51 protein-coding genes, 1 pseudogene and 2 CRISPR repeat arrays (1 of these 54 cut by a window edge) are annotated in these 56,665 nt (G+C 73.1%); of the genes and pseudogenes, 32 read left to right on the forward strand and 20 right to left on the reverse strand.

Features of this window, described 5'->3' with window-relative positions; translation table 11 throughout:
- The 4 genes from RM479_RS15870 to RM479_RS15885 all read left to right on the forward strand — a co-directional run.
- Nucleotides 1-705, forward strand: a 705-nt coding sequence (locus RM479_RS15870) for a DUF1365 domain-containing protein (RefSeq protein WP_311512496.1), incomplete at its 5' end; no start/stop codon positions are given.
- Nucleotides 702-1,952, forward strand: coding sequence for a cyclopropane-fatty-acyl-phospholipid synthase family protein (locus RM479_RS15875; RefSeq protein WP_311512497.1), 1,251 nt, complete (start codon nucleotides 702-704; stop codon nucleotides 1,950-1,952). The genes RM479_RS15870 and RM479_RS15875, both read left to right, overlap by 4 nt.
- Nucleotides 1,949-3,223, forward strand: a complete 1,275-nt coding sequence (locus RM479_RS15880) for a cyclopropane-fatty-acyl-phospholipid synthase family protein (protein WP_311512498.1) — start codon at nucleotides 1,949-1,951, stop codon at nucleotides 3,221-3,223. Before RM479_RS15875 ends, RM479_RS15880 begins: the two co-directional genes overlap by 4 nt.
- A gap of 56 nt (nucleotides 3,224-3,279) precedes the next feature.
- On the forward strand, nucleotides 3,280-4,008 hold the full coding sequence (locus tag RM479_RS15885) for a DUF1295 domain-containing protein (protein WP_397222384.1): 729 nt from the start codon (nucleotides 3,280-3,282) through the stop codon (nucleotides 4,006-4,008).
- Between the two features lie 281 nt (nucleotides 4,009-4,289).
- On the opposite strand, the gene RM479_RS15890 is transcribed toward RM479_RS15885, so the two are convergent.
- From RM479_RS15890 to RM479_RS15910, 5 genes are all read right to left on the reverse strand, one after another.
- Nucleotides 4,290-5,075 carry an SDR family oxidoreductase gene (locus RM479_RS15890; protein ID WP_311512500.1) on the reverse strand — a complete coding sequence of 262 codons (786 nt, stop codon included), beginning with the start codon at nucleotides 5,073-5,075 and terminating at the stop codon, nucleotides 4,290-4,292.
- Nucleotides 5,076-5,186: 111 nt separating this feature from the next.
- The gene (locus RM479_RS15895) at nucleotides 5,187-6,398 is read right to left on the reverse strand and encodes an NAD(P)/FAD-dependent oxidoreductase (RefSeq protein WP_311512501.1); all 1,212 of its coding nucleotides are present in this window, start codon (nucleotides 6,396-6,398) and stop codon (nucleotides 5,187-5,189) included.
- Complete coding sequence (locus RM479_RS15900) at nucleotides 6,395-6,592, reverse strand: ferredoxin (RefSeq protein ID WP_311512502.1); 198 nt, start codon at nucleotides 6,590-6,592, stop codon at nucleotides 6,395-6,397. The genes RM479_RS15895 and RM479_RS15900 overlap by 4 nt, the downstream gene beginning before the upstream one ends.
- Entirely contained in the window at nucleotides 6,589-7,515 is a 927-nt protein-coding gene (locus RM479_RS15905; protein WP_311512503.1) for a pyridoxamine 5'-phosphate oxidase family protein, read from the reverse strand. Before RM479_RS15905 ends, RM479_RS15900 begins: the two co-directional genes overlap by 4 nt.
- Nucleotides 7,516-7,584: 69 nt before the next feature.
- Nucleotides 7,585-8,037, reverse strand: a complete 453-nt coding sequence (locus RM479_RS15910; protein ID WP_311512504.1) for a VOC family protein — start codon at nucleotides 8,035-8,037, stop codon at nucleotides 7,585-7,587.
- Between the two features lie 182 nt (nucleotides 8,038-8,219).
- On the opposite strand from RM479_RS15910, the gene RM479_RS15915 reads away from it, so the two are divergent.
- The gene (locus RM479_RS15915) at nucleotides 8,220-8,765 is read left to right on the forward strand and encodes a CGNR zinc finger domain-containing protein (RefSeq protein WP_311512677.1); all 546 of its coding nucleotides are present in this window, start codon (nucleotides 8,220-8,222) and stop codon (nucleotides 8,763-8,765) included.
- A gap of 51 nt (nucleotides 8,766-8,816) precedes the next feature.
- Here the strand turns inward: RM479_RS15915 and RM479_RS15920 are convergent, their stop codons facing one another.
- On the reverse strand, nucleotides 8,817-9,866 hold the full coding sequence (locus tag RM479_RS15920; protein WP_274807982.1) for an NAD(P)-dependent alcohol dehydrogenase: 1,050 nt from the start codon (nucleotides 9,864-9,866) through the stop codon (nucleotides 8,817-8,819).
- A gap of 218 nt (nucleotides 9,867-10,084) precedes the next feature.
- On the opposite strand from RM479_RS15920, the gene RM479_RS15925 reads away from it, so the two are divergent.
- The 14 genes from RM479_RS15925 to cas2e all read left to right on the forward strand — a co-directional run bounded on the left by RM479_RS15925 (nucleotide 10,085) and on the right by cas2e (nucleotide 27,718).
- The gene (locus RM479_RS15925; protein WP_311512505.1) at nucleotides 10,085-11,638 is read left to right on the forward strand and encodes an MFS transporter; all 1,554 of its coding nucleotides are present in this window, start codon (nucleotides 10,085-10,087) and stop codon (nucleotides 11,636-11,638) included.
- Between the two features lie 23 nt (nucleotides 11,639-11,661).
- Entirely contained in the window at nucleotides 11,662-12,048 is a 387-nt protein-coding gene (locus RM479_RS15930) for a VOC family protein (RefSeq protein WP_311512506.1), read from the forward strand.
- An 8-nt stretch (nucleotides 12,049-12,056) separates the two neighbouring features.
- Entirely contained in the window at nucleotides 12,057-12,440 is a 384-nt protein-coding gene (locus RM479_RS15935; protein ID WP_311512507.1) for a VOC family protein, read from the forward strand.
- A 1-nt stretch (nucleotide 12,441) separates the two neighbouring features.
- On the forward strand, nucleotides 12,442-13,413 hold the full coding sequence (locus RM479_RS15940) for a sigma-70 family RNA polymerase sigma factor (RefSeq protein WP_311512508.1): 972 nt from the start codon (nucleotides 12,442-12,444) through the stop codon (nucleotides 13,411-13,413).
- Nucleotides 13,414-13,830: 417 nt separating this feature from the next.
- On the forward strand, nucleotides 13,831-14,841 hold the full coding sequence (locus RM479_RS15945) for a cellulose binding domain-containing protein (protein WP_311512509.1): 1,011 nt from the start codon (nucleotides 13,831-13,833) through the stop codon (nucleotides 14,839-14,841).
- Between the two features lie 232 nt (nucleotides 14,842-15,073).
- The gene (locus RM479_RS15950) at nucleotides 15,074-15,901 is read left to right on the forward strand and encodes an endo alpha-1,4 polygalactosaminidase (protein WP_311512510.1); all 828 of its coding nucleotides are present in this window, start codon (nucleotides 15,074-15,076) and stop codon (nucleotides 15,899-15,901) included.
- 388 nt (nucleotides 15,902-16,289) lie between these two features.
- Nucleotides 16,290-18,209: direct repeats of the CRISPR family, unit length 29 nt; unit sequence CTGCTCCCCGCGCACGCGGGGATGGTCCC.
- A 207-nt stretch (nucleotides 18,210-18,416) separates the two neighbouring features.
- Entirely contained in the window at nucleotides 18,417-21,284 is a 2,868-nt protein-coding gene (cas3, locus tag RM479_RS15955) for a CRISPR-associated helicase Cas3' (protein ID WP_311512511.1), read from the forward strand.
- Nucleotides 21,274-22,992: a type I-E CRISPR-associated protein Cse1/CasA gene (gene casA, locus RM479_RS15960; RefSeq protein WP_311512512.1), complete on the forward strand. Its 1,719-nt coding sequence runs from the start codon at nucleotides 21,274-21,276 to the stop codon at nucleotides 22,990-22,992. The genes cas3 and casA overlap by 11 nt, the downstream gene beginning before the upstream one ends.
- Nucleotides 22,993-23,014: 22 nt before the next feature.
- Nucleotides 23,015-23,665, forward strand: coding sequence for a type I-E CRISPR-associated protein Cse2/CasB (gene casB, locus RM479_RS15965; protein WP_311512513.1), 651 nt, complete (start codon nucleotides 23,015-23,017; stop codon nucleotides 23,663-23,665).
- Between the two features lie 133 nt (nucleotides 23,666-23,798).
- Nucleotides 23,799-24,986 carry a type I-E CRISPR-associated protein Cas7/Cse4/CasC gene (gene cas7e, locus RM479_RS15970; RefSeq protein ID WP_311512514.1) on the forward strand — a complete coding sequence of 396 codons (1,188 nt, stop codon included), beginning with the start codon at nucleotides 23,799-23,801 and terminating at the stop codon, nucleotides 24,984-24,986.
- Nucleotides 24,983-25,693 (forward strand): type I-E CRISPR-associated protein Cas5/CasD, encoded by a 711-nt coding sequence (gene cas5e, locus RM479_RS15975; RefSeq protein ID WP_311512515.1) that lies wholly within the window; start codon nucleotides 24,983-24,985, stop codon nucleotides 25,691-25,693. Before cas7e ends, cas5e begins: the two co-directional genes overlap by 4 nt.
- Nucleotides 25,693-26,427: a type I-E CRISPR-associated protein Cas6/Cse3/CasE gene (gene cas6e / locus RM479_RS15980; RefSeq protein WP_311512516.1), complete on the forward strand. Its 735-nt coding sequence runs from the start codon at nucleotides 25,693-25,695 to the stop codon at nucleotides 26,425-26,427. The genes cas5e and cas6e overlap by 1 nt, the downstream gene beginning before the upstream one ends.
- Complete coding sequence (gene cas1e / locus RM479_RS15985) at nucleotides 26,424-27,371, forward strand: type I-E CRISPR-associated endonuclease Cas1e (RefSeq protein ID WP_311512517.1); 948 nt, start codon at nucleotides 26,424-26,426, stop codon at nucleotides 27,369-27,371. The genes cas6e and cas1e overlap by 4 nt, the downstream gene beginning before the upstream one ends.
- Complete coding sequence (cas2e, locus tag RM479_RS15990; RefSeq protein WP_274807997.1) at nucleotides 27,368-27,718, forward strand: type I-E CRISPR-associated endoribonuclease Cas2e; 351 nt, start codon at nucleotides 27,368-27,370, stop codon at nucleotides 27,716-27,718. The genes cas1e and cas2e overlap by 4 nt, the downstream gene beginning before the upstream one ends.
- Before the next feature lie 100 nt (nucleotides 27,719-27,818).
- A CRISPR array of direct repeats spans nucleotides 27,819-29,311; the repeat unit is 29 nt; unit sequence GTGCTCCCCGCGCACGCGGGGATGGTCCC.
- Between the two features lie 164 nt (nucleotides 29,312-29,475).
- Here cas2e and RM479_RS15995 read toward each other — a convergent pair.
- From RM479_RS15995 to RM479_RS16025, 7 genes are all read right to left on the reverse strand, one after another.
- Entirely contained in the window at nucleotides 29,476-29,697 is a 222-nt protein-coding gene (locus RM479_RS15995; RefSeq protein WP_311512518.1) for a hypothetical protein, read from the reverse strand.
- 65 nt (nucleotides 29,698-29,762) lie between these two features.
- On the reverse strand, nucleotides 29,763-31,037 hold the full coding sequence (locus tag RM479_RS16000; protein ID WP_311512519.1) for a cytochrome P450: 1,275 nt from the start codon (nucleotides 31,035-31,037) through the stop codon (nucleotides 29,763-29,765).
- 119 nt (nucleotides 31,038-31,156) lie between these two features.
- Nucleotides 31,157-31,438: a hypothetical protein gene (locus RM479_RS16005; protein WP_311512520.1), complete on the reverse strand. Its 282-nt coding sequence runs from the start codon at nucleotides 31,436-31,438 to the stop codon at nucleotides 31,157-31,159.
- 27 nt (nucleotides 31,439-31,465) lie between these two features.
- Entirely contained in the window at nucleotides 31,466-31,867 is a 402-nt protein-coding gene (locus RM479_RS16010; RefSeq protein ID WP_311512521.1) for a four-helix bundle copper-binding protein, read from the reverse strand.
- A gap of 80 nt (nucleotides 31,868-31,947) precedes the next feature.
- Nucleotides 31,948-33,990 (reverse strand): CocE/NonD family hydrolase, encoded by a 2,043-nt coding sequence (locus tag RM479_RS16015; protein ID WP_311512522.1) that lies wholly within the window; start codon nucleotides 33,988-33,990, stop codon nucleotides 31,948-31,950.
- Between the two features lie 23 nt (nucleotides 33,991-34,013).
- On the reverse strand, nucleotides 34,014-35,306 hold the full coding sequence (locus tag RM479_RS16020; RefSeq protein WP_449590051.1) for an ATP-grasp domain-containing protein: 1,293 nt from the start codon (nucleotides 35,304-35,306) through the stop codon (nucleotides 34,014-34,016).
- 138 nt (nucleotides 35,307-35,444) lie between these two features.
- Entirely contained in the window at nucleotides 35,445-35,663 is a 219-nt protein-coding gene (locus RM479_RS16025; RefSeq protein ID WP_311512524.1) for a hypothetical protein, read from the reverse strand.
- A gap of 445 nt (nucleotides 35,664-36,108) precedes the next feature.
- Here RM479_RS16025 and RM479_RS16030 point away from each other — a divergent pair, with 445 nt between their 5' ends.
- From RM479_RS16030 to RM479_RS16040, 3 genes and pseudogenes are all read left to right on the forward strand, one after another.
- Nucleotides 36,109-37,236: an SDR family NAD(P)-dependent oxidoreductase gene (locus RM479_RS16030; protein WP_311512525.1), complete on the forward strand. Its 1,128-nt coding sequence runs from the start codon at nucleotides 36,109-36,111 to the stop codon at nucleotides 37,234-37,236.
- A 578-nt stretch (nucleotides 37,237-37,814) separates the two neighbouring features.
- The gene (locus RM479_RS16035) at nucleotides 37,815-38,897 is read left to right on the forward strand and encodes a glycoside hydrolase family 5 protein (RefSeq protein ID WP_397222320.1); all 1,083 of its coding nucleotides are present in this window, start codon (nucleotides 37,815-37,817) and stop codon (nucleotides 38,895-38,897) included.
- An 89-nt stretch (nucleotides 38,898-38,986) separates the two neighbouring features.
- Nucleotides 38,987-39,236 (forward strand): annotated as a pseudogene (locus RM479_RS16040) (transposase); the annotation flags it as partial.
- Nucleotides 39,237-39,247: 11 nt separating this feature from the next.
- Here RM479_RS16040 and RM479_RS16045 read toward each other — a convergent pair.
- Nucleotides 39,248-40,201 carry an aldo/keto reductase gene (locus RM479_RS16045; RefSeq protein WP_311512526.1) on the reverse strand — a complete coding sequence of 318 codons (954 nt, stop codon included), beginning with the start codon at nucleotides 40,199-40,201 and terminating at the stop codon, nucleotides 39,248-39,250.
- Nucleotides 40,202-40,290: 89 nt separating this feature from the next.
- Nucleotides 40,291-41,103 carry a DUF3592 domain-containing protein gene (locus RM479_RS16050; RefSeq protein ID WP_311512527.1) on the reverse strand — a complete coding sequence of 271 codons (813 nt, stop codon included), beginning with the start codon at nucleotides 41,101-41,103 and terminating at the stop codon, nucleotides 40,291-40,293.
- Nucleotides 41,104-41,219: 116 nt separating this feature from the next.
- On the opposite strand from RM479_RS16050, the gene RM479_RS16055 reads away from it, so the two are divergent.
- The 3 genes from RM479_RS16055 to RM479_RS16065 all read left to right on the forward strand — a co-directional run bounded on the left by RM479_RS16055 (nucleotide 41,220) and on the right by RM479_RS16065 (nucleotide 46,706).
- Complete coding sequence (locus RM479_RS16055; protein ID WP_311512528.1) at nucleotides 41,220-42,692, forward strand: hypothetical protein; 1,473 nt, start codon at nucleotides 41,220-41,222, stop codon at nucleotides 42,690-42,692.
- 73 nt (nucleotides 42,693-42,765) lie between these two features.
- Complete coding sequence (locus tag RM479_RS16060; RefSeq protein ID WP_311512529.1) at nucleotides 42,766-43,899, forward strand: hypothetical protein; 1,134 nt, start codon at nucleotides 42,766-42,768, stop codon at nucleotides 43,897-43,899.
- Nucleotides 43,899-46,706, forward strand: coding sequence for a tetratricopeptide repeat protein (locus tag RM479_RS16065; RefSeq protein ID WP_311512530.1), 2,808 nt, complete (start codon nucleotides 43,899-43,901; stop codon nucleotides 46,704-46,706). Before RM479_RS16060 ends, RM479_RS16065 begins: the two co-directional genes overlap by 1 nt.
- 39 nt (nucleotides 46,707-46,745) lie before the next feature.
- Here RM479_RS16065 and xylB read toward each other — a convergent pair whose 3' ends face one another.
- A complete protein-coding gene (gene xylB / locus RM479_RS16070; protein WP_311512531.1) occupies nucleotides 46,746-48,131 on the reverse strand; it encodes a xylulokinase in 1,386 nt (461 codons plus the stop codon).
- Nucleotides 48,132-48,491: 360 nt separating this feature from the next.
- Here xylB and RM479_RS16075 point away from each other — a divergent pair, with 360 nt between their 5' ends.
- The 6 genes from RM479_RS16075 (at nucleotide 48,492) to RM479_RS16100 (ending at nucleotide 53,689) form a co-directional block, all read left to right on the forward strand.
- Nucleotides 48,492-49,028: a cysteine dioxygenase gene (locus RM479_RS16075; protein WP_311512532.1), complete on the forward strand. Its 537-nt coding sequence runs from the start codon at nucleotides 48,492-48,494 to the stop codon at nucleotides 49,026-49,028.
- Nucleotides 49,025-49,411: a rhodanese-like domain-containing protein gene (locus RM479_RS16080; RefSeq protein WP_311512533.1), complete on the forward strand. Its 387-nt coding sequence runs from the start codon at nucleotides 49,025-49,027 to the stop codon at nucleotides 49,409-49,411. Before RM479_RS16075 ends, RM479_RS16080 begins: the two co-directional genes overlap by 4 nt.
- A gap of 304 nt (nucleotides 49,412-49,715) precedes the next feature.
- Nucleotides 49,716-50,585 carry a MetQ/NlpA family ABC transporter substrate-binding protein gene (locus RM479_RS16085; protein ID WP_311512534.1) on the forward strand — a complete coding sequence of 290 codons (870 nt, stop codon included), beginning with the start codon at nucleotides 49,716-49,718 and terminating at the stop codon, nucleotides 50,583-50,585.
- 411 nt (nucleotides 50,586-50,996) lie between these two features.
- Entirely contained in the window at nucleotides 50,997-52,040 is a 1,044-nt protein-coding gene (locus RM479_RS16090) for an ABC transporter substrate-binding protein (RefSeq protein ID WP_311512535.1), read from the forward strand.
- A gap of 7 nt (nucleotides 52,041-52,047) precedes the next feature.
- A complete protein-coding gene (locus RM479_RS16095) occupies nucleotides 52,048-52,818 on the forward strand; it encodes an ABC transporter ATP-binding protein (protein ID WP_311512536.1) in 771 nt (256 codons plus the stop codon).
- Nucleotides 52,811-53,689, forward strand: coding sequence for an ABC transporter permease (locus tag RM479_RS16100; RefSeq protein ID WP_311512537.1), 879 nt, complete (start codon nucleotides 52,811-52,813; stop codon nucleotides 53,687-53,689). The genes RM479_RS16095 and RM479_RS16100 overlap by 8 nt, the downstream gene beginning before the upstream one ends.
- Before the next feature lie 95 nt (nucleotides 53,690-53,784).
- On the opposite strand, the gene RM479_RS16105 is transcribed toward RM479_RS16100, so the two are convergent.
- Entirely contained in the window at nucleotides 53,785-54,270 is a 486-nt protein-coding gene (locus RM479_RS16105) for a hypothetical protein (RefSeq protein WP_311512538.1), read from the reverse strand.
- 38 nt (nucleotides 54,271-54,308) lie between these two features.
- On the reverse strand, nucleotides 54,309-54,740 hold the full coding sequence (locus RM479_RS16110) for a winged helix-turn-helix transcriptional regulator (protein WP_311512539.1): 432 nt from the start codon (nucleotides 54,738-54,740) through the stop codon (nucleotides 54,309-54,311).
- Nucleotides 54,741-54,805: 65 nt separating this feature from the next.
- On the opposite strand from RM479_RS16110, the gene RM479_RS16115 reads away from it, so the two are divergent.
- Complete coding sequence (locus tag RM479_RS16115) at nucleotides 54,806-55,750, forward strand: NADP-dependent oxidoreductase (RefSeq protein ID WP_311512540.1); 945 nt, start codon at nucleotides 54,806-54,808, stop codon at nucleotides 55,748-55,750.
- Between the two features lie 57 nt (nucleotides 55,751-55,807).
- Here RM479_RS16115 and RM479_RS16120 read toward each other — a convergent pair whose 3' ends face one another.
- Nucleotides 55,808-56,404, reverse strand: a complete 597-nt coding sequence (locus RM479_RS16120) for a Dps family protein (RefSeq protein WP_311512541.1) — start codon at nucleotides 56,402-56,404, stop codon at nucleotides 55,808-55,810.
- Between the two features lie 210 nt (nucleotides 56,405-56,614).
- On the reverse strand, nucleotides 56,615-56,665 hold the 3' end of the coding sequence (locus RM479_RS16125; protein ID WP_311512542.1) for a cytochrome P450 family protein. 1,164 nt of this gene lie beyond the right edge of the window; the window shows 51 of its 1,215 coding nt (coding positions 1,165-1,215); its start codon lies beyond the right edge, outside the window — the gene reads right to left on this strand; the stop codon is at nucleotides 56,615-56,617.

Genomic DNA, 56,665 nt, shown 5'->3' on the forward strand with positions numbered 1-56,665 from the left:
GCCCTCTACGAGGCCGTCGTCCGCCACGTCCGTGCCGCCCCGGTGCGCTCCTCCTTCGCGCACCGCACCTATTACTGGCTGACCGACCTCGAACGTCCGCCCCGGCTCCCCTGGCCGCTGCGCCCCCTGGCCGGGTTCGCGGGCCGCCCCTCCCGCGCCGAACTCGACGCCTACCTGGCCGGGCAGGGCGTCGACCTGGAGGGCGGGCCCATCCTCGTGCTCGCCCACGCCCGCGTGTTCGGGTACGTGTTCGACCCCCTGACCGTCTACTGGTGCCACCACCGCGACGGGTCCCTGGCCCGCGTCATCGCCGAGGTCCACAACACCTACGGGCAACGCCACCGCTACCCGCTCACGGTGGACGACCGGGGACGCGCCGAGGTCGCCAAGGCGATGTACGTCTCCCCGTTCCACGGCACGGACGGCCGCTACCGCCTGGCCCTGCCCGAACCCGGCGAACGGCTCTCCCTCACGGTCACCCTCCACACCGACGGCGCCCCGCCCTTCGCCGCCTCCGTCCGAGGCCGCCGGGTCCCGGCCACCGCCGCCTCCCTGATCCGCCTCGCCCTGCGCCACCCCTGGGCCCCGCTCGTGGGCGCGGCCCGCATCCGCACCCGGGGCATCGGCCTCTACCTGCGCGGGGTCCCGGTGCACCCGCGACCGGAACACCACGACACCACCGAGAAGACAGGTCCACGTTCATGACCACGACGACCCCGCCCCCGATCACCACGGTCGACCCCCGACGCTGGCCGGACGTCGCCCGGGTGCCCCGGGCCCGGCTGCGCGCCACCGCCGCCCGCGCCCTGGCCCGGTACGCGGCCCGCGAGGCCGGGGTGCGGATCACCACGACCGACCCCACCGGGGCGGACGCCGCCGAGGGCCCGGTCCTGTACCTGCGCGACCCGGAGGCCTTCCACCGCAGACTGGCCGTCGGCGGACTCATCGGCCTGGGCGAGTCCTACATGGCCGGCGAGTGGGACTCCCCGGACCCGGTCGCCCTGCTGACCCGGCTGGCCGAGCACTACGTCGAACTCGTTCCGCGCCCCCTGCGGCCCCTGCGCCACGTCACCCTGCCGCGCCGAGGGCTCGGCGACCGCAACACCCGGACGGCGGCCCGCCGCAACATCGGCCACCACTACGACCTGTCCAACGACCTGTTCGCGCTCTTCCTGGACCGCACCATGACCTACTCGTCGGCACTGTTCGACGGGCCCGGCCCACGCGACCCGCACACCCTCGCCTCGGCCCAGGAGCGCAAGATCGACCGGCTGCTGGACGCCGTCGGGGTCGGCCCCGGGACCACCCTGCTGGAGATCGGCACCGGCTGGGGCGGCCTGGCCCTGCGCGCCGCCCGACGCGGGGCGCGCGTCACCACCATCACGCTGTCCGCCGAACAGCGCGACCTGGCCGTGCGCCGACTGGCCGAGGCCGGGGTGGGGGAGGCCGTCGACGTCCGCCTGCTCGACTACCGCGACGCCGAGGGCGAGTACGACGCCGTGGTCAGCGTGGAGATGATCGAGGCCGTCGGCGAGCACTACTGGCCGGCCTACTTCTCCGCGCTGGACCGGCTGGTGCGCCCCGGGGGGAGGGTGGGGCTCCAGAGCATCACCATGGACCACCGGCTGATGCGGGCCTCCCGCCACTCCTACACCTGGATGCACAAGTACGTGTTCCCCGGCGGACTCATCCCCTCCGTCGAGGCGATCGAACGGCAGGTGCGCGAACGCACCTCCATGACCCTCGTCGACCGCACGGCGTTCGGCGCCGACTACGCCGACACCCTGATGGTGTGGCGGCGGTCCTTCGCCGACGCCGCGGCAGAGGTCGACGGGCTCGGGTTCGACGCCGTCTTCCGGCGGATGTGGGACTTCTACCTCGCCTACTGCGAGGCCGGCTTCCGGGCCGGGCTGATCGACGTGGAGCAGATCGTCCTGGAGCGCGCCCGATGACACAGGTCACCACCATCCCCACCACCACCGGCGGGCCGCGCGGGGTCGCCCACTTCCTCGCCCCGGTGATCGCCGGGTTCTTCAACGGGCACCCGCCGGTCCGGCTGCGCGCCTGGGACGGCAGCGAGGCGGGACCGCGGGACGCCCCCGTCGTGATCCTGCGCCACCGCGACGCCCTGCGCCACGTCGTGGCCCGACCGGGAGAGCTCGGGCTGGCCCGCGCCTACGTCACCGGCGTCCTGGACGTGGAGGGCGACCTCACCGACGCGCTGCGGCGGGTCGGGGCCGGGGTCCGCCGCCACGGTACGTCGTCGCTCGCGCCACGGGAATGGGTCCGTGCGGCGCGCGTCCTGCTCGCCGTGGGGGCCGTCGGGACCCCGCCGCCGGTGCCGCGCGGCGAGAGCCGGCCCCGGGGGCCGCTGCACTCCCGCGAACGCGACGCCGCCGCGATCTCCCACCACTACGACGCCGGCAACGGGATCTACTCCCTGCTGCTCGACGAGACCATGGCCTACTCGTGCGCCTACTGGCCCGAGGACGACCCCGTCGCCACCCTCGCCGACGCCCAACGCGCCAAGCTCGACCTGGTCTGCCGCGAACTGGGGCTGGGCGAGGGGTCGCGGCTGCTCGACGTCGGCTGCGGGTGGGGTTCGCTCACCCTGCACGCCGCGCGGGCGTACGGGGCCCGGGTCACGGCGGTCACCCTGTCGGCCGCCCAGCGCGACCACGTCGCCGCCCGGATCCGCGAGGAGGGGCTGACGGACCGGGTCGAGGTGGAGCTACGGCACTACCGGGACATCGACCGCGCCGGATTCGACGCCGTGGCCACCATCGAGATGGGCGAACACGTGGGACGCGACGAGTACGCGCCGTTCGCCCGCCGGCTGTGGTCGCTGCTGCGGCCCGGCGGTCGCCTCCTGGTCCAGCAGATGTCCCGGGGGAGCGATCACCCCGGGGGCGGTCCGTTCATCGAGCGTTACATCGCCCCCGACATGCACATGCGCCCCCTGGGGGAGACGGTGACGCTGTTGGAGGACGCGGGCCTGGAGGTGACCGGGGTCCGCTCCCTGCGCCGGCACTACGTGCGCACCGCCCGGGCCTGGGCCGCCGAACTGGAGCGGCGGTACGACGACCTGGTGGGGCTCGCCGGGGAGGAGACCGCACGGGTGTGGCGGCTGTACCTGGCCGGCGGGGCGCTGGCCTTCGAGGAGGGCCGGATGGGCGTCCACCAGATCGCGGCCCGCCGACCCGACCCCGAGGAGATCCCGTGAACCTCGCCGCTCTCGCCCTCACCTCCGCCGTCTCGGCGGGGGCACTGGCCGTGCTCATGCTCGGGACCTTCGCCGTCGGGCGGCGGCTGGGCCGGCACAGCGTGGTCGACGTCGCCTGGGGGCCCGGGTTCGTACTGGTGGCGCTGATCGCGCTGCTCACCGCCGGCGGAGACCCGGGCCGCCCCTGGCTGCTCCTCGTCCTGACCGCCGTGTGGGGCCTGCGTCTGGCCGTCCACATCGGTCGCCGCTCCCGGGGCGCGAAGGAGGACCCCCGCTACGAACGCCTGCTCTCCAAGGCGCCCGGGAACCCCGACCTGTACGCGCTGCGCGTCGTGTACCTGCTCCAGGGCGCGCTGATCTGGTTGATCTCCGCACCGATCCAGGTGGCCGCGCACGCGCCCGCCCCGCTCGGCGGGTGGGCCGTGGCGGGTGTCGCCCTGTGGGTGGTCGGGTTCGTCTTCGAGGCCGTGGGCGACGCCCAACTGGCCGCCTTCCGCCGTGATCCGGCCAACCGGGGCCGGATCATGGACCGGGGGCTGTGGGCGTGGACCCGGCACCCCAACTACTTCGGTGACGCCTGCGTGTGGTGGGGGCTGTTCCTCGTCGCGGTCTCGGGAAGCCCGTGGACGCTGCTCACCCTGCCCGCCCCGCTGGTGATGACGTACCTGCTCACCCGGGGCTCGGGGCAGCGGCTGCTCGACGAGCACATGCGGGGACGTCCCGGGTGGGCCGAGTACGAGGCCCGCACGAGCGCCTTCGTGCCACTGCCGCCCCGGCGGTCCTGACCGCCACCGGTCGGGCGGGCCCGCCGCGACTCCGACCGCGGTCGGAGCCGCCGTCGCTGGCGGGGCGCGGGTCGGCACCTGGGGAAGCGGTGCCGACCCGGACCGCCGGGAACGCCTCTTAGGTTAGCCTGTCCTTGTCCTGCGTGGTGGCCGTTCGGGCACATCGGCCGATCCCGCCGTTCCGACCCCGAGCCCCGTCCGACGCCGTCACCCGGCGGTGTCCACCCCGGGGGGCGCGTACGCCCGGGGCGCGCGGGCCCCGGGCGGTGGGAAGGCGCGGATCAGACCGTGGGGATCGCCCCGCCGTCCACCCGGATGATCGACCCGGTGACGTAACCGGCCTGCTCGCTCGCCAGGAACGCCGCCACCGCCCCGTACTCCTCGACCCGGCCGTACCGGCCCACCGGGATCGTCGCGGCGGCGTCGCGCTCGACCTCCGCCGCGGTGCGCCCCTCCCGCTCGGCGCGCGCCCGGTCCAGGGCGTCGGTGCGGGCCGTGGCGATCCGTCCCGGGACGATGACGTTCACCGTCACCCCGTCCGCGGCCACCTCACCGGACACCGTCTTGGACCAGGAGTGCAGGGACGCCCGCAGCGTGTTGGACACCCCCAGGGTCGGGATGGGCGCGATCGGCCCCGACGAGGTGCTCGTGATGATCCGCCCCCAGCCGCGTTCGCGCATGCGGCCGACGACGGCGTCGGTCAACCGGATCACCGGCAGCACCATCGCCCCGTACATCTGCTCCCACAGCTCCGGGTCGCGCCCGAGCGCGGGGGAGGGCGGCGGGCCGCCGGTGTTGTTGACCAGGATGTCCACCGACCCCAGCGTGTCGGCCACGTGCGCGGCCACCTCCTCGGCGCGGCCGTGGTCGGCCAGGTCCCACTCCACCGACATCGCCGACGTCCCGTGGGCGTCGCAGTCCTCCACGACCTTCGCCAGACGCTCCCGGTCACGACCGGTGACCGCCACGTTCACACCCTCGGCGGCCAGGGCCACGGCGATCGCCCGACCCAGCCCCGAACTCGCCGCCGTCACCAACGCGGTCCTGCCCGCGATCCCCAGATCCATTGCGCTCCGTTCCCCTTCCGGGGGCCCACGCCCCCGCACGACCCTCGCGGCGTTCCGGCATCCTCCCAGCCGTGCGTCCCGAAGGGAACCCGTGGGCGCGCCCCGGTCGCCTCAGCCCGTCACGACCCCTTCCCCGTGTTCCGCGACGATCCGCGCCCGGTGGGCCGCCAGGCGGGAGGTGCGGTTCACGGTCACGGCCCCGACCGTGCGACCGCCCCGGTGCTGGGAGACCTCCACACGGCGCCGCTCGGGGTCGTACTCGTGCACCTCGACCCGGTCGGCCGCACCGGGCAGCCCCACCGCCCGCACGCGTACCCCGTACTGGTCGGACCAGAAGGAGGGCGGCGGCACCGGCCCCGGGGGCGGGCCGCCCACCAGGGTCGACGCCGCCGTGTCGGCGTGGTCCACCGCCCCGCTCCAGTGCCCGATCACCAGGTGGGAGGGTGCCCCCGGGTAGGGGAGGGGGTGCGGCGCCGCTGCGGCGTCCCCCACCACCACGATCCCCTCCACGGGGCGGCCCTCCTCGTCCAGGGCCCTGCGGCGATGGTCGCAGCGCAGCCCGCCGGAGTGCGTTCCCAGACCCGAGCCCCGGGTCCAGTCCGTGGCGGGGCGCGCCCCCAGGGCGCTGACCACCGTCCGCGCGCGGATCCGGGTGCCGTCGGACAGTTCGACCCCGGTCACCCGTCGCGCCCCGGAGAACCCGGTCACCCTCACCCCGGTGCGCAGCACCACCCCGGCCTCGGCCTGGAGCCGGGCGACCAGCGCGCCCACCTCGGCGCCCACCGTCCGTCGCATCGGAAGTCGGTCCCGGCACACCAGGGCGACCGGTGCCCCCGCCTCCCGGGCGGCCGACGCGATCTCGCACCCCAGGAACCCGCCGCCGATCACCAGCAGGGGGTCGCCCTCGGCCAGGGCCGCGCGCAGCCGGGCGGCGTCGTCGAGTCCCCGCAGGGTGAGCACGCCCTGGGCGGGGGTCGGCCCTGGCCAGGGGACGGCGGTGGCCCCGGTCGCGATGACCAGTCCCTCGTAGGACTGCTCGGAACCGTCGTCCAGGAGCACCCGACGGGCCGCCCGGTCCAGCCGGACCGCCGCCCGCCCCGACCGCACCTCCACGTCGGCCGGCACGGGCAGGGCGGTGGCCTCGGGCGCGAGTCTCCCGGTCAGCACCTCCTTGGACAGCGGGGGCCGGTCGTAGGGGGCGTGGGGCTCGTTCCCGATGAGGACGAGCCGTCCCTCGAACCCCCGATCGCGCAGCGCCGTCGCGGTCCGCAGACCGGCGATCCCCGCCCCCACGACGACGACGGAGGAGGGTTCGCCGCTCACGCGGGGCCTCCCTCGACAGTGACGGCCCGCACCGGGCAGGCCGCCGCCGCTCGGGCGACCTCGGCGGCCCGGGCCGCCTCCGGTGCCGGGTCGTACACGAGGTTCTCGTCGTCGTCGAAGGAGAAGACGCCCGGGGCGGCGAACACGCACTGGCCGTGGTTCGCGCAGCGGGTCCGGTCGACGTGGATTCTCACGGATGCACTTCCTCTGTCCGCGGGTCGTGGAGGGGGACGGTCGGGTTGAAGCGGGAGGGGTCGGGCGGATCGGGTGCCAGGAGGCCGGCGGCGTCGGTGGCCACGACCCGTTCCACGGTGAACTCGATCGTGCGTCCGGTCCCCTCCGGATCCCCGTCCCACACGATCCGGGCGGCGCCGCTCAGCCGCAGCACCGCGCCGGTCTCCCAGTCGGGGAAGAGCAGACCGGCCCGGGGCCGGACCCACAGGTTGCCCAGGGTGTTGAACATGGCGTTGCCGACGTAGTCGGGCCAGGAGAGCACGGTGGACGAGTGGACCCGGACGAAGCCCGGGGCGCCGCCCCGGTGGTTGGCGTCGGCGTCACCGGAGGCGTCGGCGGTGGCGACGAAGAACGTGTCGGCGCGGCGCACCAGGTCCCGCTGGTCCCCGGTCAGCCGTGTCCCGACGCGGGACGCGACCGGGGGGCCGGAGCCCGCCGGGGCGGGGTCCCGCCTCTGGATGTACTTGGGGCAGTTGGCGTAGACCTGCTCGGTGGTCACCCGCAGCCCGTTCCCGTGGGGCCGGGAGACGCCGTTGATCCGCATGCGGCGGCGGGTGGCGGGGTCGATGGCCAGGGCGCCCACCCTGGTCCCGTCCCAGCCCAGGGCCCCGGCGAGCGGGTCGTCGGCGGTGGGCCGGGCCGCGACGTCCAGGGTGCGGGGGCCGGGTGCGTCCAGGAACCCGGGCGGTCCGGTGAGCAGGGAGCACCACGGGTCTTCGGAGGCGTCGAGGGCCCCGACGACGAGCCAGGTGCGTTCGGCGAGGAAGTCCGCGGCCACCTCCGGGATCTCCCGTCGGCGGGCGCCCTCGGAGAAGAGGGCCTGGTCGGCCAGCCCGGCCCGTTCCTGGACCGCCCGTTCGCCGTGGTGGTAGGGGGACCCCATGGTCCGTCCCCTTTCGTTCGGTGCGGCGGGCGTCGCCCGGCCGGGCGACGCCCGCGACCCGCGATGGGTCTAGAAGAAACCGCAGGTGGGGGCGGAGGCGACGGGGGCCTCGGCGGACTCGGCGCCGCTCGGGGCGTAGATCTCCAGGCGGATGCCGTCGGGGTCGTGGAAGAAGACGCCACCGGAGGCGGCGCCCTCGCCGTGGGGCACGACCCCGTCGTAGGCGAACTCCACGGCCAGCTCCAGCAGCCGCGCCTCGGCGGTGCGGACCTCGTCGATGGTGTCCACCTCGAAGGAGAGGTGGTGCAGGCCGGCGGCGTTCGAGCGGAACCCCTCCTCGGCCTGCCGCCACAGGGTCAGCACCAGGGAGCCGTCACGGCCGAGGAACGCGGACTCGCGGCCCTCCTCCTCGCCGCGTCCCAGGACCTTCAGGTCCAGGACCCGCACGTAGAAGTCGATCGAACGGTCCAGGTCGGTGACGTTGAGACCGATGTGGCCGGTGGTGGGACGGGGATAGGTCATGGCACGCCTTTCGTCGAGGGGAGGGGCGATGAGATCTCCTCTAACCCCTGAAAAAGACTTTAGGGGTTAGTCGGCACAGAGGTCAACCCTCTAAAGTGACTTCAAGGGTTAGGTGGTGGCTGGTAGCATCCCGCCAACGCCCGCGCGCCCGGACCCGCGACGGGAAGGACGGGGGAGTGACGATGACCGTGCCGAGCAGACCGCTCGTAGGCGAACCGATCGCCATGGACCTGATCAACACCAGGTGGGTCTCCGGCGGCACCCGCCACGACCTGTTCGACGGCCCGACCGGCCTGGCCCGGTGGCTGACCGAGGCCGGACTGGGCGCCCGGTTCGACGCCGACCCCGCCGCCCTGCCCCCGCTCCTGCGCGCCCGCGACGCCATCGCCGTGCTCGTCGCCGCCCCCGACGACCCCGGGGCCACCGCCGAACTCAACGCGATCCTCGAACACGGCACCGTGCGCAGGACCCTCGCGGAGGGCGCGCCCCGCACCGCCGTCGCCTTCGACGCCCCCGCCTGGGGCCCGGCCTGGACCGCCGCCGACGGCTACCTCGACCTCCTCGCCGCCCCCGACCGCATCCGCCGCTGCGCCCACCCCGACTGCGTCCTGTACTTCTACGACACCTCCAAGAACGGCACCCGCCGCTGGTGCTCCATGGCCGGCTGCGGCAACCGCGCCAAGGCCGCCCGCCACCACGCCCGCGAACGGACCGGCCGCGGCGCCTGAGCACACGAGGAACGCCCGGACCCGACACGGGTCCGGGCGTGCGCGCGGGGCTCAGGCCTCGTTCGGCACCACCACGGCGCGACCGGAGATCTCCCCCGCCTCCAGCCGCCGGTACGCCTCCAGGGCGTCCTCCATGGCGAACCGCTCCACCTCCGGACGGATCCGTCCCGCCCGGTACATGTCCACGACCTCCCAGAGCTCCCCCACCGTGCCCCAGTAGGTGTTGGTGACGTAGGACTCGTACGGGTTCGTGAAGAACGAGAACTCGTGCGTGCCGCCCGCGATGCCCACCACCGACAACCGGCCGCCCTGCGCCATCGCCCCGGCCGCCGCCGCGATCGTCGGCGTGATCCCCACGAAGTCGAACGCCGCGTCCACGCCCCGGCCCCCCGTGATCTCGCGGATCTCCTCCACCTGCCGGTCGCCGCCCCCGACGGTGACCGCCCCGTTCCTCTCCGCCCGCGCCCGCGCCTCCGGCTTGACGTCGGTCGCGATCACCGTCGCCCCCGTCAGCGCCCCGAGGATCTGCACGCCGATCTGCCCCAGACCGCCCAGACCGATCACCAGGGCGTGGCGACCCCCGCCCGCCAGGTGCGGCAGCGCCTGCTTGATCGCGTGGTAGGGCGTGAGCCCGGCGTCCGCCAACGGGGCCGCGTCCACCGGGTCGGCGTCGCCCAACGGCACCAGGTGGTGGGCGGGCACCGTCATGTACTCCGCCATGCCGCCGTCGCGCCCCAGGCCCACCGCCAGGTAGGGCATCGTCGCGGCGTTCTCGCAGTAGGTGTCCCGGCCCCGCGCGCACATGCGACAGTGACCGCAGCCGATCGGCCCGTACACCAGGTGGGCCGCGCCGACCTCCACCCGGTCGCTCACGCCCTCGCCGAGTTCCTCGACCCACCCGGCGTTCTCGTGACCCAGCACGAACGGGGGCCTCTGCGCCCCCGGGGAGCCCTCCTTGAAATGCCGGTAGACGCTCACGTCGGAGTGGCAGGCGCCCGCGCCCGCCACCCGCAACAGCACCTCGCCCGGTCCGGGCCTCGGCTCGGGCGCGTCGGTGAGCGAGGGGAACCGTTCGTAGTTCTCGAAGACCACGGCTCGCATCGGGTGCCCTCCTGGCTGTCGATGACGCCGGGCCCATCGACGGGACTCTCGGTACCCGGCCGAACACCCGAAGCTATCAACGCGGTCCACGGGCGTCCGTCAACGCGGATCCCGGAATCGGTCCGCACTTCTTGACCCTTTCCACCCGAACGCGCGATGAGTCCTGCCGCCCGCCCGGGTCCGTACACGTGAACGAACCCATAAGACCGGAGGACACCGTGACCGCACCCCCGCCCACCGCCCGACCCGACCGGCGCGCCCTGGTCGGCCTGGCCGTGCTCGCCCTGCCCACCCTGCTGCTGTCCATCGACATGAGCGTGCTCCACCTGGCGCTGCCGCACATGGTCGCCGACCTGAGCCCCACCGGCCCCCAACTGCTGTGGGCCGTGGACGTGTACGGGTTCATGATCGCCGGCCTCCTCGTCACCATGGGCACCCTGGGCGACCGCATCGGCCGCAGGAGACTGCTCCTCATCGGCGCCGCCGTCTTCGGCGCGGCCTCCGCCCTCGCCGCGTTCTCGCCCACCGTGGAGGTCCTCATCGCCACCCGCGCCCTCATGGGCGTCGCCGGGGCCACCCTCATGCCCTCCACCCTCGGCCTGATCAGCGGCATGTTCCCCGACCCGCGCCACCGGGCCGCCGCCATCGCCGTCTGGACGAGCTGCTTCATGGGCGGCACCGCCCTGGGCCCGATGGTCGGCGGCGTACTGCTCCACTGGTTCTGGTGGGGATCGGTGTTCCTGCTCGGCGTGCCCGTCATGGCGCTGCTCCTGGTGTGCGGACCGCTCCTGCTGCCCGAACAGCGCGCCGACCACCCCGGCCGCCTCGACCTCGTCAGCGTCGTCCTGTCCCTGGCCGCCGTCCTCCCCGCCGTCTACGGACTCAAGGTCCTCGCCGACGGCGCCCCGCCCACCGTCCCCCTCCTCACCATCGCCGCCGGCCTGATCGCGGGCGTCGTGTTCGTCCGCCGCCAGCTCCACCTGGCCGACCCGCTCCTGGACCTGCGCCTGTTCCGGGCGCCCGCCTTCGGAACCGCCCTGGCCGTGATGATGGGCGGCGCCGTCGCCATGGGCGGCACGTTCCTGCTCATCAGCCAGTACTTCCAGCTCGTCGCCGGGTACCCGCCGCTCATCGCCGGGCTGTGGCTGGTGCCCCCGTCGGCGGCGATGATCGTCGCCACCCTCCTGGCCCCGCCGCTGGCCGCCCGGGTCGGTCGCGCCACCGTCATCGGCGGCGGCATGTTCGTCACCGCCGCCGGGTTCGTCGTCCTGGCCCTGGCACCCGTCCAGGACGGGGCGCTCACCGTCATGACCGGCCTGCTCCTGGCGTCGATCGGGCTCGGGCCCGGCGCCGCGCTCATCGCCGACATCGTGGTGGGATCGGCGCCCCCCGAACGGGCCGGCGCCGCCGCCTCCCTGTCCGAGACCAGCGGCGAATTCGGCATCGCCCTGGGCGTGGCCCTGATGGGCAGCCTCTCCGCCGCCGTCTACCGCGCCGCCGTCGAGCCGCCGCAGGGGGTCCCCGAGGAGGCGGGGCACACCCTCGCCGGGGCCGTCGCCGTCGCCCGGGACCTGCCCGCCGACCTCGCCGCCGCCCTGCTCGGCCCGGCCCGGGAGGCGTTCACCGCCGGGCTCAACCTCGCCGGGGTCCTGGGCGCGATCGCCATGGCCCTGGGCGGCGCGGCAGCCCTGGTCCTGCTGCGCGCCGCGGAAGAACCGGCCGAGGCCGATGAGTCCGGGGACGCCGCCGGGTCGGTACGGGTGAACGAATGAGATCCGATCCCCGAGGAGGGACCATGGCCAATCTCGACAGCATGCTCCTGGCCAGCACCGACCCCGACCGACTCCACGACTGGTACGCGGCCGTCCTGGAGCCCCACTCCGACGACGACGTCGACTCCTACCGGGTGCTCCGCTTCGGCCACTTCCACCTGCTCATCGACCGGCGGGACGACATCGGCCCCAAGGCGACCGACGCCACCCGCATGATCATCAACTTCGACGTGGAGGACGCCCGGGCCGTCGCCGCCCGCATGGACGCGCGCGGCACCGAGTGGCTGGCCCCGCTGGAGGACCGCGACGGCAGCCTGTTCGCCACCGCGATCGACCCGGACGGCAACCACGTCCAGATCATCCAGCTCAGCGAAGCCCACCGCGCGGCCATGGCCGCGTCCGAGTCCTAGGAGGGGACATGTTCGACGGGAACCGGGCCTTCGGGTCCTTCGCGGTACCGGACACCGACACGGCCCGCGAGTTCTACGGCGGGACACTGGGATTGACCGTGCGACCGGTCGAGGGCATGGAGGAGGAAGGGCTGATCCGGATCCACCTCGGCGGGGAGCGGGCCGTCCTCGTCTACCCCAAGCCCGACCACGTGCCCGCCACGTACACCGTCCTCAACCTCGTCGTCGACGACATCGTCGCCGCGGTCGACGGGCTCGCCCGTCGCGGCGTGCGGACCCTGCGCTACGAGGGCTTCGATCAGGACGAGAGGGGGATCGCGCACGGTAGGCCGTCGGTCGCCTGGTTCACCGACCCGGCCGGGAACGTGTGTTCTGTCATACAGGAGGCGTAACGTGACGGCCGTGATGGAACAGCAGACCGACCAGGAGTTCGTCCGGCTCGCCGACCCCTACCGGCGCGAGCTGTACGCCCACTGCTACCGGATGCTCGGCTCGGTACACGACGCCGAGGACCTGGTGCAGGAGACGTACCTGCGCGCGTGGAAGGCCTACGACGGGTTCGAGGGCAGATCCAGTCTGCGCACCTGGTTGCACCGCATCGCCACCACGGCCTGTCTCACCGCGCTGGAACGGCGTCGTCGGCGGCCCCTGCCCACCGGGCTGGGCGGGCCCGCCGACGATCCGTCGGCCCAACTGGCCGACGGGCCCGAGGTGCCCTGGCTCGAACCCGTGCCCGACGCCCTCGTGGGCGCCGACGACCCGGGCTCGGTGGTCGCCACCCGCACCGGCGTGCGCCTCGCCCTGATCGCCGCCCTCCAGTACCTCCAGCCCCGCCAGCGCGCGGTGCTGGTGCTGCGCGACGTGCTGCGGCTGAGCGCCGCCGAGGTCGCCGACATCCTCGACACCTCCGTGCCGGCGGTCAACAGCCTGCTCCAGCGGGCCCGGGCGCAGTTGTCCCGCAACGCCCCGGTGGAGGAGGAGATCGTCGAGCCGGCCGAGGGCAAGGCGATCCTGGCCCGGTACGTGGCGGCCTTCGAGACCTACGACGCCTCGGCGATCACGGCGGTGTTCACCGAGGACGCGGTGTTCGAGATGCCGCCGTTCCGCACCTGGGTCCAGGGCGGCGCGCACATCGCGGAGCTGATCTCCACGCACTGCCCGGCCGAGCGGGCCGGCGACATGGTGCTGGTGCCGACCTCGGCCAACGGGCAGCCGGCGTTCGGGCTGTACATGCGCGACCGGGAGGGTGTGCACCGGGCCTTCGGGATCCAGGTCCTGGACCTGGCGCCCACCGGCGTGCGGCACACGGCGATGTTCTTCGACACCGCCCTCTTCCCGCACTTCGGCCTGGCCGACCGCCTGTAGACCGTGTTCCCCGCGCTTCGGAGGCCTTCGCGGCACCGGTGGGGCGCGCGGTACGCGAGGGCGGAGCGTTCCCGGGTCCTCGCCCCGACCTCACGGGACGGGGGAGTCCGTGGACGGCCCCGGCACGCGGTGACGGTGAAGTCGACGTCCTCCCCGACCGTTCCGGGGTGACCCTCGGTGCGGGTCCGGTGTTCCGGGCGGGGGCCGCCGTCCGCCCGGCCGTCCGCCCGGCGAGGACCGCGCGGTCGGCATCGGGGCGTTCGCGCGGGCGGACCCGGGCGGCGTCCGGGAAAGGGCGCCCACCTCCCGCGCGGCGCCGGGTCCACATCGGGAGAAGGGGGGTTCCCCGGATCGGGTGCGCGGGGTAGCGTGCCCCCGTCTGGGAGCGCTCCCAGATCCCCCGAAAGGAGCGAACACGTGTTCCGTCCCCTCCTGCGCGCGGCCCTGGTCGCCGCGCTCGCCCTGACCGCCACGCCGGTTCTCCCGGCCGCCGCCGAGTCCGAGGACTGTGCGGCCGAGGCCACCGTGACCTCCTCGTGGGGGAGCGGGTTCACCGCCCGGATCGAGGTGACCAACCGGGGCGACGCCCCGATCTCGGGGTGGACCGCCACCTGGACGCACCCGACCGGTCAGGCCACCACGGCCGGTTGGAACGCCGACTTCGAACACCGCGAGGGCACGGTCGTCGCCCGTAACGTGGGATGGAACGCCGACCTGGCCCCGGGCGGCACCGCCGAGTTCGGCGTCCAGGGGACCACCACCGGTGGGGCGGTCGAGTTCACCGGACTCGACTGCGGATTCGACACGGAGGACGAAGGCGGGGACGCGGTGCGGATCATGGCGTTGGGCGACTCGATCACGGGGTCGCCGGGGTGCTGGCGGGCCCTGTTGTGGCGGGACCTGGTGGACGCGGGGCGGAAGGTGGACTTCGTGGGCACGCTGCCGGGCGACGGGTGCGGGTTCGCCTACGACGGGGACCACGAGGGGCACGGGGGATACCTGGTCACGAACGTCGCCTCGCAGGGGTTGCTCGTGGACTGGCTGGAGCGGACCGACCCGGACACGGTGCTCATGCACTTCGGCACCAACGACGTGTGGAACGGGATCCCGGCGGCCGAGATCCTCGCCGCGTACGACACCCTGCTGGCGCAGATGCGCGCGCACGACCCGAACGTCCACCTGCTGGTCGCGCAGATCATCCCGATGGACTCCGACCGCAGCTGCGCGACCTGCGGGCAGGGGGTGCGGGACCTCAACGCGGCCATCCCGGGCTGGGCGGACGCCAACGCGACGCCGGAGTCGCCGATCACCGTGGTGGACCAGTGGACGGGGTTCGACACGGACGCGGACACCTACGACGGGGTTCACCCGTCGGCGAGCGGAGACCGCAGGATCGCGGACCGCTGGTTCGCGGCCCTGGCCCCGTGACCGGCGGCGGGCCCGGACCGTTGCCGCGATCCGCACTCCGACCGTTTCCCCGGTCCGGGTCCGCCGCTAGGCTCCCGTGCGTGACCCTCCCGGCTCGCACCGTCGCGGCCGTCCGCCACCGCTCCCATCGGTCCGACGGCCGAGAGTCCGCGCGGGCCGGGGTCATCGATCCATGAGCGCGGTGCCCTCCGGTGCCCGTCTCGTATCGCAGCGACCCGTGAAGGAGTCCGAGATGCGCGTTTCCCTTGTGACCGGTCTGGCAGCGTCAGCGGTGGCGGTGGTGGTGGCCGGGTGCGCGCCGACGGCGGAGCTCTCCGCGCACGCGGAACCGGAGGGTCTGCCCAACGGCTGGTTCGACTATCAGCTCGGCGGGGGATACCCGCCGCCCGAGGACGTGGGGATCGTGGTCCGGGACTCCACGGATGAACCGGAGCCGGGCATGTACTCCATCTGCTACGTCAACGGGTTCCAGACGCAGCCGGGGGAGGAGCGGAAGTGGCTCGATGAGGGTCTGGTCCTGCTCGACGAGGCGGGGGAGCCCGTGATCGACCCGGGGTGGCCGGACGAACGGCTTCTGGACACCTCCACGGACGAGAAGCGCGGCCGGATCGCCGCACTCCTCGGCGCGACCATCGAGGGATGCGCGGACGACGGGTTCGCGGCGGTCGAGTTCGACAACCTGGACTCCTACCTACGGTCCCAGGGGTGGTTGACCGTGGAGGACAACTTCGCCCTTGCGGAGGAGTTGGTCGCCATCGTCCACGATCACGGATTGCTCGCCGCCCAGAAGAACGCGGCGGAGGAGACCGAGCGGGGACGTGAGGCGGGGTTCGACTTCGCGATCACCGAATCCTGCGCGGCCTGGTTCGAGTGCGACGCCTATACCTCCGTTTACGGGGACGAAGGCGTGCTCGACATCGAGTACCCGGACACGCTGGAGAACGCAGGGCTGACGTTCGAGGACGTGTGCGCGGATCCGGAGAGCCCGTCCAGGACGATCTTGCGCGACCTCGATCTGGTTCCCGAGGGCGCGGAGGGATACCTCTACGAGCGCTGTTGATCACGGATTGTAGGTGACCGCTATGGTCACGGTTCCGTCGCCGTTCCGGGCGTGAAAGGTGCCGTCATGTGCGGACATTCCACTCAGACGTGTTGGTGGTGTCGGGCTCCGGCCATCCGGAAACGGCGAGGATCGCTACTGAACGTGTGCGGAGAGTCTCCGAGTGGTGCACAATGAAGGCGTCGGTGTTCCCTTCCTGGAACTTTCACGCACCGACGGACCCCGGGGGTGCTCAGCGCCTCCGGGGTTTTTGCTTTCCGGGGGTTAGGGGGAAGCGAGTGCTTTGGTCATGCATTGTGCATGAAGCGGCTTTTCGGGGTTCGTGTCTGATTTCCGAGAAGTTGCAAAATCGCTTGGTTTCCGCTGGAATCTTCCCAGGTCATTTACTCTGCTCCCCGCGCACGCGGGGATGGTCCCCTTCGTGACAGAGGGGGCTCATGGGGCGTATCCTGCTCCCCGCGCACGCGGGGATGGTCCCGCGATGTACAGGCCGCGCCGGCGGGGCATCGCCTGCTCCCCGCGCACGCGGGGATGGTCCCGGCCCCGGCAACGCCTTCGTCGCCGGGGCCGTCTGCTCCCCGCGCACGCGGGGATGGTCCCAACGCCGTGGTCGCCCGGCTACCCACGGGAGCCTGCTCCCCGCGCACGCGGGGATGGTCCCTCCTGACCCACCTCAGCCCGACCGGACCCGCACTGCTCCCCGCGCACGCGGGGATGGTCCCCACCCCGGTCTACCTGGGCAACCTCGATCCGCCTGCTCCCCGCGCACGCGGGGATGGTCCCCAGTGGGTCAGCGCCGCGACCGCGTGGTTGCCCTGCTCCCCGCGCACGCGGGGATGGTCCCCGATCGCCTGGGTCAGCAGCCGGTCGCGCACGCTGCTCCCCGCGCACGCGGGGATGGTCCCGCCCGCCTGAACACGCTCCGCGCCCTGGAATCCTGCTCCCCGCGCACGCGGGGATGGTCCCACGGCCTTGCCGAGGCTGGACACCTCCACCGGCTGCTCCCCGCGCACGCGGGGATGGTCCCGAGGAGTGGCTGCGCCGCTGTGAGGCGAAGGTCTGCTCCCCGCGCACGCGGGGATGGTCCTCCCCGGTGATCACCCCAAGGACCGTGTTCAAACTGCTCCCCGCGCACGCGGGGATGGTCCCCGCCAGCCGGGGTGCAGGGTCTTGAGGGCCGTCTGCTCCCCGCGCACGCGGGGATGGTCCCGGTGACGCCGGCGAGGGTGGCGGCTGCGGTCGCTGCTCCCCGCGCACGCGGGGATGGTCCCGGCCTCCCCGACGAGGACCAGGCCGTCACCGGCTGCTCCCCGCGCACGCGGGGATGGTCCCGGGCTGGCCGCGTTCTGCTTCCAGCCGGCAGGCTGCTCCCCGCGCACGCGGGGATGGTCCCTCCCTCCCGGAGAACAACCCTGACGGCTTCCGCTGCTCCCCGCGCACGCGGGGATGGTCCCAGCTCGCGGAGGAGCGTCCGGAGGTGGCGGCGCTGCTCCCCGCGCACGCGGGGATGGTCCCTCGAATCCCGGGTTCGTGGGATGCTCACTGGCCTGCTCCCCGCGCACGCGGGGATGGTCCCACGAGCCACCTCGGCGTGTGCGTGATCGGCTCCTGCTTCCCGCGCACGCGGGGATGGTCCCGCCACCGTCGACCTGCTGCTGTCCCTGGGGTGCTGCTCCCCGCGCACGCGGGGATGGTCCCATGCGGTCGCTCTCGAACGCCGCGATCTCCATCTGCTCCCCGCGCACGCGGGGATGGTCCCTTCGGGAGGGTGCGCGCGTGCGCGAGCGCGTGCTGCTCCCCGCGCACGCGGGGATGGTCCCTCACGCGGCATCGGGGGCCTCCTCGGGCTTGTCTGCTCCCCGCGCACGCGGGGATGGTCCCACCGCGATTCGGCCCCCGCCCAGGTGCGCTGGCTGCTCCCCGCGCACGCGGGGATGGTCCCCATGACGTAGCCGTTGAGGTCCACCGCGGCGTCTGCTCCCCGCGCACGCGGGGATGGTCCCGGCACGGTCTCCTCGTTGCGGCGCTCCTCGATCTGCTCCCCGCGCACGCGGGGATGGTCCCCAGGAGGGGAAGTACACGCCGGGGCTGGCCAGCTGCTCCCCGCGCACGCGGGGATGGTCCCTGGGAGGGCTACGACTTCGCCCTGGAGCAGCTCTGCTCCCCGCGCACGCGGGGATGGTCCCCGCCACGGCTGTACGGAGGAGAAGTGCCCCGACTGCTCCCCGCGCACGCGGGGATGGTCCCGGCCCCTGACATGAGAAAACCCCGCCCGGAGGCTGCTCCCCGCGCACGCGGGGATGGTTTCGAGTGTGCTTTGGTCATGTCTGGGCTGATCCAGTGCTCCCCGTGCCCAGGGGGTACTGGATCGGTTTCCGTAGATTCGGGGCCCTTCTAGCACGTCTGGCCTGCTTCATGGGGGAGAACCAGCAAGTGGCGGTATGGCCGGATCAGGCCAGCACAGACTTTCGAATTCTCCTGCGGGGGAGGGCCGCAAGGGGCTATCAATGTCCGCATGACCAACGATGGGCGCTCCGAGCCCTGGGCGGCCGGCCTTTCCTCCGCCGCGCGCGTCGTGTGGGCCAAGCACGACTTCGACACCAACGACTGGCTCCCGCTGTACCGCCACATGGCCGACAGCGCCGCCGTCGCCACCCTGCTCTGGGACGAATGGCTCCCTCCCCAGGTCCGCCGCCTCATCGCGGACGCCCTCCCCGGCGGCGAGGACGATGCCCGTCTCCTGACCGTCTGGCTCTGCTGCGTCCACGACATCGGCAAGGCCACCCCCGCCTTCGCCGGCCAAGTCGACGTCCTTGCCGACGACATGCGAGCGAACGGCCTCGCCACACCCTCGCGCAAGCAGCTCCCCGACCACTCCTACGCCCCCCACGGCCTGGCCGGGCAGCTCATCCTCCGGGACTGGCTCGTCACCCGCCACGGCTGGACCGAACGCGCCACCCATCAGCTCACCGTCGTCGTCGGCGGTCACCACGGCGTCCAGCCCACCAACACCGGCATCCTCGCCGCCGACAAACGCCCCGCCCTCCTGCGCACCCCCGGCAACGAGCAGGCCTGGCTCGACGTCCAGCACGAACTCCTCGACGTCGCCGCCGACCGCACCGGCGTCACCCCCCGCCTCGCCGCCTGGCGGGACGCCAAGCTCCCCCAACCCGTGCAGGTCCTGCTCTCCTCCCTCGTCATCACCGCCGACTGGATCGCCAGCAATCCCGACCTCTTCCCCCTCTTCCCCAACGCCGGAACCCGCTCCCAGGACCCCGTCCGCACCCGCGAGGCCTGGCGTCTCCTCGATCTCCCCGCCCAGTGGCGTCCCCGGGAACCCCCAGGAACCCCCGCCGAACTCTTCGCCACCCGCTTCGCCCTCCCCCCGGGCGCCAACCCCCGCCCCGTCCAGGAACAGGCCGTCGAAGCCGCCCGCGCCATGCCCGCACCCGGCCTGATGATCCTCGAAGCCCCCATGGGAGAGGGAAAGACCGAGGCGGCCCTCACCGTCGCCGAGGTCTTCGCCGCCCGTTCCGGTGCCGGTGGCTGCTTCGTCGCCCTCCCCACCATGGCCACGAGCAACGCCATGTTCGACCGCTTCCTCAGCTGGCTGGCCCACGTCCCCGGCATGCCCCAGGAGGCCGCCTCCGTCTTCCTCGCCCACTCCAAGGCCCACCTCAACGAGGACTACCTCGCCCTCATGGGCGGCGGAGTCACCCTCGACCTCGACCGGGACGGGGGCGACGACCGGGACTCGACCTCGCTCATCGCCCACCGCTGGCTGCGCGGCCGGAAGAAGGGCATGCTCGCCTCCTTCGCCGTCGGCACCGTCGACCAGCTCCTCTTCATGGGCCTCAAGACCCGCCACCTGGTCCTGCGCCACCTCGCCCTCGCCGGAAAGACCGTGGTCGTCGACGAGGCCCACGCCTACGACACGTTCATGAACACCTACCTCGACCGCGCCCTGACCTGGCTCGGCGAGTACGGCGTCCCCGTCGTCATCCTGAGCGCCACCCTCCCCGCCCGGCGCCGCCGCGAACTCGTCGCGGCCTACACCGGCGACCACGGCGGCCACGACCACGTCGAACAGGCCCGCGCCCACCCCCTCATCACCACCGCGACCCCCGGCGCCCCGGCGAACGTCCTCGCGCCCCCCGCCTCCGGCCGCGGGACCGACGTCCTCGTCGAACCCCTCGCCGACGACCTCGACACCCTCGGGGCCCGTCTCACCGCCGAACTTGTCGACGGCGGCTGCGCCCTGGTCATCCGCAACACCGTCGCCCGCGTCCACGAGGCCGCCGCCCACCTGCGGGACATCTTCGGCGAGGGCACGGTGACCGTCGCCCACTCCCGCTTCCTCGACCTGGACCGCGCAGCCAACGACGCCGACCTCGTCGCCGCCTACGGTCCTCCCGGCCGAGGCGCGGACCGCCCCGCCAGGCACATCGTGGTCGCCACCCAGGTCGTCGAGCAGTCGCTGGACGTCGACTTCGACCTCCTCGTCACCGACCTGGCCCCCATCGACCTCGTCCTCCAGCGCATGGGTCGCCTTCACCGCCATCCCAGGGGCGACGACCAGGCCGAACGCCCCGAACGCCTGCGCCGCGCCCGCTGCCTGATCACCGGTGTGGACTGGACCACCACACCGCCCGACCCCGTTCGCGGTTCGCGCACGATCTACGGCGCGCACGTCCTCCTGCGCTCCCTCGCCGTCCTGCGCTCCCGCCTGGAAGCGCGCACCGACGCCGAGCGCACCGTCCGTCTCCCCGACGACATCAGCCCCCTGGTCCAGGACGCCTACGCCGATGACGACGCGCTCATCCCGCCCGCCTGGAAGGACGAGGCCGAGGAGGCCCGCACCGCGCACGAGGTCACCCACGTGGTCCGACAGGAGAAGGCCGACGTCTTCCTGCTCGACGAGCCGAAACGCCCCGGACGCGCTCTCATCGGCTGGGTGGACGCCGGTGTCGGTGACGCCGACGACTCGCACAAGGGCCGTGCCCAGGTCCGCGACACCGCCGAGAGCCTGGAGGTCCTGGTCGCCCGCCGTTCCACCGACGGCACCGTCACCACCGTCCCCTGGCTCCCCGACGAGCGTGGCGGCCTGGAACTGCCGACCCACACGGCCCCGCCCTCCGACGCGGCCCGCGCCCTGCTCGCCTCCGCGCTGCGCCTGCCCTACCAGTTCACCGTCGGCGCCGCCATCGACCGGGCCATCGAGGAACTCGAAGCCGACATGGTCCCCGCCTGGCAGACCAAGGACGCCCACTGGATCGCCGGGGAACTCGTCCTGTTCCTCGACGAGAACGACCGGGCCGAACTGGCCGGACACCACCTGCACTACACCCGGACCGACGGATTGAAGGCCACCCGTGCCGAATGACGCCGACACCGCACCGCCCACCTTCGACCTCACCCTGCGCCCCTGGATCCCGGTCCTGCGCGCGAACGGCACCGAAACCGAACTCTCCCTCACCGAGGTGTTCGCCCAGGCCGCCGATCTGCGCCGCCTGGTCGGCGACGTGCCCACGCAGGACTTCGCGCTGCTGCGACTGCTGCTGGCGATCCTGCACGACGCCCTCGACGGCCCGGCGGACCTCGACGCCTGGGAGGAACTCTGGGAGGAGGGGATCCCGGCCGACACGGTCGCCGACTACCTGCACAAGCACCGCGAACGCTTCGACCTGCTGCACCCTTTCACCCCGTTCCTCCAGGTCGCCGATCTGCGTACCGGTAGAGACGAGTACTCCTCACCGGACCCGATCGTCGCCGACGTCCCCAACAACGCCCGGTTCTTCACCATGCGCGCCCTCGGGGCCACGCGTCTGACCTTCGCCGAAGCGGCACGCTGGCTGGTGCACGCCCACGCCTACGACACCTCCGGCATCAAGTCCGGCGCGGTCGGCGATCCCCGGCTCAAGGGCGGAAAGGTCTACCCGCAAGGCGTGGGATGGGCCGGGAACCTCGGCGGGGTGCACGTCGAAGGGGACACCCTCCAAGAGACCCTGCTGTTCAACCTGGTCACCTTCGACACCGGCAAGTCGCATCGCAAACCCCACCTGGACCGGCCCGCCTGGCGCCTGGACCCCGATACCGCCGAACCCCTCACCGGGACCGATGCCGCGGCCCGCCCGCACGGCCTGCGGGACCTCTACACCTGGCAGGCCCGCCGCCTGCGTCTGCATCACGACGGCGCGTCCGTGAACGGTGTCCTCCTCGCCTATGGGAACCCGCTCACCCCGCGCAACCTGCACCAACGCGAGCCCATGACCGCCTGGCGGCGCAGTCCCGCCCAGGAGAAGAAGCTCAAGGAGGCCATCGTCTACCTGCCTCGCGACCACGATCCCTCCCGCGCCGCCTGGCGCGGCCTGGGAGCGCTGGTCACCGGGGAGACCCGGGGGCGAGAGCAGCGCAACGAGGCGGCGGGAGAGGTGATCCCCCGCATCCTCGACTGGTTCGCCCGTTTGGCGTTGGAAGGGCCGTTGAGCAAGGACTCCCTGGTCAGGGTCCATCTCGTCGGAGTCGCCTACGGCACCCAGCAGTCCGTCATCGACGAGATCGTGGACGACGCCGTCGCCATGCCGGTCGTCCTCCTCTGCGAACGGGACGGGGCGCTCGGGCGGACGGCCGTCGACGCGGTCACGGACGCCGAGAACGCCGTCACCGTCCTGGGCGACCTGGCCACCGACCTCGCCCGGGCCGCGGGCAGGGAGACCGATCCGTCGCGGAGCGCCGCCCGTGACCAGGGGTTCGCCGCACTCGACGAGCCCTTCCGCGCCTGGCTCCGTGGTCTGAAGCCGTCGGACGACCCCGGCCACCCCATGGAGCAGCGCCGACGATGGCAGGTCCGGGCGCACCGGATCCTCTCCGAGATCGGCGACGACCTGGTCCGGGCCTGCGGGGAGGCCGCCTGGCAGGGCAGGGTCGTCCACACCTCCCGGGGCGACCTGTGGCTCAACACCTCCCGGGCCGACCTGCTGTTCCGTGCCGGTCTGCGCAAGGTGCTCCCCCTGTCCACCTCCGAGGATCCTGACCCGGATCCGGGCCCGGACGCCCCCGAACCCTCCAACAGCCCCGGCGACGACGCCTGAAACGGACAACGGAGACACAGCGGTGACCACCACGACCACCACCGAGTACATCCACGACCTCCACGACCTCGGGGCCTTCGTCGATGAACGCATCCGTCCGATCCAGGGCGGCTACATGAAGGACCGGCCCGAGGCGGTGGCGATCCTCGCCAAACTGCGCCGGGGCGCGGGCAAACCCCTCACCGCCGTGCCCGAACTGCTCGGCCTCACCCTCGACCACGACTTCTACGAGAGGTTCCCGCCGGGCCACCCCCACATCGACGCCGCCGAGGCCGCCGCGCACGAGGCCCTGACCCTCTACGCCCTGCACCAGCAGTCCAAGCGGGAGCAGGGCATGCACAAGCGCGGACGCGACCTGGGCGGTGCGGTGCGGCGCCTCATGCCGGGCGGCACCATCGACGAGCCCCTGCGCAAGCGCTTCGTCCAGGCCGGGAGCGCGCTGGACGACGGTGTCCGCCTGGACCGGCTCCGGGGCATCGTCAAGCTTCTGCGCGCCTCCGACGTCCCCCTCGACTACGGCCTGCTCGCCGACCAGCTCTACCGGATCCGGGCCTTCAAGACCGGGCCCGCTCGCGTCCGCGCGGAGTGGGGACGCGGGTTCCAGTCCCACCGCCCGCCGGCCGCCGATCGGGAGGGCGAGGCCGGACCGGCGACGGCCCCGACGGACGACTGACGGGACCGCGTCCCTTCCCTCCTCTCCCGAGATCCCCTCTGCCTTCCGCGCGCCGCGCCCCCTGCCCGCACTCGGCGCGGCAGAGCGGAACACGACAGCACCACACCGACGAGACCACGAGGAACCGACGACCATGAGCCGCACCATTCTCGACGTGCACGTGTTGCAGACCGTGCCGCCCAGCAACCTCAACCGGGACGACACCGGAACCCCCAAGACCGCCGTCTACGGTGGTGTCCGCCGGGCCCGGGTCTCCAGCCAGGCGTGGAAGCGCGCCACCCGCCTCGCCTTCGACGCCCTCCTCGACCCCGAGGACCTGGGCACCCGCACCAAGCGTGTCGCCGAGCTGGTCGCCGCCCGCATCGTCGCACTCGAACCCGACGTGTCCCAGGAGGAGGCCCTCGCCCTCGCCGCCGAGACCGTGCAGGTCGCCACCGGCTCCAAGATCGAGGTGCCCAAGCGCAAGGCCGACGCCGCCAAGAAGAAGGGTGAGAAGGAGCCCGCCCCGGAGTCCTCCTACCTCATGTTCCTCAGCGCCCGCCAGCGCGACGGCCTGGCCGCCCTGGCCCTCGAAGGGCGCAAGGACATCAAGGCGTTCCTCAAGGACAAGGACGCCAAGGCCCGCGCCAAGTCCGTCGCCGACACCCACCACTCGGTGGACATCGCCCTGTTCGGCCGCATGGTCGCCGACGGCGCGGACATCAACGTGGACGCCGCCGCCCAGGTGGCCCACGCCATCAGCGTCCACGCGGTGGAGAACGAGTCCGACTACTACACCGCCGTCGACGACCGCAACGAGGACTCCGAGCCCGGCGCGGGCATGATCGGCACCGTCGAGTTCAACTCCGCCACCCTCTACCGCTACGCGGCCGTCGACGTCGACCTGCTGCGCAAGAACCTGGGGGAGGGGCTGCGGGAGGACGAACCCGCCACGGAGCCGCTGCGCCGCGCGGTGCAGGCGTTCGTGCGCGGGTTCGTGGAGTCGTTGCCGACCGGCAAGATCAACACCTTCGGCAACCACACCCTCCCGGACGTGGTGATCGTCAAGTTGCGCGGGTCGCGGCCGATCAGCTTCGTCGGTGCCTTCGAGGAGCCCATCGAGGCTGAGAAGGGCTACCTCGGAGAGGCCTGCGAGAACCTCGCGAACCACATCCGCGATGTCGAGAGCGCCTACGGGGCCGGCGAGGACGTCGACAGTTGGGTGGTCCGCGTGGGAACGCGCACCGCCAAGCTCGCCGACGTCGGCGTTTCCGTCACCCTTCCCGAACTGGTCGAGCAGGTCGGCGAGGCGGTCGTCCGGCGGCAGGTGTCCGGCGCATGAGCGTGCTGCCCCTCGTCCTGGCGGGACCGCTCCAGTCCTGGGGGGCGGCGTCCCGGTTCGCCCGGCGCACCACGGAGAACGCGCCCACCAAGAGCGGGGTGATCGGACTGCTGGCCGCCGCCCTGGGGCGGGAGCGCACCGCGGACCTGTCCGACCTGGCGGCGCTCCGTTTCGGGGTGCGCGTCGACCAGCCCGGGGTGCGGGTGCGTGACTACCAGACGGCCCGGCACCTGGTCACCCATGTTTCGATGCCGGTGTCGGAGCGCTTCTACCTGGCGGACGCGGTGTTCGTCGCGGCGGTCGAGGGCGACCCGGAACTGATCGACGCCCTGTACGACGCCGTTCGGGCCCCGGTGTTCCTGCCCTACCTGGGACGGCGCTCCTGCCCGCCGTCCCGGCCCCTGGACCTGGGCCGGCCTTCGCCCGGCCGGGTGGAGGACGTGCTGAAGGAACAACCGTGGCAGGCCGCCCCCTGGTACCGGCGGCGTTCGCGTAGCCGGTCGCAGGTGGAACTCACCACGCTGGTGGACGCCGAGGGGGGAACGGACGGGGATCTGCTGCGCGATCTCCCCGTGAGCTTCGACCCCGCGCACCGTCGTTACGCGATGCGCGCGGTGACCGCCGATGCGGTGAGGGTGCCCGACCCGGACGCGCGCCGCGAGCGGATACCCGACCACGAACCCCTGCTCGCGCTGGGAGGAGACTGATGTACCTCACCCGATTCCGCTTCAACACCAACAGCTCGGGAGGGCGCAGGCTGCTGTCCTCACCGCAGGTCCTGCACGCCGCCGTGATGGGGTGCTTCCCCGAGATGCTGCCCTCCGAGTCGGGCGGGCCGCGCGTGCTGTGGCGGGTGGACCGCAACGCGCGGGCGGAGGTGTTCCTGTACGTGGTGAGCCCGACCCGGCCACTCATGGACCACCTGGCCGAACAGGCCGGATGGAAAGACCTCGACGACCCGGACCGGGTGTGGAAGAGCCACGACTACGCGGGGTTCCTCGACCGGCTCGCCGAGGGGCAGACGTGGGGGTTCCGGCTCACCGCCAACCCGGTGCACAGCATTCGGCGCAAGGACGGGGAACCCACCAAGGTCACCGCGCACGTCACCCCGCGCCACCAGGCCGGGTGGTTGTTGCAGCGGCAGGACGCGTGCGGGTTCGCGATCGTGCGCAAGAACCCGGATCAGCGGCTGCTGCCGGGTGAGGACGAGTACGAGCTGACCGTGCACGACCGGAACGCGGCGGGGTTCGACAAGCCCGACCCCCGCTCGGAGCGCCAGGGGAAGCGGATGCGGGTGCCGATCGTCAGGGCGACCTTCGACGGGCGGCTCACCGTCACCGACCCCGACGCGCTCCGTCGGGTGCTGTCCTCCGGCCTCGGCCGGGCCAAGGCGTACGGGTGCGGGCTGATGACCCTTGCTCCGGTGGAGGATCGGCGGTGACCGCCACGGCGGGACGGCGCGGGGTCTCGACGCCGTGGGAACTGACCAGGGTCGATGAGCGCATTTCGTTCGTGTACCTGGAGAAGTGCCTGGTGCACCGGGAGGACAACGCCATCACGGCGCAGGACGGCGAAGGCGTGCGCTATCTGCCGTCGGCGACCATCGGGGCCCTGCTGCTGGGTCCGGGCACCCGGGTCACCGACGGTGCGATGAAGCTGCTGGGGGAGTGCGGGGCGACCGTCGTGTGGGTGGGCGAGTACGGGGTGCGCTTCTACGCGGCGGGGCGGGCGCTGACACGGTCGTCGCGGTTGGTGGAGGCCCAGGCCACGGAGTGGGCCAACCCGCAGAAACGGTTGGCCGTGGCACGGGCGATGTACCGGAAGCGGTTCCCGGACCTGGACGTGGAACGGTACGGCCGCCGACAGCTCCTCGGGCATGAGGGCAAGCGTGTCCAGGCCGCTTACCGCGCGGAGGCGGAACGAACGGGGGTGCCCTGGCACGGAAGGCGTTATGTGCCGGGGGACCACGACCGATCGGATACGCCGAACAAGGCGATCACCTCTGCGGCGCAGTGCTTCTACGGGGTGGCGCACGCGGTGACGGCGGCGTTGGGGTGCAGCCCGGCTCTGGGGTTCGTGCACTCGGGTCACGAGCGCGGGTTCGTCATGGACATCGCGGATCTCTACAAGGTGGAGATCGGGATTCCGGTGGCCTTCGAGGCGGCGGCGCAGGGGGACGAGGACGTCGACGGGGTGACCCGCCGGCTGCTGCGGGACCACATCAACAGGAAGGGGCTGCTGAAGCGTTGTGTGGAGGACGTGAAGGAGCTGCTCTTGGGGGACCCGAAAGCGGCCGTGGAGGAGAAGGACGAGGTGGGTCTCGTCGGTGACCGAGGGCTGTTGTTGGAGGCGGGACACAATTACGGGTACGAGGTCGTGTGGTGACGGTTCTGGTACTGACCAACTGCCCGAAGGGGTTGCGGGGGTTGCTGACCCGGTGGCTGTTGGAGATCTCTTCGGGGGTGTTCGTGGGGAGACCGTCCCGGCGGGTGCGTGACCTGCTGTGGGAGGAGGTGCGGCAGTACGCGGGGCAGGGGCGGGCGTTGCTGGTGTACGCGAACGATTCCGAGCAGGGGTTCGGATTCAAGACCTTCGAGCATCACTGGGAGCCGGTCGAGCATGAGGGACTGACTCTCATGAACCGCCCGTCCGAGGCCTCGTCGTCGCCTTCGGTGACTCCGCCGAAGAAGGGCTGGAGCAAGGCCTCGAAGCGCCGCAGGTTCGGCCGCTGATCAGCCCTTGGGTGATATGGGTTTTTTATCCTCGGTGTCTGAATTTCGAGAAGTTGCAAAATCGCTTGGTTTCCATTGGAATCCGCGCAGGTCATTTACTGTGCTCCCCGCGCACGCGGGGATGGTCCCTGCTGGCTGTCGGCGTCGAAGTTGGTCGATGCGTGCTCCCCGCGCACGCGGGGATGGTCCCCAACCGGGCCCGAAACCAGCCCCCCACACCCGGTGCTCCCCGCGCACGCGGGGATGGTCCCTCCCCGAACTCGCGATCGGGCTGGACATGAAGGTGCTCCCCGCGCACGCGGGGATGGTCCCTGTCGGGCGGTGATGTCCGCCCGCGTGTCGTCGTGCTCCCCGCGCACGCGGGGATGGTCCCCCATGATCATCGCCCTCTAGGGGCAGGAAGGAGTGCTCCCCGCGCACGCGGGGATGGTCCCATCGAGGCCGAGGCGTACGAGGTCAGGGCCGGGTGCTCCCCGCGCACGCGGGGATGGTCCCACGGTGAACCCGGCGTCGCGTAGGGCGGCCTCGTGCTCCCCGCGCACGCGGGGATGGTCCCGCCGAACCCCTGACCGCCGACCAGTTCGACACGTGCTCCCCGCGCACGCGGGGATGGTCCCGACCTGATCCGGGCGATCACCCGCCCGACGGGGTGCTCCCCGCGCACGCGGGGATGGTCCCGAGGTCCGGCGCTCCATGACCATCGTGCTCACGTGCTCCCCGCGCACGCGGGGATGGTCCCTCCAGGAGAGCGGCCGGGCCGAGGTGAACGGTGTGCTCCCCGCGCACGCGGGGATGGTCCCAGCGGCGGCCGCACCCCCAAAGCACGCCGCACGTGCTCCCCGCGCACGCGGGGATGGTCCCCCCGCCCGCGCCGAGGCCCGCCTGGCCGCCGAGTGCTCCCCGCGCACGCGGGGATGGTCCCGTCATCGGCGCTGTCCAGGCCATTGCGGGCGCGTGCTCCCCGCGCACGCGGGGATGGTCCCCGAACTTGCCGTCGGCCAGGTGCAGCTGCACGGTGCTCCCCGCGCACGCGGGGATGGTCCCTTCGCGAGCGCCTTCTTGTTGCCCAGGACCAAGTGCTCCCCGCGCACGCGGGGATGGTCCCTCGATCGGGCGTCGACGCCCGCGCTGGCAGTCGTGCTCCCCGCGCACGCGGGGATGGTCCCACGCCGGGGTCGAGCTGGGCGACGCCGCGCAGGTGCTCCCCGCGCACGCGGGGATGGTCCCGGCTCCTGAGGGGCCCTCCTGACCGGGTGGCGGTGCTCCCCGCGCACGCGGGGATGGTCCCGGAGATGCCATGTCCCGAACGCCCCGACTGCGGTGCTCCCCGCGCACGCGGGGATGGTCCCCAGCCGACCTCGCCGGTGGGACGCTGCGCAGCGTGCTCCCCGCGCACGCGGGGATGGTCCCGACCTGGTGCAGATCGTCCGCACCGCTTTCGAGTGCTCCCCGCGCACGCGGGGATGGTCCCGCATCCGCGCACTCCACGTCGAAGAGGGGTGGGTGCTCCCCGCGCACGCGGGGATGGTCCCAGGTCGAGCATCTCGACGGGACGCTCTGCGGCGTGCTCCCCGCGCACGCGGGGATGGTCCCCGGTTGTAGGCAAGGACGACGGCGGCGATGACGTGCTCCCCGCGCACGCGGGGTGACGCACCGGGAGGGGCTCCGTCGCCGGTGAGGGTGGGGCGCCCTCGTCGGGGTCCGGGCGAGACGGGAACGGTCCCCGCCCGTCTCCGGGCGGGGACCGTCGGTGCGGGTCAGACGCCGCCCCGTTGGCCGGGCGGGCCTTCCTCGTCGTCCGGGTTGAGCGACTCGCCGGTGCTCCGGTTCCAACCGGTCGGGTACTTCCTCCGTTCCTCGGTCGGCTCATCGGAGCGGGGGACCCTCCGATCGTCCGCCAGGTTGCGGCGGACCACCAAGATCACCAACAGGACCACCGCCACCAGCAGAACCGCGGCGATCACCCATGCCCATTCCATCCTCGTCACCCCTCTCATCTCACGTGCGTCGGGGACTCACCCCAGGTGAGTCCCTCCGATTCCGTTCACGGTGCCCCCTCGGGCGAGAACCGCAGGGCGGTGTGGTCCAGCAACGCCGGTACGTACGCCGACACCAGCGGGGCGGCGTCGAGGCGCGTCGGCCTCCCCCTCCGGGTCAGGGCCCGCAGGAACAGCGACGTCGTCGCCAGCACCACGTCCCGGCCCGGACACTCGGCGGGGCCGTGGCTGAACGGCACCAGCCCCGGTTCGGCCTCGGCGCGTCCGTCCAGCCAGATCTCCGGGGTGAACGCGTCGGCGTACGGCAGCCGGGGGTCGCGGTGGAAGTACGAGCTCACCACCACGAACGCCGTCCCCTCCTCGAACGTCATCCCCCGCCACTCCGTCGGCCGAACGCCCTCCCGCAGGATGGCCAGCGTGGTCGGCCACAACCGCACCGACTCCTGGACCGTGGCCGCCAGCCGGGCCGGGTCCGCCACGATCCCCTCGAAGTCCGTGTTCTCCGCGTTCAGCAACGCCAAGGCGCGGAACGAGGCGATGGCCGTGGCGTCGAAGGCGAACAGCCAGTGCGCGACCTGGTCCTCCGGCCGCACCCGAGCGTCGTCGGGGAGTCGCGCGGCCAGACTCCCCGGCTCGGCGTGGTCGATCCCCTCGCGGACCCGGTGCAGGAACTCCTCGCGGGCCTTACGGTCGATCGGCATGGCGTAGGACCAGTCGGCGCGAGAGCGCAGATGCCGTAGCAGGGCGGTGGTCAGGTGGTCCGTGGCCGCCCACGAACCGAAGATCACCCGCCGGGCCAGGGCGTCGAACGACGCCGAGAACCGCGGCCAGTCCAGCGCGTTCGCATCCCCGAGCGCGTGGAGCAGGACCTCGGCCTCCTCCTCGACGTGGGCGGACAGGGTGTCGATGTCGGGGTGGACCCGCCCCGTCGCCAGTGCCTGCTCGTTGGCCTCCCGACGGGGCTCGCGCGCGTCCGAGTCGGACGCCAGGACCCCGTGCGGCTGGAAGTGCGCCAGTGCCCCCCGTTTCTCCCGGCCCACCGGTGAGAACGGGTCCGGTGTCCCCTCCAGGAGTCGGCGCACGTCCTCGGGCGCCAGCACGATCGCCATCCGCCGGCCCGCGATGTTCAGCGGCAACGGCCCGTCGCCGTGCCGTTCGCGCAACTCCCGCAGGAGCGCGCTCAGCCTGTGGTCGGTTTCCAGGGCGGCTGCCGCCGCCTCCCACCGGGGTCGGCGGACGATGACCCCTCTGGCCACCAGGGTCGACAGCAGCGGGAGTAAACGCATCGTCTCCATCGGGGCGGGCGCCCGGGTCGTGGCCATCGTCTTCCTCACCTTCCGCATGTGTTCGTGCACGAGGCGACTACCCCGAAGCCCGGAGAGCGAACATGCCCGCTCTCGGGCTCCGGTCCGCTACGCGTCCGCCCGGGTTCTCGTTCCCCTCACCTGGTCGGGGGGTCGCCTCCCTCCGGCGGCGGCCCGTCGTCGCCCGCCGGTCCTTCCCCGGGGTCCTTCCGGGCGCCGCCCGCGCCCGGGCTCTGATCCCAGCCGGTCGGGTACCTGCGGCCGTCCGGACGCTCCTTCCAGTAGTCCGGCGAACGCACCGCCCGCTGTTTGCGGATGGTGTCCCGGCGGATCACCCAGATCACGAAAAGGATCACCAGGACCGCGATCGCCACGGTCGCGACGACCCCCAGGGGTCCTGCCGGTACCGACGTCTCCATGGGTTCCTCCCGCCCTCGACGTGCCGCTCACAGTGCCGCGAGGAGATCGCGGCACGCGTCCTCGCAGCGGCGGCACACCTCGGCGCACACCCGGCAGTGCTCGTGGTGTCCGGCGTGCCGCTCGCATTCGTCGCCGCACCTGCGACAGGCCTGGGCGCAGGCCTCCAGGACCGTCTTCAGGAGTGCGTCGTCCCGTGCGGTGCGGCGGGACAGCAGGCGGTGGGTGGTCTCGCACAGGTCCGCGCAGTCCAGGTCCGAGCGGACGCACGCGACGAGGTCGGCCACGCCCTCCTCGCCCAGGCAGGCGTCCGCGCACAGGGTGCACGCCTGTGCGCACTCGCCGCACGCCTCGATGCAGGCCCGCACCTTCTCCCCGACCCCCTCGGGGTCCTTCGGGTGGGTGCGCGTCATCTGTTCGATCGTGTTCATGTCTTCCCCCTCGGAACGTGAACGGTGATCGTGGTGCGGGTCGGTCCGGAGTCGCGGTCCCCGGCCGCCCCTCCGTGGTTTCACAGCAGGTCGCGTGGGATCGTCTCCGTCCATTGACGGGAGAAGATCCGCTTCTCGTCCTCGTAGGCGTCGAGCGTGGCGTGGACCCGGAACGCGGTCTCGGTGCACTCCAGCGAGGTGTGCGTCTCGGTGCGGGTGCGCCAGTCCCCCCGCGCGAACCGCATGGTCCAGGTGGACTCGCCCTTGGCCGAGGTGAAGTCCCCGGCCACCGATTCGTAGTGCTCGTAGGCGCGCCGTCCCACGTCCAGGTCGATGTCGTCGAAGTGCAGGATGCCCCCGTCCTTGACGATCTCCAGCGACGACCGGGTTTCCACCATGTCCCGGTGCACCGACCAGCTGTGTTCGGGCGTCTCATGCCGGGAGGTCGTGATCTCGGGGGCCGACTCGGGTTCCTCGAAGGGCCGGGGGTCCGGCTCCTCCCCGGGGGGCACGGGACGGACCGGCAGGGTCAGGGTGCTGTTCTCGGGGTGGACGGTCAGCAGGAACGGTCGCGGCGGCGGCCAGGCCAGTGGCCAGTACGAGGTGGACACCGACAGCCGGATCCGATGGCCTGCGGGGAACGCCTGCGCGACCCCGTTGAGGACGACCCGTACCCGTTGGCGTTCGCCGGGCGGCATCGGTTCGGGTTCGGCGTGCCCGTTCCGGTGGGTGAGGTTGAGCAGGCCGTAGGTGACGCGGGTCGCGGCGCCGTCGGGCGCGACGTCGCACAGTCGGACGGCGACCATCGCCACGGGCTCGTCGACGGACACCTCCAGTTCCACCTCGGCGGCACCGAGGATCTCGACGGGTTCCCGCAGCACGGCGGTCTCGAAGACGAGGGATCCCCCGTCCTCCTCGCGCTGGTCGTAGGGCAGGTCGGGCGGGGCGTTGTAGGAGGCCCACTTGCCCGCGAACTGGCCGACGGTCAGGGGTGAGGACACGCTCAGCGGCTCTCCGGTCACCTCGTTCCCGTTCGGCGTGAGCTCGTCGGGGGTGAGCAGCCGGTACGCCCCCAGCCCGAGCCCGGTGCGCTCGATCCCGGGGGAGGGCCACCGGTCCTCGCGCACCCATCGGCCGGGCCGTTCCTCGTAGGAGGTGGCGGGGCGGACGCTGTCCTGCATCCAGGCCCACAGGGAGGGACCCTCGTCCACGCCGTTCTCCACCCCCTTGAGCCAGTGGTCCAGCCAGCGGATCACCTCTTGCAGGTAGCCGATGGCCGGTCCGGGGCGGCCCATGTGGGGGTAGCGGTGCGACCAGGGGCCGATGAGGCCCCGGCGCGGGACCCGGAGGTTCTCCAGGACGCGCAGGACCGCGTTGGAGTAGCCGTCCGCCCATCCGCTGGCGGCCAGCACGGGGCACTCCACCCGTTCGGGGTCCTCGCCCACCGAGGCGTGCCGCCAGTATGCGTCCCTGCGTTGGTGGCGCAGCCATTCCAGGACCCAGGGGCGGTTGGCCTCAAGCCGTTCGAGCCACATGTCCCGCCACCGGTCGCCCGTGGTCATGGGGTCGGGCGGGCAGGTGCCGGCCGCGAACGTGGTCCCGGCCTCGGCGAGGTTGTCCGACAGCAGGCAGCCGCCCATGTAGTGGAAGTCGTCGTCGTAGCGGTCGTCGGTGAAGGACGTGATGACGATGGCGCCCAGGCTCGGCGGTCGGCGGGCCGCCACCTGGAGCGCGGCGAACCCGCCCCAGGACAGGCCCATCATGGCGGTCGTGCCGTCGCACCAGGGCTGTTCGGACAGCCAGGCCAGGACCTCCTCGGCGTCCTGCTGCTCGCGTTCCAGGTACTCGTCGGTGAGCACGCCCTCGGAATCCCCGGTCCCCCTCAGGTCCACGCGCACGCACGCGTAGCCGTGACCGGCGATGTAGGGGTGGTGCATCGAGTCGCGCACGGCGGTGAGATCACGCCTGCGGTAGGGGATGTACTCCAGGACCGCCGGGACCGGGTCGATCTCGCTGGAGACCGGGAGCCAGGCGCGTCCGGCCAGGCGCACCCCGTCGGACATGGGTATCCAGAAGTGCTCTTCCGTTCGGATCTCGTACGGCAGGGTTTCGACCACCCGCATCGAAGCTCCTTTCGTCGATGTCCTCAGCGTTCGTCGGCTGCGGGCGACTCCTCGAACTCGAAGGTCAGTTCCTCCACGCACCGCTCGTACTTGGCGAGCATCTCGTTCTCGTCGGCCCCGCCGATGACGATCTTGGCCAGCTCGTAGCTGTAGCTGTCCTGGGCCCACAGTTCGGAGAGTCGCAGTCCTTCCCGGGGGACCACGCGGATCCGCACCCCGGGGACGGTCTTCTCCACCATCGCGATCTCCTCCGGCGTCGGCACACGGCTCACGAAGCCGTCGGAGAACCGGCGCAGGTACCACTCGGCGGCCACGGGGTACTCTCCCGAGATCCCCTCGGGCAGGACGGGCGCCTCGCCGAGACCGAGTCGGAGCATGCGCTCGTGGTCGGCGGCACCGTCGACCAGCTCGAACAGCGGCGCGTGCGTCTGTGAGTGGCGGGGGTTGACCTCCAGGACCCGCAGGTCGTCCTCCACGGGGTCGTAGAAGAACTCGACGCTGAACAGCGAGTTGTCCAGTCCCAGCTTCTCCATCACCCGGGTGGCCACCGACGCCATGCGTCGCCGCACCCCCTCGGGAAGGGTGGAGGGGTACTGGTGGCGCAGGAACACCGGGCTTCCGGGGTAGTCGACCGAGTCGAGGGTGGCGTAGACGACGGCCTCGCCGTTGTACGTGTACCCCTCGACGGCGGCCTGGAGTCCGTGGAGCGCGCCTTCGGCCAGGCAGGAGTTGCCGCCGGCCTCGGCGATCTCGGACGGCAGGTCGATGCGCTGGAGGATCTGCTCGAAGGGATGCCCCATCTTGCCGACGCCCTCGCGCAGCGACTCGATCGCCTCGTCGAAGTCCTTGTCGTTCTCGATCCGGAAGGCGAGTTCGGAGGAGGCGGACTTCACGGGCTTGAGCCAGAAGGGATAGCCGGGCTCGGCGGGAGGGGCGGGGTCGTTCAGGTCCACGAGGGAGAAGGCGGGGTACTCGTCGACGACCTCGCTCTGGAGCAGGCGGCTCCAGTACTTGTGCTCGCATCGGACGACGGATTCGAGGGTGGCGGAGGGCAGGCCCCGCGGGGCGCACAGGATCGGCACCAGGAGGGTCACGGGGAAGTCCCAGTAGCCCACGATGGCGTCGACGGTCCCGTCGAACCCGTTCAGGGTCCGTTCGGCGTCGGCGAGGATCTTCTCGATGTCCAGCCGCTCGGAGCGGAGGTCTTCCAGCGTCGACAAGGCGTGGAAATCGCATCGGCTGCCGGTGGGGGTCCGGCGGAGGATCTCATGATTGTGGTCGTCCAGTCCGAGGACGAACACGTTCTTCCGCTTCATGGTCATCTTTCTGTTCGTCTCATGGTCGCCACCCCCGCACGAGGAGGCATCCGGTCCTGGGACCGTGGGACGACCACTACCCGAAGGTCACCGGACCAATCGCCGGTAACGGATTGGTATCGGGGGAAAGGTCGGTTTTTACGTCCGGGCGGTCGTGGCGGACGGAGAGGCCGGCCCGTGGGGGGAGTGGAGGGCGGACGGGAAGCCCACGAGCGGGGCGTCGCGGGTGGCGGAGGCCGGACCGTCCAGGAGGGTGTTCACCGCCGCCGTGCCGAGACCGCCGGTACCTCCACCGGCGAGCTGGAACGGCGGGTCCGTTCCTTGGCCGCCGAGCGCGTACGGGAGCTGATCGGTCACGAGCGCAGCCATGAGGACCGCGCCGACGTGATGGAGTCGCTGGAAGATCGCCTCGCGGAGTACGAGGGGGGACGCGTGGGGCCGCCGGAGCCCCGAACGCCCGTGGACGACGCGACACCCCGGTCCAGGGGGTGCGATGCGCTTCGAGTTCCGCGAGCACCGGACACCACGGGGCACGGGGACGGCGCCGGTTGATCCGGGGCCCTTCCGTGACGGAGTCCCGGACCCGGCCGGCGACCTTCCGAGGGCCGCCGTGTCGCGCTCGGCCCGCCGACCAACCCGGGGCATGGGTTCGCCCATATGTTCCCGCTCGCGGTTTCCACCGCGTGACGCCGGGTAGCCGTACTCCCACGCCCTTCGGGGCGGACCGGCGGACCGACCGGGGGGCGGACCCGCGGGAGGAACGGCGTCCCGTGCCGGAGGTCGTGACGGACGGAGGATGCGCATGACCCGAGAAAGAACGTCCTCGATCCCGGCCCCGACCAGGGCGGGCCGGCCACGGAGGGCCGGCCTCGCGCGACGCGGCCCGGCGCACCCGGTCCGCGCGCTCGCCCTCGCCGGGGGAGTCGCCCTCGCCGGGGGAGCCGCCCTCGCGGGCCGTCGGGCCCGGTCGGGGCACGAACCCGGGCTGGTCGGACGCACCGCGCTGATCACCGGCGGTTCCCGGGGACTCGGACTGCAACTGGCCCGGGAGTTCGGCGCGCGCGGTGCCTCCGTGGTCGTCTGCGCCCGCGACGCCGAGGAGGTGGACCGGGCCGTCGAGGACCTGCGCGGGCGGGGTGTCACCGCCCACGGCGAACGGTGCGACCTCACGGACCCCGAACAGGCCCGAGCGCTGGTCGGACGCGCCGTCGCACACCTCGGCCACCTGGACTTCGTGGTGAACAACGCCGGCATCATCCAGGTCGGCCCCTACGAGGTGTTCTCCGAACGCCATTTCCACGAGGCGATGGACACGATGTTCTGGGCGCCCCTGCGGGTCTCCCTGGCCGCGTTGGAACCGCTGCGGCACAGCGGTGGCCGGCTGGTCACCATCACCTCCATCGGCGGTCATCTGAGCGTGCCCCACCTCCTGCCCTACAGTTGCGCGAAGTTCGCAGAGGTGGCGCTCTCCGAAGGGCTGGCCGCCGAGGCGGCGCGCACGGGCGTCGGCGTCACCACGGTGGTACCGGGGCTCATGCGCACGGGCTCCCATCGGGCCGCCGTGTTCGTCGGCCGCCCCGAGCGCGAGTACACGTGGTTCTCCCTCGGTGCGGGACTGCCGCTGGTGTCGGTGGGCGCCGAGCGCGCCGCCGCCCGCATCGTGGAGGCCGCCGCGCGGGGGCGGGGCCACGTGGTCCTCACCCCGTTGGCCCGCCTGGTCATCCTGAGCCGGGGGATCTCCCCGGCCTTCGTCCAAGGGGTGACCCGTCTCATGGCGGCCGTGCTGCCCACGGCCCCGGCCCACCCGGAGGAGCGCAAGGGCGCGCAAGCCGACCACGGGGCGTTGAACACGCTCATCAAGGCACCGACGGTGCTCAACGAACGCGCCGGGCGGCGTCTCCACCAGGACCGCCCGGCATCGCGCCGATGACCCGCCGTCCGGCGATCGTCGCACGGGCCGCGGCCGAGGCCACGTCGGCGAGGACCGGGAGGGTCCCCTCCGGTACGCGAACGCACCACCGCCCCGGCTTCGGGGCCGAACCCATGGGGGTGACGCGCGCGGTCGCGTCGCCCTCCCGACAGCACGGAGAAGACATGCACACGGTGAGTCCGCATCGATCGCGCTATCCCGACCCGGTACCCGAGCGGCCCATGCCCCCGGACCCGTTCCCGCCCGTCCCCGCGCCCCCGCCCGGACCGCCCCGGCCGGGACCGGATCCCGAGCCTCCGGGCCCCGGTCCCCTCCCCGAGCCGCCCGGACCCGAACCCGAGCCCGAACCCGCTCCGGTCTGACCCGCGCCGGGGCGCCCGCGAGCGCGCCCCGGCCGCCCCGCCGGTGGTGCGGGAGCGCCCGCCGGGGCGGGGGCCGTCTGCGGTGAATTCGTTCGGTAAGGGGGATTGACCCGAGCGTGACGGCGTTCTAGGTTTCCGGAACAGGAAGGATTCCTTCTGGTTCGGTGCGGCCCCGGTCCCGGTCGCATCGGGCCGCCATCCCCGCCGGAGGACGCCGTGCCCCACCACGCCCATGCCCCGAGTCCCCAGGCCGGCCGCACGGCCAAGGCCGCGATCCTGCTCCTCGGCCTGGCCCTCACCGCGGCCGTCATGAGCGTCGCGCGCGGCCCCGCCGCCACCGACCTCACCGCCGCCGCGGACCCCGCCCCCGCCGCCGCGACCCCGGTCGGAGAGCACGGACGACTCCAGGTGTGCGGTCTCAAGCTCTGCGACGAGGACGGCCGGCAGGTCCAGCTCACCGGCATGAGCTCCCACGGCCTGCAATGGTTCGACCACTGCCTCACCGACTCCTCCCTGGACACCCTGGCCCACGACTGGCGGGCCGACGTCCTGCGCGTGTCGATGTACATCCAGGAGGGCGGCTACGAGACCGACCCGCGCCGGTTCACCGACCGGGTCCACGAACTCATCGAGGAGGCCACCGAACGCGGCATGTACGTCATCGTCGACTGGCACATGCTCAGCCCGGGCGACCCGAACCACAACCTCGACCGGGCCCGCACCTTCTTCGCCGAGATCGCCGACGCGCACGCCGACAAGGACAACGTCCTCTACGAGATCGCCAACGAGCCCAACGGCGTGCCCTGGTCCTCCATCAAGGGCTACGCCGAACAGGTCATCCCGGTGATCCGGGCCGAGGACCCCGAGGCGGTCGTGCTGGTCGGCACCCGCGGCTGGTCCTCCCTGGGACTGTCGGAGGGCTCCGACCACACCGAGATCACCGCGGACCCGGTCGACGCCGACAACATCATGTACGTCTTCCACTTCTACGCGGCCTCGCACACCTCCTTCCACCGGGAGGGCTTCCGGTCCGCCGCGCGGGAGCTGCCGCTGTTCGTCACCGAGTTCGGCACCCAGGAGTACACCGGCGACGGCCCCGACGACTTCGCCTCCGCCCAGGCCTACCTCGACCTCATGGAGGAGGAGGGGATCAGCTGGGTCAACTGGAACTTCTCCGATGACTTCCGCTCCGGCGCGGTCTTCCGGACCGGCTCGTGCGGCTCGGGGGACTGGAACTCGCTCAAGCCCGCGGGGGAGTGGATCAGGGACCGTATCCGGGAGAGCGGTACGGCCGCCTGACCTCCCTCGCACACGGGCGGGACGCGCCCCGCCCCCGCCCCGGGTGCCCGGGGCGGGGGCGGATCCTCCCGGCCGGGTCGGCCCGGACCCGGGCCGACCGCGCCCGCCTCGCCAAAGCGCGGCGTGCGCCGGCCCGCAAGGCCGAGGGGTCGGCGAACCGGGCCCGGGCACGCCGTGAGGTGGCGCGGGTGCACGCGCGGATCGCCGACCGGTGCCCGGATTTCCCGCACAGGCTCACCACTCGTCTCGTCCGCGACGACCGAGTGGTCGTGATCGAGGATCCGACCGTGCGCGTCATGGTCGGCGAACCGCACCCTGGCCCGCGCCATCAGTGATGCCGTCCGGTCGGGTCAGGCCGCGGATGCCTCGGTCAGCAGGGCGGTGGACTCCTCGTCCAGCACCAGTGAGCCGACCGCCAGCAGGTCCGCCAACTGCTCGGGGTCGCGGGCGCTGGCCAGCACCGAAGCGACCGCCGGCCGGTCGGCCAGCCACGCCAGCGCCACGGCGCCCTGCGCGACGCCCAACCGCTCCGCCACCGTGTCCAGGGCGGTGAGGACCCGCAGCGCCCGCCCGTCCTCCAGGAACGCCGAGGCCCGGCCCGCCCGCGGACTGTCCACGGCCGGGCCGCCAGGCCGGTACTTGCCGGTGAGGAAGCCGCGCGCCAGCCCGTGGTACGGCAGCAGGGCCAGCCCGCGCTCCCGCGCCAGCGGCACCAGCCCGTCCTCCGCGCCCCGTTCCAGCAGGCTGTAGTGCGGCTGGACGCCGACCGGGGCGTGCAGCCCCCGGTCGGCGCAGATGTCCAGCCAGGCGCGGATGCGGTCGGGCGTGTAGTTGGACAGGCCGATGTGCCGGATCTTCCCCGCGTCCACCAGCTCCGAGAAGGCGCGGGCACTCTCCTGGAGCGGGGTCGCGGCGTCGTCGAAGTGCGCGTAGTACAGGTCGATGGCGTCCACGCCCAGCCGCTTACGGGAGGCGTCCGCGGCGGCGTGGACGTTCGCCGCCGACAGGCCCCGGAACTCGGGGTGCTCGCTCACCTTGGTGGCCACCACCAGGCCCCCGGGGCGGCCCCGGTCGGCCAGCCAGCGCCCGATGACGGTCTCGGACTCCCCGCCCCGGTGGCCGGGAGCCCAGGCGGAGTAGCCGTCGGCGGTGTCCACGAAGGTGCCGCCGCCCGCGACGTAGTCGTCCAGGACACGGAAGGAGGTCGGCTCGTCCGCGGTCCACCCGAACACGTTCCCGCCCAGGCACAGCCGGGAGACGCGCAGGTCGGAGTCGCCGAGGCGGCGGGGCTTGACGTCGTTCATACTCACCACGGTTCTCACGGGGGTGGATGCTGCCGCGCACAGGCTAGAGCACCGTTCGTCCCCCGGCCAGTGTGCCGGTCCCGCCCGGATCAGCGGGCCCCCGGGTTGGCGGGGGTCTGGAGGGTGATCTCGTCCTCGTTGCCCGGCAGATAGTGGACGGTGACCACCCGGCCCGTCTGGAGGGACGTCGACAGCCGGGCGGGCATCCGCTTGACCGTGCGGGTGTGGAAGACGCCACCGTCGGGCCGGGTCACCGCGACCTCGACGTCCATCTCCGGGTCGCCGTTGACCAGGTTGCCGGTCGGGCGGACGTCGGTGATGACGCCCTGGGCGGCGATCCCGTGTGCGGCGATCTCCAGCGCCCGCGGGGTGGTCAGCCCGGCCCGCAGCATCACCGCGTTGAACGCCGCCTGGGCCGCCGCCGGGTCGCCGCCGCGGTCGAGGACGACCACGCCGGGGCGGTCGGGGCGGTAGCGGACCGCCAGGGTGGTGCCCGGCTCCAGCTTGCCGATCTCGGACGGGTCGAGCAGTTCCCTGGCCACGCCCGTGAACCGGTGGCCCTCCGGCGTCTCCACGTCCAGGGTGATGGCGATCTGCGGGATGTCGTTGACGGTCAGCCCGGTGCGCCGCCGGTCGGTGACGGTGCCGACCGCGATGGGGGCGTTCGCCATCTCCTTCCCGCCGCCCAGGCCGGACAGCGCGGAGGCGATCCTCAGGGGAACGAAGGACGTCACCAGCAGGACGACACCGGCGATCGCCATCCCCATGTACGTCTGCCAGGGGCTGAGGAACCCGTCCGCCGGGGCGCTCAGCCCGAGCCACAGGTACCCGCCGAGCAGGCCGAGCCCGACGACCACCTCGATGACGAACACCAGACGCAACACCGTTCTCACCACGGACATGGGACGCCTCCTCGGCGGTCGATCTCTCTGTCGCCCACAGTCCACACCGCCGCCTCTGCCTACCGATCCCAGGTTCGGGCCGGAACCGGAGCTTCCGCCCGGGGTATCGTCGTCGCGTGTCGCAGATCCCCCACCAACGACTCCGCCCCCGGTCCCAGGTCGTCGACCTGGCCTGGCGCGCGCTCGGGTCCGGCCTGGAACCTCTCAGCGGACCCGACGGCGCACCGCTCACCCGCACCGTCAAGCTCATCCTCCTGCCGCTGGTGCTGCGCCCGGTCCTGCGCCCGGAACTGGCCGGCGACCTGCTCACCGCCGAGGGAGCCGAGGCCGCCGCCGGGCTGCTGCGCGACGACGGACCGCGCCTGGTCGCCACCGCCCGCTGGTTCACCCTGCTCAAACGGGTGCGCCGGACCTTGAAGGTGGTCGACGGCAACCCCCAGGACCTGTACTTCCAGCGTTGCTACGAACTCGCCACCGAGCACGGGGACCCCGACGGCCCGGGGGCGCGGGACGTCGCCCGCGCCACCGTCGAGGAGATGGCCGACCGCGGTGACCGCACGGTGGCGGCGCTGCGCGAGCACCTGACCGACCCCGTGCGGTCCCGCGCCGTGGCGGACGCCCTCTCCCGGTCCTGGGCGCACCGCACCCCGCCGCCCCGCCCCGTCGCCGCCTTCGGTCCGGGGGACGCCTTCGCCTGGGCGGACGCACCCGTACCGACGGCCCCCGGCGGGCCCGCGGAGGGGCCCGGACCGGAGGGCCCGCCCGCCTCGGGCGCGGCGGCCCCCGAGCCTGCGGCGCTGGCACTGGCCGACGCCGTGCTGGACGGCTGCCCCGATCCCGGTTCCGGGGCGGCCGGTGCGGCGTTCGAGAGGCTGATCGCGCAGGACCGTGGGAGCGGTCTGGGCACCGCGCTGTGGGACGGGCCCGACCCCGCCTGGGGCCGCCCCGACGCCCCCGCGCACCTGGGCCTGACCGACCACCCTGTGCCCCCGGCCCCGACCGTGGGCGCCGGCGCCTCCACCACCTCCCTTCCCGCGCCCCTGGACCGCAGTGTCTACGAGCGGGTCTTCACCCTGCTGCGCGCCCCCGGACACGATGACCTGCCGCCCGTCCCCGACCTGGTGGCCGCCGAGGCGGACCGCGCCTGCGCCCCGCTGGGCCTGGACGACGAATCCCTGCGCGTCGCCCTCCTGGTCGGCGGGCGGCTCGCCGTGGGCCTGGACCCACTGGGGTCCGACCCCGGGCCCACCGTCGCGCACCGGATCATCGACCGGCGATGGCGGCGCGAGTCCTCGGTGTCCCGGGCCCGCCGCGCGACCGTCGACCCCACGGCGACGGAGGGCCCCTTCGCCGACCTCGCCCGTACCCTGCGCGCCCCCTGGGCCGCCTACGTCCGCCGCCTGTGGGCGCGCCTGCACGGCCGCGACGCCCACGGGGCGCCCGTGGGGGACGCCGACGAACTGTGGGCCCTGCTGGACGGCATCGCCTATTCGGTGCTGCGCGATCATCGCGCCCGCGTGCGCGCCGTGCTGCGCTCTTCGGGCGTTCCCGAGGCCGCCGACCCCACCACCTCCGGGAGTGCCGCTTGATCACCTCCCCCTTCGACGTGTTCCGTTTCCGTACCGGCCGGCACGGTGCGCCGGGTGAGCCCGGGAGCACCACATGACCGTCATCGAGGTCGTCGCCGGCGAGGGCGGTGTCACCGTCGCCGTGCCCGCCCCCGCCCCCGGGCCCGCGTTCGCCTCCTCCATCGTGGACGCCGACGGCGGCCTGTTGACCTGGCCCGACGTCACCCGGCTCACGCTTCCCCACGCGGACATCGACGACGTGTCCGCCGCCCAGGGCTGGCTGTGGGACCTCTACGGGCCCGACGCGGCCCTGGCGGTGGCCGTCGCCGCCTCCGGCGGCGCTCCCGTTCGGGTCACCGCCGGGCCCGGTGCCCTCGCCCGACCCCTGGCGGCGCTGGCACTCGGGCACTGGGCCGCCCGCTGGTGGCCCGCCTCCCTCCTGGACGGCGTCCCCGCACTCGACCCCGACCTGCTGGGTCTGGAGCTGGCGGTGCTCGCCCACCGTGCCCACCGGGCCCTGCCCCCCGACACCGCCGCCGACCTGCTGGCCGATCACCGGCCCGGCATCGCCGCCCTGTCCGGCGATCACTCCATGGGGCTTCTCGCCGGGCTGGCCCCGATCGCCGACCTGCACGGGGTCGACATCGGCGCCCTCCCGGACCCCGCCGGGCACCCGGCCCTGGGCTCGCGCACCGCCGACGACCACGCCCTCGCCGCGGGCCCCGCCGCCCCCGCGCCGCCGCCGGGTGCCCGGATCCTGGCGCGCGGGCACGGAGTCAACGACTGGTGCCGTCACCCCGCCGGACTCCTCGACGCGGCCGAGACCGCCGTCAGCTGGGCCGTTCACGCCCACGGCGCGGCGCGCGTCATCGAGGTCCACGCCGTCATGGGCCCCCTGGCCCGGGGCGCGTCCGTGCGCCCCACGGCCGAGATCGTCCTGGGCGCCTCCGCCCCCGTCCGTCTCCCGCTGGAGCCCGCCGGGGACGCCTGGGCCGGCCGTACCGCCGTGGACCTGCCCGCCACCGCCGTCCCCGACCCGGACGTCCACGTGCTCCTGCCCGGCTTCGATCCCGGACCGAGCGGACCCGAGGCCGCCGCGGCCCGCGACCGGCTGCGCGCCCTGGCCGCCCGCCGCCTGGACCTGGCCCGGGGCGCCCACGCCGGTTCCGGGGAACCGCCCCCCTTCCTGGCCGAACTCCGCGCCGCGCGCGCCGACGAGGACTTCTGATGTCCGAGGGTCCCGTGGAGGGGGAACTCGTCATCGAGTACGGGGTCCTCTTCGGTGAGCCCTTCGACGAGTGGTCGGCCAAGGCCGGCACCCTCCTCGAACTCCACCGGTACCGCGAGTCCCACGACATCCTCGAACGGCTCCTGGTGATGGCCGACGGCCTGGAGGCCACCCCCCTCGTCGACCTCCTGCGCGGTACCCTGCTCTCCGACCTCGGCCGCGCCCACATCGGCCTGGCCGATCTCCGCCGGGGCGCGGACGCCCTGGACCGGGCGTTGGGGCTGCTGCGGCCCCCGGGCCCGCACGTCACCGACCCCGTCGCCCGCCCGATCCGGGCCGGTCTCCTCGTGCACGCGCTCATCGACCGCGCCGAGAACGCCCGACGCCTGGGCGACACGGAGCTGGCCGCGACCCTGCTCGACGAGGCCGGGGCCCGGGTCGAGGAGAGCACCACCGCCGACGCGCACCGGGCCGAGATCGCGGGCGGACGCGCCATGGTCCTGGCCACCAGGGGCGCGTGGGGCGCCGCCGAGAACGTGTACCGGGCCGCCCTGGCCGGGACCGACCCCACCCTGCGTCCGGTGCCCTACCTGCTGTCCGGGCTGGCCGACGTCGCCGCCGACACCGGTCGCCTCGACGAGGCCGAGGACCTCCTCGCCCAGGCCGCAGAACGTTTCCGGGCCCTGGGCGGCGAACCCGCCTCCCTCGACGGCTCCCGCGCCTTCGTCGCCCTGCGCCGGGGCGACCTGGACGAGGCCGAACGCCTCTACCTCAAGGCCTCCGTCGCGTTCGAGCGCGACGGTGACCCCGTCTCCCTGGCCGCCTGCGAACAGGCCCGCGCCCTCCTGGCCCGGCTGCGCGGCTCCACCGACGCCGCGCGCGCATCGGCCGCGGCCTCCCGTCGCCGGTTCGAGGAGCTGGGGGTGCGGGCCGCCTTGGGCGAGGGCCTGCTGGAGGACGCCCGCCGCGCCCTCGCCGTCGGCGATCACCCCACCATGCGGGAGCGGTGCGAGCGGGCCCGAGCCCTGTTCGAGGAACAGGGCTCCCACGAACGCTGCGCCCAGGTCGACCTCCTCGTGGCCTCGACGACCATGCGGCTGGTGGAGGCCGGCGCGTTCCCGGGACGCGAACACCAGACGCGGGCCGCCGTGGTGACCACGGTGGTGCCGGTGGCCCTGACCCTGGCGGCGATGCGCGCCGACTTCGCCACCGGGCACGCCCGCGCCCAGTGGAGCGCGCTCTCGCGCGCCGCCACCGACCTGGCGTTCCGGCTTGCGTGGACGACCGGTGACCAGGGGCTGCTGTTCGAGCTGGTGGAGTTCTCCTCCACCGGCGCGCCCCTGGCGGCCGGGCGGGACACCGCCCCCGCCGACCCGGTGGCGGAGCTCTTCCCCGCCCCGGCCGCGCGCGGACCGGGCCTGCGGGTGGGCCTTCCTCCCCGGGTGGCGGTCTCGCCCGAGCGCACGGCTCTCCAGGAGTACGCCGCCCTGGCCGAGGCCCGCTACCACCGGCCGGTGCTCTCCGACGAACGCGTCGCGCCGGTTCGGGGGACGGACGTCTCCTTCCCCGGACCCGTGCCGACGGTGCTGGTGCGCCTGGCCGACGCCGACGGCCTGTACATGGCCTGGCGGTGGACGGCCGGCGCCCAGGGATTCGGCACCGGGTACGCGCCCGCCACGGATGTGGACGCGGCGCTGGCCGAGCTGTCCGCCGCCCTGCCGGGGCCGGAGGGCGCGTTGATTAGGGCGCTCACCGAAGGGGCGCTCGCCGACCCGGTCACCGAACGGGCGCTGGCCGGTCGCCTGGCCGAGACGCTGTGGCCGGTGGAACTCACGGACCAGATCCGCACCGTGGCCGAGGGGACGGGGGCGCGTCCGCTGGTGCGGATCCAACCGTCACCGCGCACCGGCCGGGTCCCCTGGGAGTTGCTGGCCGTCGCCGACGGTACCCGGCTGCTCGACCTCGCCGACGTGGCCTTGGCGGCCCCGGCCGCCCTCGTGCCCGCCGCGCCGCGTCCCCGGTCCGGGACCGGCGCCCCGGCCGTGCTGATCCTCGACCCCCGGGTGCCGGGGTTCCGCGCCGACTCCCCGTTGGGTTCGGTGCTGGGCCGACCGGGCGGCGATCCGGGGATCCTGGCCCTCATCGACGCACACCGGACGGCCGACGACATGCTGCCCCGGGTGGCGGCGCCCGAGGAGGCGCTGCGCCGCACCGACCTGGACCGCCACTGGCTGGGGGAGGCCCTGCGCTCGGGCCCCCGACGCCTGCTCTACGTCGGCCACGTCACCTCCGCCCCGGTGGCGGGCGGACAGAGCGAGGACGCCCTCCTGCACCTGTGCTGCGCCGCCGACGTCCAGGGCCACGCCGAGCCGATGCGCGGTCACCGCCCGCTCGGCGCCAAGGATCTGCTCCTGGGCACCCCGGACGGCCGGCCGGGGCACGAGGTGTGGCCCGCGCCGCCGAGGGTCGCGCTCATCGCCTGCGAGAGCGGTGCCGACACCCGGTTCGCCGAACCCTTCGGGCCGGCGTCGGCCATGCTGCGCAACGGCGCCGACCTGGTCACCGCCGCCCGGTGGACGCTGCCCACGGACCTGGCCCTGCGCCGGTTCGGGCGGGTCCCCGACGCCGAACGGCCGTTCAGCGGACTGATCGCCGCCGTGGACGCCGCCCACGACGCGCCCGCGCCGGTGCGGGCGCTCGCCGACTGGCAGCGCACCCGCCTCGAACGCTGGCGCACCATCGGTGACCCGGCCGCCACGCCCCTGTTGTGGGCCGCCCTCGCCACCGTCACCGCCGGCCCCCGCTGACCGACCTCGGCCGCGCCCGCCGGCCCCCGACCTCGGAGGTCAGAGGCCGTGGACCGTCCGGCGGGTCTGGGCGTAGCGTTCGCGCACGTGCGGGGCGGGCACCGGGGCGGCCCGCACCTCCGTCCCGCTCACACCCCACGTCGGCGGCTCGGCGGTGCCGGCCAGCGCCCAGGCCGCCTGGCGGGCGGCGCCGAGCGCCACGTACTCGGCGGGCGGCGGTACCACCACGGGCACGTCCAGCACGGTCGTCGCGACCGCCCGCACCGCCGCCGACCGGGCCGCGCCCCCGACCAGTAGCACCCGGCGCACCGGCACACCGTGGTCGGTCAGCGCCGACAACCCGTCGGCCAGCCCGCACAGCATCCCCTCCACGGCCGCCCGCGCCAGGTTCGTCGGCGTCATGTTCTCCCGCCGCAGTCCGTGCAGCGAACCGGTCGCGGTGGGCAGCGCCGGGGTGCGCTCACCGTCCAGGTAGGGCAGCATCACCAGCCCGTCCGCGCCCGGCTCCGCCGTCAACGCGAGCGCGTCCAGCCCCGCGAGGTCGGTGTCCAGCATCGCGGCGGTCGCCGTCAGCACCCGGGCGGCGTTCAACGTGCACACGAGCGGCAGGTACCGCCCGGTGGCGTCGGCGAACCCGCACACCGTCCCCGACGCGTCGCGCACCGGGGTGTCGCTCACCGCGAACACCGTGCCGCTGGTGCCCAGCGAGAGCACCGCGTCGCCCGGCCGCAGCCCCAGGCCCAGGGCCGCGCCCATGTTGTCCCCGGTGCCCGGCGCGATCGCCGCTCCCGCCCGGGTGCGTCCCACGATCTCGGCCGGGGCGGCCACCCGGGGCGTGCGCGGTTCCCGTCCGAACGCCCGCTTCAGCAGGTCCGTGCGGTACTCCCCGCCGCTCGCCGACCAGTACCCGGTGCCGGAGGCGTCGCCCCGGTCGGTGACCGGCTCGTCCTCGCCGCCGGCCAGCCGCCAGGTGAGCCAGTCGTGGGGCAGCATCACCCCGGTGGCCCGTGCCGCCGTCTCCGGTTCGTGCTCGGCGAACCAGCGCAGCTTGGACACCGTCAGCGAGGCGCCGGGGACGTTGTCCACGGCCTCCGCCCAGGCCCCGGCCCCGCCCAGTTCCTCGATGAGGTCGTTCGCCGCGTCGGCCGACCGGGTGTCGTTCCACAGCAGGGCCTCGCGCACCACCGCGCCGTCGTCGTCCACGGCGACCATGCCGTGCTGCTGTCCGGCGACGGCGATCGCCGCCACCCCGTCGAGCAGCCCCGAGGAGGCCTCCTCCAGCGCCGTCCACCAGGCGCGCGGGTGGACCTCGGTGCCGTCGGGGTGGGGTGCGCGGGCCTCGCGCACCACGCTCCCGTCCTCGGTGTCGCAGACGACGATCTTGCAGGACTGGGTCGAACTGTCGATTCCGGCGACGAGGGGCATCGGTACTCCACGGTGAGGGGATTAGTCGGGATCCCCAACGAACTTAGTCCGCCTCGCCCGTTCTGTCACGAGCCCCGGTCGGGGCCGGTCGCCGGCGGCCCCGACCGGGGGAGCGCGGTGACGGGTCACCGGTCGGCCCACGGGGGATGTGGCGTGTGCGACCCCCGGTTTCCGGAGCATCTACCCACTAAACATGTAGGGAATATGGTTTACTCTGACGCATGACAGTCGGCACCTCGGCACGCCTCCCGGCCCGGTGGAGAACGTTCACCTTCGACGAGCGCTGTCGGTGAGCGACCGGCCGGACACCGGTCGCACCCCGCCACGTCCCGGACCACCACGGCAGCGAAGAAGAAGACCATGACCGTCGACGCCACCGTCACCACAGCCCCGACCCCGCTCACCCCGGACCGCCTGGCCGCGCTGGCCGCGGAGGTGGCCGAAGAGGTCCGCCAGGGGCTCCACGAGATCCACTTCGACGCGGAGGACCGCTGGTCGGTGCGCCTGCACGCCGACGACCACACCGACGTCTGGCTCATCTCCTGGACCCCCGAGCAGTCGACGCGCCTGCACGACCACGCGGGCTCCCTGGGCTCGCTCACCGTCGTCACCGGCGAACTCGTCGAGCGTTACTGGGCCGGCGGACTGCGCGAGCGCACCCTGGCCGACGGCGAGGTCGGCCGCTTCCCGCTCGGCCACGTCCACGACGTCGTCAACGCCTCCGACGCGCCGGCCGTCAGCGTGCACGCCTACTCTCCGCCGCTGACCGCCATGCACTACTACGAGGTCGGCGGCGACGGCGCGCTGCGCCGCACCGGCAGCGTCCTCACCACCGACCCCGAGCCCGACGTCCCCACCCTGGACGACGTGCCGACCCGCGAGGAGGTCGGCCGATGAGCGCCATCGAACGCCTCCTCGGCAGCAGGCGCGCCCGCCTGGAGCGGCTCTCGCCCACCGAGGCGCTGGCCGCCCGGGAGAACGGCGCCCTGCTCGTGGACACCCGACCCGTGGTCGACCGGACGGCCGAGGGGGAGATCCCCGGCGCCCTGGTCATCGACCGCAACGTCCTGGAATGGCGACTGGACCCCACCAGTCCGGACCGGGTCCCCGAGGCCGACTCCGTCGACCTGCACATCGTGCTGTTCTGCAACGAGGGGTACGCCTCCAGCCTGGCCGCCGTCCAGCTCCAGGAGCTGGGCCTGAGCCGGGCCACCGACCTCATCGGCGGTTTCCGGGCCTGGCGGGCCCAGGGGCTCCCGGTGGTCGAGTCCCGGGGCTGACCTCTCCGGATCCCCCCGTGCGACGCCCCGGACCCGGGTCGCCCCGTTCTCCGCCACGGCCCCCGTCGCGGGTCGGCGCCGACGCGCGCCCGCGTGTGCGCCCTCCGGTCCGGTCCCGTGTGGCCGATGCCACGTGTCACGGGAACGGGAAAGGCGTATTTCCTACCAAGCAGGTTGGGTAGTCTTTGGTCAGGTCATCGGATGTCCTACCGGGCACGTCGATCCCTTCCGAGGCCCGGTGTGTCCCACCGGGGCCGCGGAGCCCCCCGCGATCCTCCACCCTCACGATCACGAAGGAGCGCACATGCGCACGACCTCAGCCGTCATCGGTGCCGCCGCCGTCACCCTGGCGCTCACCGCCTGCGGCGCCCCCAGCGAGCAGCAGGCCGGGGGAGAGGGCGCGGGCGAGGTACTGCGGGTGGGCGTCAGCCCCGTGCCGCACGGTGACATCCTCGCCTTCATCGACGAGAACCTCGCCGAGGAGGCCGGGCTGGAGCTGGAGATCGTGGAGATCTCCGACTACAACACCCCCAACACCCTGCTGGTCGAGGGCGAGCTGGACGCCAACTACTTCCAGCACCGCACCTACCTGAACGAGTGGGCGGCCAACGGTCCGGACGCCGACTTCACGTACATCACCGACGTGCACATCGAGCGACTCGGCCTGTACTCCGAGAGCGTCGAGAGCAGTGCCGACCTGCCCGAGGGCGCCGAGATCGCCGTCCCCAACGACCCGGCCAACCTCAACCGCGCCCTGGGGATCCTCCAGGCCGAGGGGCTCATCGAGGTCGACCCGGAGGCCGGCGGGCTCGCCACCGAGAAGGACATCACCGACAACCCCAAGGACATCACCGTCACGCCGCTGGAGGCCGCGCAGCTGCCGCGCGCCATCGCCGACGTCGACGCGGCCGTCGTCAACGGCAACTACGCCATCGAGGCCGAGCTGCCGACGGAGAGCAACGTTCTGGCCTGGGAGCCCGAGGGCGACGACTACGTCGAGGCCTACGCCAACGGCCTGGTGGCCCTGGAGGAGAACGTCGAGGACGAGCGCGTCCAGCTGCTCGCCGAACTGCTGCACGACGAGCGCGTCCTGGAGTTCGTCAAGGAGTCCTGGCAGGGCGTCGTCCTGGCCGTGGACGCCGACGGCGAGGTCATCGAGACCGCCGCGGAGTAGCCACCGCGTCCAGGGAACTCCGCGCCACGTCCGGCTCCGTCGTTCGGGGGCGCGCGGAACACACGCACACCGTGAGGGCGGTGGGGCCTCGGCCCCGCCGCCCTTCGGCGTTCCCGTGGTCCGTGGCCTTCGGGGGGCCTCGCACCTCCGACACGGTCCGTGTCCGCGCGGAGGTGACCTGGATCACCGCCGGTATCCGCAGGAACCGTGGAGGGCCTCGGATCGGCGGTTTCACGGGTGTGCGACGTCCTGAGCTGCGCTTTTCCCCGCGGCGCCTCTCGGGGTGCGGTGGGGTGGGCCGGCCCCCGCGATCGCGCCGCCGACCAGGGGCGGCGCGCTGACTTTCACAAATCCTACTTATTAAGTAGAGTTTCCATCGTCCTCAGACCGCGCTCGAAAGGGTCCCCTCCCATGTGTGTGCCCTCCCCACCGAAGCGGATCGCCCCGGCGTCCCTGGCCCTGGGCCTGGCACTCGCCGTCACCGGGTGCGCCGCCGACGCGGCGGAGGACGACGCACTGACCCTGGGCTACTTCCCCAACCTCACCCACGCCCCCGCCCTGGTGGGGGTGGAGAACGGGATCTTCGCCGAGGCCCTGGGCGACACCGCGTTCGACACCCGCACCTTCAACGGCGGCCCCGACGCGGTCAACGCCCTGTTCTCCGGTGAGATCGACGCCGCCTACCTGGGCCCCAGCCCCGCCGTCAACGGCTGGTTCCAGTCCGAGGGTCGGGCCCTGCACATCGTCGCCGGCGCCGCCACCCGAGGCACCGGACTCGTGGTCCGGGACGACATCACCGACGTCGAGGACCTGGTCGGCACCACCCTGGCCACCCCGCAACTCGGCGGTACCCAGGACGTGGCGCTGCGCTGGTTCGCCCGGGAACAGGGCTGGGAGGTCGACACCGCCGGCGGCGGGGACCTGTCCATCGTCCCCCAGGCCAACCCCGAGACCGTCGACGCCTTCGCGATCGGCGAGATCGACGGCGCCTGGGTCCCCGAGCCCTACCTCGGGCGCCTGCTGGCCGAGGACGACGCCCACCTGCTCGTCGACGAGGCCGACCTGTGGCCCGGCGGCGAGTTCGTCACCACCCACCTCGTCGTCTCCGCCGCCCTGCTGCGCGATCACCCCGAACGGGTCGAGGATCTGCTGCGCGGACACATCCAAGCGGTCGACCTGGTCGACGGCGACCCGGACACCGCGCTGCGGGCCGTCTCCGCCCACCTGGAAACGCTCACCGGGGGCGCGCCCGACCCCGACCTCACCGCCGCGGGGCTCGACAACATCACGTTCACCGTCGATCCCGCCGCGCACTCACTGCTCATCGGAGCCGACAGGGCCGAGGCCATCGGACTGCTCGAACCCGTCGACCTGACCGGAATCTACGCCCTGGACCCGCTCAACGCCCTCCTCGCCGAGGACGGCCGCGAGCGCGTCGCCGGGCTGGAAGGGTAGGGGCCCAATGACCACCATCACCGACACGCCCCGGCGGACCACCGCCGTCGAGATCGCCGACATCTCCAAGGTGTTCGGCCACGGCAAGGGGGCCGTGACCGCCATCGACGGAATGTCGGTCACCGTCGGCACGGGGGAGTTCCTGGCCATCGTGGGCGCCTCCGGCTGCGGTAAGAGCACCCTGCTCTCCCTCGTCGCCGGACTCGACGGACCCACCACCGGGGCCGTGGACGTCGGCGGGCACCGTGTCGCCATGATGTTCCAGGAGGCCGCGCTGTTCCCGTGGCTGAGCGTCGGCGCCAACATCGAGGTGCCGATGAAGGTCAACAAGGTGCCCAAGGCCGAACGCAGGAGGAGGGTCGGCGAACTCCTCGACCTGGTGCGCCTGACCGGGTTCGAGCGCAAGCAGCCCCACGAGCTGTCCGGCGGAATGCGCCAGCGCGTCGCCCTGGCCCGCGCCCTGGCCCAGGACGCCGACGTCCTGCTCATGGACGAGCCCTTCGGCGCCCTGGACGCCATGACCCGCGACATCCTCCACGACGAGCTGGAGCGGATCTGGCAGGAGAAGGGGCTGACCGTCCTCTTCGTCACCCACAACGTGCGCGAGGCCGTGCGCCTGGGCGACCGGGTCGTGCTGCTGTCCAGCCGCCCCGGCCGGGTCATCGACGAGTTCCCGGTGGAGGGCGAGCGCCCCCGCCGCATCGACTCCCCCCTCATCGCGACCCAGGCCGCCGTCATCACCGACCGGCTCCGCCAGGAGGTCTCCCGCCATGCCTGAATCCGACGTGAGGGACCGGGACCGCGAGGTCCACGGGCTCGACGCCCTCGAACTCCAGCCCAAGCGGGGGGTCGCCGAACGCGGATTCGGGGAGACCGTCCGCAAGGTGTGGTCGGGCACCTGGCCCAAGCTCGTCGCCGTCATCCTCGTGTTGGCGGCCTGGCAGGCCGTCGTGTGGTCGGGGTGGCGCAGCGATTTCGTGTTCCCCGGCCCCGACAAGGTGCTGCCCACCCTGTTCCAGGAGATCACCACCCCCGAGTTCTGGGTGGCGGTGCAGGTGACCATGCGCCGGGCCCTCACGGGGTTCGCGCTGGCACTGGTCGTGGGCGTGGTCATCGGGCTGGCGGTGTCGCGGTTCACGCCGCTGCGGACGGCGATCGGGTCGCTCATCACCGGCCTCCAGACCATGCCGTCGATCGTCTGGTTCCCGTTCGCGATGCTGCTGTACGGCATCAGCGAGTCGGCGATCATGTTCGTCATCGTGCTGGGCGCCGCCCCCTCCATCGCGGGCGGGCTGGTGTCGGGCATCGACTACGTGTCGCCCACGCTGCTGCGGGCCGGCCAGGTGATGGGGCTGCGCGGGGCGCAGCGGTACTCCCTGCTGATCATCCCGGCGGCGCTGCCGATGTTCGTCACCGGCCTCAAGCAGGGATGGGCGTTCGCGTGGCGCTCGCTCATGGCCGGTGAGCTGCTGGTCATCATCAACCAGCAGAACTCCATCGGTTGGGCCCTCAGCCAGGCCCGCCAGCTCAACGACGCCGACCGGCTGTTGAGCTACATCATCATCGTGCTGGTCATCGGCATCGTCATCGACGTGTTCTTCAACTGGGCCGACCGGGCGCTGCGCCGCCGCTGGGGCATCACCTCCTGAGCACGCGGCGGGCCGCCCCGTCGAGAGGCGGCCCGCCGCCCAGGACGATCGCCCGCCGCCGGGGGTCGTCAGCGCGCCGGCGGCCACGGCGCACGTCAACCGCGGACGGCGCCCTCGGGCCAGATCACGTGCACGGGCACCCCGGCGCGCCGGGCCGCCGCCACCGCGTCGGCGGTACCGCCCCCGCCGTGGCCCGGCCGGCCGTCCCAGACCGCGAACAGGCGCCGCACCCGGGCGAGCACCGCCGTGTTGGCCGCCGCGTAGGCCTCCTCGCCGGCGGTGCGGAACGGCATGAACCGCACCGCGGCGGCGCGCATGAGCAGACCGTCGAACCGGTGCAGGTTCTCGGCGGAGACCCTCGTCTCCCGGTAGTCGACCGAGGGGAGGACGACCTCCAGGGTCCCGCGCGCGTCCCAGACCGCCTCCGCGAAGATCTGGTCGGCGCCCCTGGCCAGGCACGACACCCCCACCAGGTCGGGGCCGCCGGCGAATCCCGCCAGTTCGCGGTCGAGTGCCCGCCGTACCAGGGCGCTGGTGTCCTCACCGAGGTCACAGTGGCCGGTGATGCCGATGCGGGTCATGGGGGACCTTCCAGGAGGGGCGGGGCGGGGCACTCAATCTAGCGCCGCGCCGGCGCGTCCCGGGGCAGGGGATCCACGGGCAGGGACACCCGCTCGTCGTAGCGTGCGCGGGCGGCCTCCACCTCCTCCATGTGCTCCTCGGCCCAGCCCAGGATCGAGTCCATCAACCCGCACAGGCTCTCGCCCAGCGGCGTCAACGCGTACTCCACCTGCGGCGGCGTCGTCGGGTACACGGTGCGCTCCACCACGCCGGCCCGCTCCAGGTCGCGCAGGGTCCGGGTGAGCATCTTCTGAGTGATCCCGTCCAGACGACGACGCAGCGCGCCGAACCGCATCGGGCCGGGGCTGAGCGCCCCGACGACCAGGCACACCCACTTGTTCGCGAGCAGGTCCAGCGCGCTCCGGGACGCGCAACCGCGCAGGTAGGCGTTGGCGCCACCACGTTCTACCAGGTCGGGGGTGGTGTACACGGGGTACCTACCGATCTTTCAAGTGCCTTCTGTACAAGGGATACCGTAACCGGAAGGCTGGTCCCATGACAGAGCAGATGCGCGCCGTCCGACAGGACTCCCTCGGTGGGGCCGAGGTCCTCCGAGTCGTCGAGACGCCCCTCCCCGAACCGGGGCCGATCCAGATCCGTGTCCGGGTCCACGCCGCCGGGGTCAACCCCACCGACTGGAAGATGCGCGAGACCGGCTACTGGCACACGCCCCCGTTCGGCCAGGGATGGGACGTCTCGGGCGTGGTCACCGCCATCGCCCCGGGGGTCAGCCGGTTCGCCGTCGGCGACGAGGTGTACGGGATGCCGAACTTCCCCACGACCCCCGGCGCCTACGCCGACCAGGTCGTCGCCCCCGCCCAGCACTTCTCCCGCAAGCCCGCCGGCCTCGACCACGTACGGGCCGCCGCGTTGCCGCTGGCCGCGCTCACCGCCTGGCAGTCGCTGGTGGACGCCGCCCGCCTGGAAGCCGGGCAGCGGGTCCTGATCCACGCGGCAGCCGGGGGAGTGGGTCACCTGGCCGTGCAGATCGCCAAGGCGCGCGGCGCCCACGTCATCGGCACCGCCCGGGCCGCCAAGCACGCGCTGCTGCGCGACCTGGGCGCGGACGAACTCGTCGACCACACCGCCGTCGACTTCGCGGAGGTCCTCGACGGCGTCGACGTCGTCCTGGACGGGATCGGTGGCGACTACCTGGAACGCTCGCTGCGCACCCTGCGCCCCGACGGCCTCTACATCGGCCTGACGAACCCCTTCGCCATGACCGAGGTCGCCGAGGCGGCGAGGTCCCACGGGAGGCGCGGCACCACCGTGATGGTCGCCCCCGACCACGCCGCCCTGGAGGCGATCACCGACCTCGTCGAACAGGGCCGGGTGCGGCCGCTCGTCGAGGCGACCTTCCCCTTGGAGAAGGTCGCCGACGCCCACGCCCTGGGGGAGGCCGGGCGCACCACCGGCAAGATCGTCCTCACCCTCGTCTGAACCCGCGCACGGAAGAGGCCGGGCGACCATGGTCGCCCGGCCTGCGCCTGCCGCGCGTCAGCTGCGGACCAGCGGGGTGTCCACCAGGTGCTCGGCGACGAACCACGCCTCCAGCTCGTTCTTGCGGATCACCTCCGACACCAGCAGGTCGTTGGTGCCGTCGTCACCCATCTCCTGGACCCGGGACGCCGCGTCGTGGGCGTCCTCCAGGATGGTCTCGTGCGCCTCCAGCAGACGGGAGAGCATCGCCGGGACCTCCTCGACGCCGTTCGGCGGACGCGGGATGCCGGTGATCTCCGCGACGTGCCGGGGGTCGCCGACCGCCACACCGCCCAGGGTCTGCACGCGCTCGGCGAGCGCGTCGATGAGCTCCAACTGCTCCTCGGCGTGCTTGTCCATGAGCAGGTGCAGCTGGTAGAAGGTCTGGCCGCGCATCAGCCAGTGGTGCTTCTTGTACAGGTCGTGCAGGATGCGCGTGTCGCACAGCACCTGGTTGAGGCGCTGGCACGAGTACATGCGCGCGTCGTGGGACAACCCCACCGGGATCTGGCGGACCGTGCCGAACTCCTGGATCTCCCGGCCCTTCTGGTGCAGCCACGGCTGGCTGCTCCCGGGCTTGGACTCCGTGTCGGGCCTGTGGTCTGCGGTCGTCACGTCTGGTCCCCCTCCAGTCGATGTGACTCGTGTTCGCAGCGCGGAGTCCGCCCACGGGCGGGCTCCGCCTGTCAGTCTCCGTCACCGGAGACCGATGTCCTCCTCACCCCGGACCAACCGGGAGTAAGTTTTCCGTGCTTTCCCCAGACTGCCCGGAGAGTCCGATGGGAAACAGGGCCCGCGGGCCCGCTCCCCCAAGCCCTCCGGCCGTCATCGGGGGTCGAACCGCACCGGGAGATCGAACAGGCCGTGCATGATCAT

This window comes from Nocardiopsis lambiniae (genome assembly GCF_031845465.1).
Lineage (GTDB): Bacteria > Actinomycetota > Actinomycetes > Streptosporangiales > Streptosporangiaceae > Nocardiopsis > Nocardiopsis lambiniae.

What these genes read in the sequence shown, in the direction of transcription:
- RM479_RS15875 (WP_311512497.1), top strand. Translation starts at nt 702, where the DNA reads ATGACCACGACGACCCCGCCCCCGATCACCACGGTCGACCCCCGACGC.
- RM479_RS15880 (WP_311512498.1), top strand. Translation starts at nt 1,949, where the DNA reads ATGACACAGGTCACCACCATCCCCACCACCACCGGCGGGCCGCGCGGG.
- RM479_RS15885 (WP_397222384.1), top strand. Translation starts at nt 3,280, where the DNA reads ATGCTCGGGACCTTCGCCGTCGGGCGGCGGCTGGGCCGGCACAGCGTG.
- RM479_RS15890 (WP_311512500.1), bottom strand. Translation starts at nt 5,075, where the DNA reads ATGGATCTGGGGATCGCGGGCAGGACCGCGTTGGTGACGGCGGCGAGT.
- RM479_RS15905 (WP_311512503.1), bottom strand. Translation starts at nt 7,515, where the DNA reads ATGGGGTCCCCCTACCACCACGGCGAACGGGCGGTCCAGGAACGGGCC.
- RM479_RS15910 (WP_311512504.1), bottom strand. Translation starts at nt 8,037, where the DNA reads ATGACCTATCCCCGTCCCACCACCGGCCACATCGGTCTCAACGTCACC.
- RM479_RS15915 (WP_311512677.1), top strand. Translation starts at nt 8,220, where the DNA reads ATGACCGTGCCGAGCAGACCGCTCGTAGGCGAACCGATCGCCATGGAC.
- RM479_RS15920 (WP_274807982.1), bottom strand. Translation starts at nt 9,866, where the DNA reads ATGCGAGCCGTGGTCTTCGAGAACTACGAACGGTTCCCCTCGCTCACC.
- RM479_RS15930 (WP_311512506.1), top strand. Translation starts at nt 11,662, where the DNA reads ATGGCCAATCTCGACAGCATGCTCCTGGCCAGCACCGACCCCGACCGA.
- RM479_RS15935 (WP_311512507.1), top strand. Translation starts at nt 12,057, where the DNA reads ATGTTCGACGGGAACCGGGCCTTCGGGTCCTTCGCGGTACCGGACACC.
- RM479_RS15950 (WP_311512510.1), top strand. Translation starts at nt 15,074, where the DNA reads ATGCGCGTTTCCCTTGTGACCGGTCTGGCAGCGTCAGCGGTGGCGGTG.
- cas3 (WP_311512511.1), top strand. Translation starts at nt 18,417, where the DNA reads ATGACCAACGATGGGCGCTCCGAGCCCTGGGCGGCCGGCCTTTCCTCC.
- cas7e (WP_311512514.1), top strand. Translation starts at nt 23,799, where the DNA reads ATGAGCCGCACCATTCTCGACGTGCACGTGTTGCAGACCGTGCCGCCC.
- cas5e (WP_311512515.1), top strand. Translation starts at nt 24,983, where the DNA reads ATGAGCGTGCTGCCCCTCGTCCTGGCGGGACCGCTCCAGTCCTGGGGG.
- cas6e (WP_311512516.1), top strand. Translation starts at nt 25,693, where the DNA reads ATGTACCTCACCCGATTCCGCTTCAACACCAACAGCTCGGGAGGGCGC.
- RM479_RS15995 (WP_311512518.1), bottom strand. Translation starts at nt 29,697, where the DNA reads ATGGAATGGGCATGGGTGATCGCCGCGGTTCTGCTGGTGGCGGTGGTC.
- RM479_RS16000 (WP_311512519.1), bottom strand. Translation starts at nt 31,037, where the DNA reads ATGGCCACGACCCGGGCGCCCGCCCCGATGGAGACGATGCGTTTACTC.
- RM479_RS16005 (WP_311512520.1), bottom strand. Translation starts at nt 31,438, where the DNA reads ATGGAGACGTCGGTACCGGCAGGACCCCTGGGGGTCGTCGCGACCGTG.
- RM479_RS16010 (WP_311512521.1), bottom strand. Translation starts at nt 31,867, where the DNA reads ATGAACACGATCGAACAGATGACGCGCACCCACCCGAAGGACCCCGAG.
- RM479_RS16015 (WP_311512522.1), bottom strand. Translation starts at nt 33,990, where the DNA reads ATGCGGGTGGTCGAAACCCTGCCGTACGAGATCCGAACGGAAGAGCAC.
- RM479_RS16020 (WP_449590051.1), bottom strand. Translation starts at nt 35,306, where the DNA reads ATGAAGCGGAAGAACGTGTTCGTCCTCGGACTGGACGACCACAATCAT.
- RM479_RS16030 (WP_311512525.1), top strand. Translation starts at nt 36,109, where the DNA reads ATGACCCGAGAAAGAACGTCCTCGATCCCGGCCCCGACCAGGGCGGGC.
- RM479_RS16045 (WP_311512526.1), bottom strand. Translation starts at nt 40,201, where the DNA reads ATGAACGACGTCAAGCCCCGCCGCCTCGGCGACTCCGACCTGCGCGTC.
- RM479_RS16050 (WP_311512527.1), bottom strand. Translation starts at nt 41,103, where the DNA reads ATGTCCGTGGTGAGAACGGTGTTGCGTCTGGTGTTCGTCATCGAGGTG.
- RM479_RS16060 (WP_311512529.1), top strand. Translation starts at nt 42,766, where the DNA reads ATGACCGTCATCGAGGTCGTCGCCGGCGAGGGCGGTGTCACCGTCGCC.
- RM479_RS16065 (WP_311512530.1), top strand. Translation starts at nt 43,899, where the DNA reads ATGTCCGAGGGTCCCGTGGAGGGGGAACTCGTCATCGAGTACGGGGTC.
- xylB (WP_311512531.1), bottom strand. Translation starts at nt 48,131, where the DNA reads ATGCCCCTCGTCGCCGGAATCGACAGTTCGACCCAGTCCTGCAAGATC.
- RM479_RS16075 (WP_311512532.1), top strand. Translation starts at nt 48,492, where the DNA reads ATGACCGTCGACGCCACCGTCACCACAGCCCCGACCCCGCTCACCCCG.
- RM479_RS16080 (WP_311512533.1), top strand. Translation starts at nt 49,025, where the DNA reads ATGAGCGCCATCGAACGCCTCCTCGGCAGCAGGCGCGCCCGCCTGGAG.
- RM479_RS16085 (WP_311512534.1), top strand. Translation starts at nt 49,716, where the DNA reads ATGCGCACGACCTCAGCCGTCATCGGTGCCGCCGCCGTCACCCTGGCG.
- RM479_RS16090 (WP_311512535.1), top strand. Translation starts at nt 50,997, where the DNA reads ATGTGTGTGCCCTCCCCACCGAAGCGGATCGCCCCGGCGTCCCTGGCC.
- RM479_RS16095 (WP_311512536.1), top strand. Translation starts at nt 52,048, where the DNA reads ATGACCACCATCACCGACACGCCCCGGCGGACCACCGCCGTCGAGATC.
- RM479_RS16100 (WP_311512537.1), top strand. Translation starts at nt 52,811, where the DNA reads ATGCCTGAATCCGACGTGAGGGACCGGGACCGCGAGGTCCACGGGCTC.
- RM479_RS16105 (WP_311512538.1), bottom strand. Translation starts at nt 54,270, where the DNA reads ATGACCCGCATCGGCATCACCGGCCACTGTGACCTCGGTGAGGACACC.
- RM479_RS16115 (WP_311512540.1), top strand. Translation starts at nt 54,806, where the DNA reads ATGACAGAGCAGATGCGCGCCGTCCGACAGGACTCCCTCGGTGGGGCC.